The organism is Bacteroides caecigallinarum, from assembly GCF_021531075.1.
In the GTDB taxonomy this organism is placed as follows: Bacteria; Bacteroidota; Bacteroidia; order Bacteroidales; family Bacteroidaceae; genus Phocaeicola; species Phocaeicola caecigallinarum_B.
In genome coordinates this window covers 1-50,446 of the sequence record NZ_JADYTJ010000020.1, presented here as the reverse complement: position 1 = coordinate 50,446, position 50,446 = coordinate 1, and the positions used below count along the sequence as shown (strand labels likewise).

Sequence of the window (50,446 nt, the reverse complement as noted above, 5' to 3'; positions counted from 1 at the left end):
ACAGAGGTAAGTATATTCATACACAATATTTTTACAAAGGTTTTTTTGTTGGCTCTACAGATTATGATCATTCAACAGGAAACTGGGGAAAAATTACGATAGAAGATATCAAGGAAGCTGCTAAAATTACCGATTTACTTATAAAAAATGACTATCAGTGTGATGGTCAATATTTTACTTTTGAGTCTCAAAAAGAGAATAAGTTTTTAAAAAAAATATCTCATAATGGTGATTTTTTTTCTGTTGAACCACATTGGTATAATGAAATTGCATATTTTTTCATTTACGATTTCCATACAGCTTGTTTTGGACCATCATTATGGAGAGGTGAAGTATTTGAATCAGATTATACACTCTGTTGTGTAATGAAAGATGATGAAGAAAAGAAAGCAGAAAAAGAAAGAAAAGAAAAAGAATACTCTGATCTTATTGCAAAAAAAACAGCTGAATTTGAACAAACAGAATATGGGAAGTTTGTAAATTATCTCAAACCATATGTGGAAAAATCAGATAGTTTGTTTAATCAAGCAAAACTGAATTATATAGATAATATATTGAGTAAGTACTGTTTAGCTACAGCTCCAGTCCAAGTTTCTGGTAACAATGCTTTGTCACTAAATTTTAAGTACTCAGAAGGAGATAAAGATGCTTTTCAATGTAAATACGTTTTTCAAGAATACCAAATAAATGTACCTGATGGATTAAATAATTTTTCTGTACTCGTTTTTCCTACGTCTTTGGTATTGGACAAAGGAGAATGGTGTGTTTCTGATGCTATTATAGTTTATTATAATGGAACGAACAGAGGAACTTCGGCTTTATTAAGTTTTAATTCGCATAGTGGAGTTGATTTACACCAAACAGACTTATATCTGCAGTATTATTATAATGAATTTAGATTAGGACAGAAGGGTTATATAGCTAAAGGTTCAAAAGTGTCAATTACTGGTGATTATGTCTTTAATGCATATTCACAAAATTGTATAATGCAACCTGTTACGCCAGAAACAAAATATAAAAAGACGCAAATCTATTATGATAGATGGCATAATTCCAAATTATCAACGGATGATTTTATCCAATCTATAACAAAAGAAGAAGTTTTAAAATCTATAACAGAACGTTTTAATATAACAAAAGAATAATGATTATGGCTATTGTTGAACGTAACAGAACTTTGAGACCAACTACAAGATTAGCTTCCTCTATATCGTATAAAATCGATACTGAAAAAGTTTCGGAACAAGATAAACTAATAGTGTGTATATATTCCGAGCAACAAAAATTAGTAGGGGAATTCCATTTTGACGGTCACGATATAGTGGGTAAGAAATCAATTCATTTTCAATATATAGATGAGCAGATTTCGTGGGGAAAATATGAAAAACTTATATTAAATATTTGATAGAGTATTAAATTTTTGTTCCCAAACGTTGTATTTAAACTGATTAATAATAAAGATTTTATTAATTTAAAAATATAAAGATATGACCATAAAGCAATTATCAGTATTCCTGGAAAATAAGACAGGAAGAATAAACGATGTAGTCCGTACGTTGGGACAGAACGGGATAAACATGCATGCCTTCAGTATGGCAGAGACAACAGATTTCGGAATCCTCCGTCTTATCGTATCTGATATGGATAAGGCTGTGGAAGTTTTGCGTGCGCAGAACTTTGCCGTAATGTCTACAGAAGTTATCTGCTTGAGTTGTGACAATACTCCCGGCTCTCTTGCCGTGATCCTGGAGTATCTGGCAGAAGAAAAAATCTTTATAGAATATATGTATGCTTTTGCTCAGAATGACAAGGCTCATGTGGTGATAAAACCTAACGACCTTAAGGCATGTCTGGCTGTACTTGATGCTAAAGGCTGTACTGTATTGAAGAAAGGGGATTTGTAATCTGTATTTATAATTCTGTTCAAATAAAAATGTCAGGTGAAGTGAAAAAGTACCTGACATTTTATTTGAACTGCAATTTGAAAACCGTATTTTTTTCATTACTGCACACCAGTGATATACTTCCGTTATGTAGTCGCATTATCTGGCGGGAAAGACTTAGTCCCACTCCTGTTCCTTCCTGTTTCGTGGTATAGAACGGGACGAAGATGTCTTCATAATTCTCTTTGTTTATAGGGCGACCGTTGTTTGATATGTTCACTACTACGGATTCGGTAAGATCTATTTCTGCAGTAATTTCTATTATTGTGGCTTTAGCTTGAACAGCATTTCTTATCAGATTGACCAGTACCTGCGAAATCTGGTCTTCGTCTGCATAAAGAAGAATATCATCAGATTTCTCTATGTAGCTTAATGTGGTCCCTGACGCATTGATCTGTTCTCGTGTCAGCTGTGTAACTCTATCAATTAACTCTTTCAGATAGAATGCCTTTTTTATTGGTGCTGACACACGTGTCAGCGAGCGGTAGGTGTCAACAAATTTTATCAGTCCTCGTGCCGATTCGGATATTGTGTCCAGCCCCAACTTTAGTTCTTCTCTGTTTACGGGCTTGCTTTCGGATGAAGCTATATCCATCGACAGAGTGTGACTAAGCGAGGCAATGGGAGTAACAGTGTTCATTATTTCATGCGTAAGCACACGTATAAGTTTGTTCCACGACATTTCTTCGTTGCGCGACATTTCGTTGCTTATGTCGTTTATTACTATAATTTTTACATTCTTTCCCTGTAGCGATGTTTCGGATGATGATACAGAAAGAGTCGTCTGTCCCTTTTCGTTATAGAAAGATACGCGAGCCTCGTTGTTTGTCTCTGATATATTTTCGAAACATGATTGCAACTCCTGGCTGATATTCCCTAGCTGTCTTATATTGCTCAGTGTTGCCACTCCTAGTATATTCAGTGCTGCCGAATTGCAGTAAGAAATTTTCCCGCTGAATTTCTCGTTCAGTTCAACCACTACAATTCCTGTCTTTACCCTGTCAAGCATCTGTCCGTAATAACGTTCCTGTTCGTTTATTTCCTGCTTTTCCTTTTCGAATATCAGACGTATTCTGTTCAGTGTTTTATGGAATTTGCGATACAGGAATTTCTTCTCGTCAAAACGGAAGTTTGTTTCCTTGTCTTCAAGTGCGTCAAGGATGTACGAAACCTTGCGGTGTGTCCTTCGTGCATAATACATGCCGGAAATTATTGCGGAGACTAATGCAGTGGCAATAATGATTAATATGACATTTTCATACGAAATCATATATTATATTTTTTCAGTTTCGTATATAGGGTAGGGCGGCTTATGTTTAACGATTTTGCTACATGAGTAAGATTGCCGTTATATCTTTCCATAGCGGCACGTATGGTCCTTTCCTCTACTTCTTCCAGTGTCTCTTCTCCTGAGGTGGCAGGTTGTGACGGTACATCATAAGTACATTCCCTGTTAGGCAGACAGAAGTCAGAAAGCTGAAGCTCCGTACTGTCTGTCAGGATTACAGCCTTTTCTATCGTGTTTTGCAGTTCGCGGATATTTCCGTTCCACCTGCATGAAACCAATGCCTTTTCAGCCTCACATGAAATACCGGATACCTCACGATGATATTTCTCGGCATATCTCTTTATGAATATCTCTGCCAGAGGGATAATTTCGTCAGTCCTTTCCCTCAGCGGAGGAAGTTGCAGATGCATGGTGTTTATACGATAGTAGAGGTCTTCGCGGAACTCACCGTTACGTATCATTTCTTCTAGATTGCGGTTGGTGGCACAGATGAGACGGATATCCACTGGAGTAGATTGCGAACTCCCTACTTTGCTTACCGTTCTGTTTTGGAGAACTCTTAGTAACTTGGCCTGCAGATTCAGAGGAATATTTCCTATTTCGTCAAGAAACAGAGTGCTGCCGTTTGCCTGTTCTATTTTTCCCACACGGTCTGTATGAGCGTCTGTAAATGCTCCTTTTACGTGTCCGAACAGTTCGCTTTCAAAAAGTGTTTCTGTTATAGCTCCTGCATCCACACAAACCATAGGCTTCATTCCTCTGTCCGACAGACGGTGGATTTCTGCTGCAAGCACATCTTTTCCCGTACCGTTTTCTCCCGTAATAAGGATGCTTGCATCTGTTGAGGCTATTTTGTTTACGGTGCGGAATATATTTTTCATTGCAGGACTGCTACCCCAGTGCATTGTTGCAGTCTGGTTTACTGTAGACTTTATACTTTTCTTTTTTGTTCCTGCATCCTTGTGCTTGTATGCAGCATCAAGCACAGAAATCAGTTTTTCGTTTTCCCAAGGTTTTACAATGAAGTCGAATGCTCCGCGCTTCATTCCCTCTACCGCCAGTGATATGTCGGCATACGCGGTGAAGAGTACAACTTCAGTCGTAGGGCTTGTCTTTTTGATTTCCGAAAGCCAGTACAGTCCCTCATTTCCGGTATTGGCAGACGACTGGAAGTTCATATCCAGCAAAATCACGTCAGGCATAAATTCTCTTAACTGTGAATTTATGACGTTGGGTGATGCTACAGCCTTTACTTCCTTGAAGTATTTAGGCAATAGCAGTTGGAGTGCTGCCCTTATTCCGCTATTATCATCTACTACTAATATTTTGGCTTTGTTCATATTCTCTTTTATACTTTATTGCAAAAATATATGTTTTGGAATTTATTTTGGTCAGTTGACTGAAAAATTATCCGCAGACAAATCCATTCATCACGAACAGTTGTAGCCTGCGGATTGATTAGAGAGAGATTTTTTTATTTATTCGGTCTCCAATGATATGTTTGGAGATTCAAGTGCCAGCGAATTATATCTCACGACTACAAGTACTGCCGTAAGCGCCTGTATGAACAGGAACACCAGCAGGAATATCCACCATGATACATTTACTTTCATTACAAATCCCTGGAGATATTCGTTTATTGCTATCACCGCTACGGGTATCGAGATGATGAAACCTGCCAGAACAATAAAGAAATACGGCTTGTTTCCCAGCCAGAGTACATCAGTGTATTCTGCCCCGAACACTTTGCGCAAGGCTATTTCCTTTCTCTTATGCTGAATGTCGAATATCACCATAGAGAAAACTCCGACAAGCGACAATACTACGGCTATTATTGAAAAACACAGCATCGTGTTGGCGAAAGAATTCTCACGCTGATATTGTGCGGCAGCCACATTGTCGTAGAACAATACTTCGGTAGGATATTCGGGTTCCACTTTGCTGATTATCTCCTTTATGTGGGATACCGCCTCAGTTCTGTCGTATCCGGAAGCGAGTCTCACAAACATATCCGATAGATACCCGCTTTCAGCCGGTAGGGAAATGAAGCATACAGCGCTCTGGCTTTTGCGCATGGATGTGAAGTTTACATTGTCGCATATACCTATTGCCTCCGCTTCCATGGAAGGTATATTCCCGAGTTCCACACCGTAATTGTCCTTCATATACCGGTTTACTATAATTTCTCCTTTGCTCGTTTTCGGGAATGTTTTCCCTTCTGTCATCTTTATTCCCATCACATCAGGAAAATCAGGAGTGACATATATCAGGAAGCTTGGAATGTCTGTTCCGTTATATTCTATTCCCTCAGTGCAATAAGTGTCCTGTGCCCCGAATCTTTCGGATGTGAATGCCACATTCTCTATTTCAGGATATTTCTGAAGTTCCTCTTTTATCCACGAGCCTTTGCTCTTCACTATATCACTTGTCAGCCCTACAATGGCTATGCGGTCCTTGTCGAACTTCGGGTCGAATCGGAGCATCATCCTGTTCTGCAGATAGATTGCCGCTATGAACAGAATCAATGAGCACGAAATGGCATACTGCACGCATAGTAGAGTTTTCTTGATTTTCATTCCCGAAGAACTTAGGTTGAAGTTGCCTCTCATTGCAAGTTCTCCGGTATATGATGTGGCGAAGAATGCAGGATAAATTCCTGAAAGTATTCCTCCGGACAGAGCCAGAAGCAATGTTATGATCACGATGGAAGAATTCTTTCCGAAACTGAACACTGTGTTTACGATTCCCATTTCCGTGACGGCTGGAGAGAGAAGAATAACTACAATCAAAGCTCCGGCAAATGCTATGAGCGACAGCAGGACAGTTTCCTGAATTATCTCCATACGTATCGTACGGGTATCCTCGCCAAGTATAATCCTGGTGTTGATGGTTTTCAGCCTTGACGGAATGAGCGAGGTATAGAAATTTGTGAAGTTCAGCAGACCGACAATGATTATGAGGAATGAGATAATGGTCAGTACATTGTATTGCGTGATGCTTCCACTTCGGAACACACGTCCGTCCGACTTCTCTTCCTGAAAATACACGTCAACCAGCGGTGTGAGATAAATAGGGGTTAGGCCACGGTATTTCTTAAATTCAAACTTGCTGTTGAATTCATTCTCTACCAGAGAAACATTCTCGCTGTCGTCCAGACGGAGATAGCATACAAAGTTGCTTGCTCCGAAGTTCTGAAGGAAGAAGTCCGGAATCTTCATGTATATCTCGTTTCGTATCTGCGAGTTCGCTGGCAAGTCCTCGTAAACTGCACCTACAGTCCATTTGTCTGAACGCAGAAATCCAGTACCGGACTTAATCTTCACCTGTTTCCCTATAGGAGATTCGTTGCCGAAAATCTTGCGTGCCGTACTTTGCGGAATGGCAAGCTGTTCGTTCTTCGACAGTGTTGCGGGATCACCTTCTACAATCTTTATTCCAAATACCTTGAAAAAGTCTTCACTCACCACATTGGCGGTTTCTATGAATCCGCTGGATACTCCGTCTTTCATAGTGGTGATATATACCTCGCCTAAGAACGGACATACCACAGTTCCAGCCACGATATGACTTGAAGAACGTATCACCTCGTCCGAAAATCCCGGAGGAAGTATAGAACGGAAAATGGTATTGTTGTCCGAAAGATCCACCCTGTAGATGTTATCGGCGTCAGGATGGAATCTGTCGAACCCCTTTTCAAAGTCCAGCTGCACGGATATGAGCATAAAGGCACTGAATGCCAAAATCAGACCGATAATGCTCATAAGCATTGGTACGAAGTATTTTCTTAAAGTATATTTAATGTTTCTAAGTGCTTGCATATCGTTTTTTTGAGTTTTTAAGTTTTTGAGTTCTTGAGTTTTTGAGTTGGATGATGATAACAAACTTAAAAACTGACAAACTCAGAAACTAAGATTATTGTTTATTCGTTTTTCAGTGTCTCAGCCGGATTTTCCGATGCAGCCTTGTAACTGCACAGAGTGACTACTCCTACCGTTACTATTGCTACCATGACGAATGCCAACAGGAATACCCACCAGTGCAACGGAGAACGGTATGCGAATGTGCTATAGTAATAATCCATTACAATATATCCTACAGGTGCGGCTATCAGGAAGCTTATAAGCAGTATGTAGAAGAACTTGCGGTTGAACATCTCCAGTATCTCTCGTATGCTTGCCCCGTGAACTCTTCGCAGACCGATTTCCTTTCTGCGGAACTTGGTTTCGAACATAAGCAGACCGATTATTCCCATCAGTGATATGACTACTGCAAGTATGGTGAACAGCGTTATAAGGCTGATGAGTTTTTCTTCCTTTTCATACTGTCTTCCCAACTCTTCATCGAAAAACTTAAGGTCTATTTCATCTGTATTGAAGTCCGGAACAATTTTTGCGGTTACTTTTCTTACTGCTTCCTGCACTTCATTGTATGTAGCTCCATGGTTGCTTCTTATATAAAGATGGGCTGGTACTCTCCATGGATTCTTTCCAAAAACGTAAAAAGCAAAAGGTTCTACCTTATAATGTAAAGGCATAAACTTGAAATTTTCGCAAAAGCCTGCAATGTCTGTTTCTCCTGCATGCCCTTGAATTTTACTTTCGAGGGTTAGTCCGAAATCTTCTTTTGCTTTTTTGTTGAATATGAAAATACCTTTATCGCTTCTTTCGTCGGATTCAGTAAAGTCACGTCCTTCAGAAATGCTTATACCCATAAATCTCAGGAAGTTATAAGATACAGGATAGCAGGTGAAATAAATTTCTTTACCGTTAAAGTCGCGTCCCCATCCCATTCTGAAAGCGCTGACTAAAGGAGAATCTCCCCATGCCACTTCTTTTATGGCTATGTTATTCTGAAGTTCAGACGTGAATAAATCATGATTACTCCAGTTTGCCGGTACCTTTACCGTATAAAGATATTCCTTATCGAACCCCATATCATAATTCATCATATAGTCGTACTGTATCTTTATGAAAGCAGCACACATTATGAAGATAATGGATATAGTAAACTGGAAACCTACAAGAATGTATCTGAAAGATTTTCCCTTGCGTGCAGTCCCCATTGTACTTTTTATAGCCAATGCCGGAGAAAATGAGGTTATATACATTGCCGGATACAGACTTGCCGAAATTGTCATTATCAAGGCCACGCATAATGTTAAAACAGCAATGTTTACATTCTCCTCTATATTCAACGGGCAACTTATAAGTTCTGCATATGTAGAATTTCCTATGACCTTTATAATAATATATGCCAGAAGCAATGATACTATTACCAGTATTGCCGATTCAATTATAAATCCTGCGACTAAAGATAATCTGGTACTTCCTAAGATTTTCTTGGTATTTACAGACCTCAATTTTACCGGTATCTGTGCCATGAAAAAATTAAGATAGTTGATTAGGGTTATAACCAGAATAAGGATTGAAACAACGAATAGAGTTACAGTTGTTGTTTTATTACATTGATATGATGTAAGATTGTCTGATACTATATTGTTGAACTGTAATCCGTCAAGCGGGAACAGTCTTACTGCATATTTGTCTGTATATTCTTCTTCAGTTGGTTGTTCTGCAGTATTTTCATCTATTATTTTTTGAAATACGCTTTTAGCAATTTTGTTTATATTGTCATTAGAGTCTTCTATGCTTTCGGAACTATTGAGTTTTACATAATACTTATATGACCATTCACTGTAATTTTCAATGTTTTCAGTTTCCAGCATGTCACAATAAATCAAATCTATATTGCCGAACAATGAATTGATTTGCATCCCTTTATATATGGCAGTAACAGTCCTTTGCTCGTTCAGTTTAGTATAAGTATCAATCCAGATAATATCACCAGGTTTTAAATTGAATTTTTTAGCGGTCTTCTCGCTTATGGCCACAGTCTTTTCTTTGTTCATACCATCGAATGTACCGGCTATAGCTTCAAAACCAAAAAGATTGAAAGCTTTGCTTGTCACTTCTGTGATGTTCATTTCTACTTCTCTCTTTTCATCTCCTTTCTTTATTTTCACAGAAGAATTTCCGTGTGGTTGAATTACTGTATAGGACTCTACTATTGGAGACTGTTTTAATATGGATTCTGCAATCGGACGACTGAGATTTACGCTATATTTGCCTTCTTCGTACCAGTCTGTATTTGCCATGATGAATATACGGTCCAAGTCCTTGATTTTACTGTTGTAGTTCCAGTCGTAATTCACCTGAACCATTATAATGTATATTGCCGCAAAGGCAACCGTCATACCTAATAGGTTAAGTATTCCTGCACCTTTGAATAGTCTGATAATGCTTCTCATTTTGAGTTTTTAAGTTTTTAAGTTACGAGTTGACAAGTTGACGAGTTGACAAGGTTGCCATCCGGATGGAACCAAAGGTCGGTGAAACCAAACCCTGTCAACTTGTGACTGAAACCTCGTCACCTGAAATTACAATTCATTTCTTACATCACCCACAATACGTCCGTCGAACAGGTTGATGATTCTTTGTGCTACTGAAGCGTCTTTCTGTGAGTGAGTCACCATTACTATAGTTGTGCCTTCAGAGTTCAGTTCTGTAAGCAGGTCCATAACCTCCTTACCGTTTTTAGAGTCAAGGTTACCGGTAGGCTCATCGGCAAGTACCAGCTTTGGGTTTGACACTACGGCACGGGCTATTGCCACACGCTGCTGCTGACCGCCGGACAACTGCTGCGGGAAGTGGTGTGAACGGTGGCTGATGTTCATTCTTTTCAGAATCTCCGTCACACGCTGTTTGCGTTCTGCCGCACCGATGTTGAGGTATTTCAGAGGCAGTTCCACGTTTTCAAACACATTCAGCTCGTCTATAAGGTTGAAGCTCTGGAACACAAAACCAAGGTTACCCTTGCGGAATTTGGTACGTTCGCGTTCTTTCAGGTTTGCCACTTCTTGTCCCAACAGTTCGTAGCTGCCTCCTGTGGGATTGTCCAGCAGACCGAGGATGTTCAACAGTGTTGACTTGCCACATCCTGACGGACCCATGATGGCTACAAATTCACCTTCGTTTATTTCGAAAGACACTTCGTTCAATGCTGTAGTTTCAATTTCTTCTGTACGGAAAACTTTGCTGAGGTTAGTTACTTTAATCATGATCTTTAGAGTTTTTAGTTGTTATTATTTCTATGTTTTTTACTTATAAAATAGGGGTTGATACGTTTTATTAAAACTTGCCCACATTTAGATTAAAACTTGCCCACGTTTTAGTTCAAATTTGCCCACGTTTTTTTTAAACGTTTTTTATTCGTTCTTCAATGATTTTACGGGGTTTGTATTCATCAGTTTTATCATCTGCCAGCTTATGGACAGCAGTGCTATGATAATCATTATCACTGCGTCTATAATGTAAACATATACCGGATTGTCTATCCTGTAACTGTATCCTTCAAGCCACTTGCTGACGGCTATCCATGTTACCGGCAATGCAATTATGATGGAGATTCCTACTGACTTTATGAACCCTGATGAAGTCTCGATAAAAAGCTGTAGTCTGCTGCTTCCCATAACTTTTTTCAGAGCGGCTTCTTTTGAGTGCTGGCGTGCATAATATGTACTCATGGCAAACATGGCCAGTATCGTCAGCAGAAGGGTAAGCATGGTGAATACTGCTATGAGTTTCAGGTCTTGTTTTTCTGAAGAATACAGATCGGAAATCATTTTATTATAAGTTTTTACTACTATTTCATCTTCCGAAAAACCTTTACTTTTGTAGAAAGCCTTTATATCGTTCTCGGCCTTGTTCTCGTCGCCGGAAACTTTCACTACAAGTGTCCGCAGGATTCTGAAATCTTCTTCTTTCTCCATTTCCTTAATCCAAGCTATGTCCAGAAATCCTCCTCTTGTTTGTGTATTTGCAGTACCTTTATGATAGTCCTCTAAAATACCGCAAACAGGAAACATTCCACCAGAATCCAGATTGACTTGCGTACAGTCATAATCAAGTCCTAAGGCTCTCATTGTCGATTCAGGAAGCCAGGCACACTGATTGAGTGGTTCTCCATTTTTGCGTAACACCTTGAAACCGAGAATCTCGAAAGCGGACTGGTCGCCATAATACATATCAAATTTCTGGTCTATGCCGTTAATCTTGAACGAAGTTCCTGATGTTCCTAAAGTCATAGGCTCAAACTGCAGCCAACCGACCTTTTCTACACATGCCAGTGATTTCAGTTCTTCAATGTGATAATCCGAAGGTTTGCTTGCGTTCTGTATGCTTATTCTGTTTTCTTTTTCATATCCCATTGGCTTTTCAGTCATGTGTTTCAGTTGTATGAACATGACTGCCGCAAGACCTAACGTAATGAATGCCACTCCGCTCTGGAAACCTATCAGGATTTTACCTAAAGTCATTTTGCTGGTTCGTGCAAAATTGCCGCGTACCACGTCGATTGGCTTGTACTTTGAAACAAGAAGCGCAGGTATAATGCCTGACAATACCGATAGAACTACGAGCAGCAGTATAATAAACAGTATTTCCATCCATCCCATATCTTTGAGAGGAGAAATTTCTTTTCCAATAAGTTCACTCAGATGAGGGGATATCAGTTTTACAAAGATTAGCGCAAAGGCAAAAGATATAACTGTAAGAATGAACGATTCAGATATATATCTGGCGATTATTCCTGATTGTTGTGTACCGAGAAGCCTTCTTGAAGCCATTTCCTTTGCTCTGAATCCTGTTTGTGCAACAGTGAGCGAAATATAATTCAGTACGGCGAACAGTAGGAGAAATATTCCGGCTGCTGTAAACAGTTTTATGAAGCTTGCATCTATAAGACCTTCGAACGGAGCTGTAGCTTCTACTGCACTGTAGCTTATTCTGTCGAAAGGAGTAAGAAGGAAGTCTTTATACAGCCCGTATACATACAGAAAGTCTTCTTTACGGACAATTTCTTCCATCTTGTCTTCAAGAGACTGAATGTCTGTTCCTCCTGCCGTCATTATAAACAGGACAGTCGAACCGTTGCCGTTTCCTGTAAGCGAACTGTCAAGATCCCTGACCAGATCTATACGGTAAATTATTTCAGGCGAATAGAATATCGTATTTTTGAAATCGCTGAAAATTCCGGTGATGTTCAGATTGGCCGTATTTCCGTTGACATTGATTTTGATGGATTTGCCTATCGGGTCTTCTTTCCCGAATACCTTATTGGCAAATGTACGTGAAATGACTACCGAGTTCTTTTCTTTCAGAACAGATTCCGGCGTTCCCGCTTCCAGTGGAAACGCAAAAAATCTGAAGAAATTCTCATCTACGATCGATGCCTTCTGGCGGTCGGTATAATCGCCAGCCTGAAAAGTCATTTTAAGTCCTCCGAAGATGTGCGTATTCATCATTCTGCACATATCCTCCACTTCAGGAAATTTTCCTTCAAGCTGCTCTTTTATTGTGGCACATCCGAAAAACAGTCTTTCGGAATGTCCGATATATATATTCCCCTGTTTTTTAATTTCCGAATCGGTATTATATTCCCGTATTACAAACGAGCCTATGAACACCACAAACGCAATGGCTATTGCCATACCGGAAACTTCGATTGTGGTATATAGCTTGTTTCTTGACAAAAATCTGAAATAACTCTTCATACAATACTTTTTATTAATTCAACACCAGACAGTCGTTGTCGCCGAAATTGTCATATCCAGATGTGATGACCTTTTCGCCCGGCTGCAGACCTTCAAGCACTTCGTAATACTGCGGGTTCTGGCGGCCTATGCGTATTTCTCTTTTATAAGCTTTCGAACCGTCTTCGGTAATCACGTAAATCCATCGTCCGCCTGTCTTCTGATAGAATGTTCCGCGAGGAATCATAATGGCTTCTTCCGGTTGTCCCAATTGCAGGTTCAGATAGTATGTCTGACCTGTACGGATATTCTCAGGCTGTGCTCCGCTGAATTTGAAGTCGGCCTTGAACTTTCCGTCGCGTACTTCAGGATAGACCTTGCGTATGACGGCATGGAACGATTCGTCCTGTCTTTCAAATTCCGCCTCCAGACCGGAACTTACACGGTCGATATAGTGTTCGTCTATCTGTGCCTCAATCTTGTAGCTGTCAAGAGTGTTTATCTGTCCTATCTTGCTGCCCGACGGCACAGACTGACCGAGAACCACATCAAGCAATCCCAGTTCGCCGTCGATAGGGGCGGTAATCACAAGGTTATCTTTCCTTTTGCGTATCATCTGCATGTTGATTCGCATGTTGCCCAGACTTTCCTGCATCTGTTCCACCTGAACGCTGCGGTAAAGGCTGTCCTGCACGGAACGTTCCCTCACGAGCTCCAGCTTGTCCTTTGCCAACTGATAGTCTTCTTCGGCTTTCAGGTAGTCCTCTTTGGCGATGAGGTCTTCGGCATAGAGCGATTTTTGCGATTCGTATGTCCTGCGATAGCGTCTTACTTCCATTTCCAGTTGCAGCATTTCCTGGTTTACGCTCAGACGTTGCTGTTCCATGGAGATCATAGTATTGCGGAGGATATTTTCCTTTTCCGCAAGGTCGGCCTCGGAGTTCAATATCTGCATGTCCAGGTTTTCGTTCGTGAGGCGCAGGATTTTGTCGCCGGCTTTCACGTGCGAACCCTCTTCCATGAATATCTCTTTCACCACTCCCGTTTCCAGGGGACTAAGCTGTATGGTTGTCATCGGCTGTACCTGACCTGAGATGCGGATGTAGTCATTGAATTCGCCTTCCATTACCTTATTTATTGATAGGGTTTCCGCATTCACTCTCAGTGTGCTTACATTGTCTCTTATCAGGATATATCCTATAAGACACAACAGCAGTCCGCCACCCCAGTATGGCAATGCTTTTTTGCTGAACACCAGCGCCATTCCTTTTTTCTTTTCTATTGTTCGGTCCATTATGTGTAGTTTTTAGTTTTTAGTTTTTAGTTTTTAGTTTTTAGTTTGTTTATGCTGTATCTAATAACTAAAAACTAACAACTGATTACTTATAAACTTATTGATTAATATAACTTATTCCTTTATAATATTTCACCACGCTGCGTTTCAGATAATATTGCAGCAATGCGTTCAGCTCTTCTGCCTGTGAGTTCAGGAAAGAATTTGTGATAGTCTGATAGTCGATAGGGGATACCATACCCTGACGCATCTTCTTATCGTGCAGCAGATAGGTGGCTTCCTGAGCTTTGGAGCGTTTCATGGCAAGTACAAGCGACTTGCGGGCACTTGTCTTGTCCTGTATGGCGCGCCGCACTTCCGATTTTATGTCGTGAACCGTCTGGCGGTATTGTGCCTCGGCGCGTCGGTACTCGTTTTTCTTTTTCGAAAGGTTCGAGAATCTGGAAAGTCTGTCATAGATAGGAAAGGACAGACTCAGCTGAATGTATTCGCCGGAGTTGTTTTTCCACTGCGAATTGAATGACGGTACAGCGTAAGAGTCGTTTCCCGGATAGCTGTAGTAACTGGTTGACCATCCACCACTAAGCGACAGGCTTGGCAGGAACTGCCATCGGGCCGTGTTCAGTGCGAATTTGGCTTTGTCCATCGTGCCTTTGGCTATGAGTGCTGATGGCTGTGAGCTGACCGCGTAATCCATTATTTCGTCCGCCCGGTCTTCTTCCACCAGTGCCGAATATTTTTCGTCTATCATCGTACGGTCTATCTCGAGCTCTTCCTCCACGGGCCACATCATTACGGATTTCAGTGTGAGCAGTGCATCCTGGCTGCTGTTGAATGACGTCTCCAGCTGATATTCCCTGTCGGCAAGGTCGGCTTCCATCTGTGCCACGTCAGGCCGGCTTTTCTGCCCTGCCTCATACTGCTTTTGCATCAATAGGAGACTTGCTTTCGAGTTTTCCACCTGTCGGCGCAGGACTTCGGTCATTTCCGTATGGTACAGTACATTGAAGTAGGCTTCCATAACAGCCAGACACAGCTCGTCGCGCAGCCTTTCTTCCTGCGAGATTCCCATCTTTACGGCTGTCTGCGAAATTCTGATATTGTTGATGGCGGAAAATCCGTTGAACAGCGTGATGCTTGCGCTCAGCGAGTAACCGTTATTGAACGATGTGGTATTGATATAGGTGTTTGTTTCAGGGTCCACGGCACGTCCGAAATTACTGTAGGCGTATGTTCCAGCCGAAACGGATGGGGTGAATGTTTTTAGAATCGCGTCACGTCTCTCTGTACGCGCATCGGCATTGTCGAGTCTTTGTATTTCATTTTTGGTGGAATATTCTATTGCATATTCCATACAGTCGTGCAATGTCATTGTTCGGGAAGTATCTGCAGCTGATATGCTGTCGCTCCCGGAAGCCATACATTGAGTCGCGGCCAGGATCAGGATTATTGGTGTAAATATCTTTTTCATTTTTCTGTTGTTTTTACACTAACTATAATGCCATAACCGTGCCAAAAATGTAATTGGCTGATATTCTGAATATTGTAAAAAATAGTCCTTCCGCTGACTGTAAGGTTTCTTTACAGTAGTGTAAAGATGGATTACACTGAGGTGTAAAATATAATGTATGAATGACAATATTTGGATTTTATTTTGATTAAATATGTAAAATGTATTTCAAAGTTATGAATGTTGATAATTTTAAAGTTTTTTGTATCAATGCAATATATTTAATTGGTATATTTGGGCGCCTTTTAAGCGGCATGGTTTTAAATGGTGTCGATAATACATTAAAATAAGATATATATGGAAAATATTGGAACAGGTCTGATGCTGATGCTCGTAGGAATGTGCACAGTATTCGTTATCCTTCTCATTATTATCTGGCTTAGTACCCTTCTGATAAAGGCGGTAAACAAGTTTGCTCCACCTGAAGAGGAGGTAAAACGCAAGCCTGCAGTGGCTACTGTATCATTGGAAGAGGATTCCGTGAAGGCTATTAACATTGCAGTGGAAAAACTTACAGGAGGTAAGGGCAAGGTAATGAAAATTGAGAAGTTGAACTGATTAAAGAAATGAAAACACATTAAGAAAAATGGAAAAAGAAGTGAAATTCAGTCTGGTGTTCCGCGATATGTGGCAGAGTGCCGGAAAATATGTACCACGTGTTGACCAATTGGTAAAGATAGCTCCTGTGATAGTGGAAATGGGATGCTTTGACAGAGTTGAGACTAACGGAGGTGGTTTCGAACAGGTAAATCTGCTGTTTGGTGAAAATCCTAATAAGGCTGTAAGGGAATGGACTAAGCCTTTTCACGAAGCAGGTATACAGACACATATGCTGGACCGCGCATTGAACGGACTGAGAATGAGTCCTGTTCCGGCAGACGTAAGAAAACTGTTCTATAAGGTAAAGAAGGCTCAGGGAACTGATATTACACGTACTTTCTGCGGACTGAACGATGTACGTAATATAATCCCGTCAATAGAATATGCACACGATGCGGGAATGATTTCACAGTGCTGCCTGTGTATTACTTATTCTCCTATACATACTGTTGAGTATTATCTTGATATGGCGAAGAAACTTATCGACGCAGGATGCGACGAAATATGTATCAAGGATATGGCAGGTATCGGACGTCCGGTGTTCCTTGGAAAACTTGTTGCCGGAATAAAGAAGATAAAGGATATAACCATACAGTATCACTCTCATGCAGGTCCGGGTTTCAATATGGCTTCTATTCTTGAGGTTTGCAAGGCCGGATGCGACTATGTGGACTGTGGTATGGATCCTTTGTCATGGGGAACAGGTCATGCCGACATTATCAGTGTGCAGGCGATGCTGAAGGATGCCGGTTTCAAGGTTAAGGAAATCAATATGAATGCCTATATGAAGGCAAGAACAATGATACAGGAATTCATGGACGACTTCCTTGGATTGTATATTAGTTCTAAGAACCGTATGATGAACTCATTGCTGGTAGGTCCGGGACTTCCCGGAGGTATGATGGGTAGTTTGATGGCTGACCTTGAAACTAATCTTGAATCTATAAATAAGTATAAGGCAAAGAATAATTTGCCGCTTATGACTCAAGATGAATTGCTCATTAAGCTGTTCGATGAGGTGTCATACGTATGGCCGCGTGTAGGATATCCTTGTCTGGTAACTCCTTTTAGCCAATATGTCAAGAATCTGGCAATGATGAATGTCATTCAGATGGAAAAAGGCAAGGAACGCTGGGCTATGATAGCGGATGATGTTTGGGATATGATACTCGGCAAGGCCGGAGCACTGGCTGGTCCGTTGGCAGACGAGATAGTAGAGAAAGCAAAGAGTGAGGGTAGGGAATTCTTTACAGGCAATCCTCAGGACAACTATCCTGACCAGCTTGACAAATACCGTCAGATGATGGCTGAGAAAGGATGGGAAACAGGTCAGGACGATGAGGAACTGTTCGAGTATGCTATGCATCCGGCTCAGTATGAGGCATACAAGAGCGGAAAGGCTAAGGCGGACTTCCTGGCAGACGTAGAAAAACGCCGTGCTGAGGCTGAAGGCGGTTCTATGCCTAAGGAAGGAACTCAGGTGCTTACTGTAGATGTGAACGGAAAGCCATATCGTGTGACTGTAGCTTTCGGTGATACTGCATTGCCGTCACAGTCTGCATCTTCTGATGGCAGTCAGCCGGTTGCTGCATCTGGTGAGGGCAAGGATGTGCTTTCTCCGCTTGAAGGAAAATTCTATCTTACAAAATCGGCTCAGGAAACACCTGTTAAAGTAGGCGATAATGTCAAAAAGGGAGATACGCTTTGCTATATAGAGGCTATGAAAACTTATATAGCAGTAAATGCGGATTTTGACGGCACCGTTACCGCCATCTGCATGAACTCTGGTGATTCAGTTTCTGAAGATGATGTATTAATGAAGATTAAATGATAGCAGTATGGAAGAGATTTTTGAACGACTATACGATATGACTGCGTTCAGCAATATAATTGCCGATCCGCGGTTTCTTATAATGTATGCCATAGCTTTCGTATTGCTTTACTTGGGTATAAAGAAACAGTATGAACCGTTGTTGCTTGTGCCAATAGCTTTCGGTGTATTGCTTGCCAATTTCCCAGGAGGAGAAATGGGAGTGATACAGGCTGACGAGAATGGTATGGTAATGGTGAATGGAGTGATGAAGAATATATGGGAAATGCCTCTGCATGAGATTGCCCATGACCTGGGTTTGATGAACTTCATATATTATATGCTCATAAAGACAGGATTTCTTCCACCGGTAATTTTTATGGGTGTCGGTGCGCTGACCGATTTCGGACCTATGCTGCGCAATCTCCGTCTTTCAATTTTCGGTGCTGCTGCACAGCTTGGTATTTTTGCTGTATTGCTTGTTGCCATAATGGTAGGCTTTACTCCTCAGGAAGCTGCTTCATTGGGTATAATAGGTGGTGCTGACGGTCCTACAGCGATATTTACTACAATCAAGTTGGCTCCTCATTTGCTTGGTCCTATAGCTATTGCTGCATATTCGTATATGGCTCTTGTTCCGGTAATAATTCCTTTGGTTGTCAGATTATGGTGCAGCAAGAAGGAATTAAGTATTAATATGAAGGAACAGGAAAAGAAATATCCGCCAACAATAGAAATAAAGAACATGCGTGTACTGAAAATAGTTTTCCCGATAGCGGTTACTACTATTGTGGCATTGTTTGTACCAAGTGCAGTTCCATTGGTTGGTATGCTGATGTTCGGTAATCTGGTGAAGGAAATAGGTTCTAATACGTCACGTCTGTTTGATGCCGCATCAAACAGCATAATGAATGCCGCAACTATTTTTCTGGGTATTTCAGTTGGTGCGACAATGACTACTGATGCTTTCCTTAACTGGACTACAATTGGTATCGTGATTGGCGGTTTCCTTGCTTTCGGTCTTTCAATATCAGGCGGTATTTTCTTTGTCAAGATATACAATCTTTTCACGAAAAAGAAAATCAATCCTCTTATCGGTGCAACAGGATTGAGCGCCGTGCCTATGGCAAGCCGTGTTGCAAACGAGATAGCCTTGAAGTATGACCCTAAGAATCATGTTCTGCAGTATTGTATGGCCAGCAACATTTCAGGTGTGATAGGTTCTGCGGTAGCTGCCGGAGTACTTATTTCTTTCCTCGGATAAATAAGTATATTTACACAGAAACAAAGTCATTAATTCCCATTTAAACAGTATTTAAACATTATTTAAAACGGAGATTTTATAAAATAGATTGATTATTATTGGGAAATTGATTGTTTTTTTGTAACTTTAAAATTATTTGAATGTATAGTGCTAACAGTTATAATATTTTTATAGATAGTGTAATGATAAGTTTATATGTTTAATTGTAAAAGTAGATTGTGATATGAAAAGTTTTTATTTCTCATTTTTGCTTTTATTGTCGGTAATTGTTTTATCGTCATGTAGTGATAAACAGGTTAATGATAGAAGTTCCTCTTTGGATATAAGTGTGGATGAAGTAGGACAATATCATAATGTTGCTCTTGATTATGCTTTAGAGGCCATAGATGGTAGTCCATTGATGAATTCGTTTACTCGTGGAAGTGTAAGTATAAATGATTATGCCCAGTGTTTAGCCCAAGCACAATCTGCAATTTTAAAGAATTCACAAGATTTTCATAAACTGTCTGTTTCTCAAGTTCCTTCCTATGTTCATGATGCTTTAAATGTGACATTGTCAGAACGTAGTATAACATCTATTAGGCTTTTATTGACAGATCCAAGTTATTCTCTTACACAAGATTTAAAACAAGAGTTTCCTAATGAAGTTTCTTCTGTTGTTGAAGCATATTTAAATGAGATGATAGATCTTTTTAAGACAAGTAATGATTATACATACATAGAAAATTATATAGATAGGATACATTTAAAGTGGTACCGTGAGGCAAATCAAGATGATCGAGAAATTATTTCGTCAACAACAAATGTCGCTATTAGTTCTTTAGATTATTGGAGAAATCATGCTTCACAGTGGGATGCAACTTTAAAAGGTAATGCTTTAAGAGGGTTTATCATTGGAGTCACTGTAGCAGACTTTTCATGTATAACAAGAATAGTATTAATAGGAAGACAATATTCTGTTATATTTTGGAAAGAGATTGCAGCTGCAGCGGCTGCTTATAGTGCAGGATCTGCTATTGAAGGACTTGTAGGGTCTTTAGTTGATTGGGTGTTAGGAAATCATGGATATCAGGTCGTTTATGGAACTGAACGAATGGATTTTAAGGATTTCTCTAACTTAGTTGAGCAGTATTGTATTCAGGAATTAACTAATAGTATTAAATAAACGAATTAATGCCTATATCATCGCGCTATTCTACATTAGTTTTGGTAGGCCTTTTTCCTTTGTTACCAGTTTCAGCCTGTTTGCTGTTGGGTTACGGAGGTTATCTTCAGGCGGTGTTATTAACTCAGCCTATCGTCTATTTGTGGTGGGGAGAACGTTTGGCAAGACAAGTGGAAAAATCTTATATGCGGACTTATATCCGTTTATCCTTGTTGCTTCAGGCAGTTGTACCTCCTTTCATTGCTTGGCTGATTATGCCTGTCGTGGTGAAACGACATGAAGTGTGGATTCCATTTTACTACTCTGTCCAGCAGATTTTTTATAATTGGCTGACAGTTAGGTTTGAAAGCAGAGGAAGAAATAAAGATGGAGAAACAAATTGAGAACGCGCTTCGGTGTGCCAAGTTGCACGCCGAAGCGTGTTTCCGTTTATTCAGCGTTCAAGGTATATTAAAGAAAAGTGAGCAAATGTGGCGTATATTGTAAATAAAGCAGTATATTTGCAGACGTAATAACAAATTTAAATATATGAGTTATAATTTGCTTAAAGGAAAGAGGGGTATTATTTTCGGTGCCCTGAACGAACAGTCAATTGCATGGAAAGTAGCTGAAAAAGCTGTTGAAGAAGGTGCGATAATCACATTGTCAAACACTCCTGTAGCAGTGCGTATGGGTGAGGTTTCTGCTTTGGCGGAAAAATTGAATTGTGAGGTTATACCTGCCGACGCAACAAGCGTTGAAGATTTGGAAAATGTCTTCAAGCGTTCTATGGAAGTATTGGGAGGAAAGGTAGACTTTGTTTTGCATTCTATTGGTATGTCTCCAAATGTTCGTAAGAAACGTACATACGATGACTTGGATTACGATATGTTGAACAAAACTCTTGATATCTCTGCAGTGTCTTTCCATAAGATGATTCAGGCTGCAAAGAAACTTGATGCGATAAACGAATACGGTTCAATCCTTGCATTGAGTTATGTTGCCGCACAGCGTACATTCTATGGATATAACGATATGGCTGATGCAAAAGCTCTGCTTGAATCTATAGCACGCAGCTTCGGTTATATTTACGGACGCGAACATCATGTGCGTATCAACACTATCTCTCAGTCGCCTACTATGACTACTGCCGGATCAGGTGTTAAGGGTATGGATAAGTTGTTCGACTTTGCAAACCGTATGTCACCTCTTGGCAACGCTTCTGCCGACGAGTGTGCTGACTATTGTATTGTAATGTTCTCTGACTTGACCAAGAAAGTCACAATGCAGAACCTTTTCCATGATGGTGGCTTCTCAAGTGTAGGTATGAGTCTTCGTGCAATGGCTACTTACGAAAAAGGACTGGATGAATACAAAGATGAAAATGGTAACATTATCTACGGATAATAAACATTGTTAATGCGAAACATTTTAATCATAATATTAAGTTTATTAGTGCTTTCTGCCTGTCGCGATGACAGGCAGGAAGACTTTTTTTTATCTGAAGGAAGAGTCAAGATACATAGATATGACAGACTGCAGTTTGAAGCTTCTGCACTGAACAGCTTTACTTCGCTGCAGAAAATGAATATGAATTTCCCTCATGCAACAAAACTTCTTATCGAGGATGTGCTGGCGCTTGGTTCGGTTGATGACGAGAAAATCAATGACCGTCTGTGTGCTTATTATTCCGATACTTCTCTTGTAAATCTTATGCTTGATGTAGAAGATAAGTATAAGGACCTCGGTAGTTTTGAAAAGGAATTGACAAAGGGATTTGTGTATCTGAAGAAAAGAATTCCTTCGCTGGTTATTCCTGCTGTTTATTCTCAAATATCGGCATTAAATCAGTCTGTAGTAGTTTCAGACAGTTTGATAGGTATAAGTCTTGACAAGTATATGGGTGAGGATTATCCTATGTACACGCGCTATTATTATAGTTATCAACGTGCTTCGATGAAGCCGGAAAGGATAGTGCCAGACTGTTTGTCGTTCTACTTGTTGAGTCTTTATCCTTTCCCGTGGGATAGAAACCACCGTACGCTGTTCGACCTTATGATGTATAGAGGAAAAATAGCCTGGATTACAGAAAAGGCTTTGGGTAGCGAGGATTTGGGAGCAAAAATTCTGGGATACGACGAACATCAGTTGGAATGGTGTAGAAAGAACAAAAAGCAATTTATAGAGTGGATTAATAAGGCTGGTCATTTGGAATGTACAGATCCGATGATAATTCGTGCCTACCTTCAGCCTATGCCTAATCCGGTTTTGAATGAGGATGTACCTCCAATGATTGGAATCTGGTTAGGTATGCAATATATTGATGAGTATATGAAAAAGAACTCTGGAGTTACATTGGAAGAGCTTCTTAAAAATACTGATTACGAGGGAATGTTGATGGATATTGACATTTAGTGTTTTGATGAATTATATGGAAACAGCATTATATCTATTGCCGGTAACACTGGGAGATACTCCGATAGAAAAGGTTCTTCCGGCATATAATAAGGAGATTATTACCAAAATAAAATATTTCATAGTAGAGGATGTGCGTTCTGCACGCAGATTTCTAAAGAAAGTGGATCGCTCTATAGTCATTGATGATTTGACATTTTTCACCCTTAACAAGCATACTTCGCCTGAGGAAATATCAGGTTTTCTAAAACCTTTGGCTGAAGGGAATTCTATGGGCGTTATTTCGGAGGCCGGTTGTCCTGCTGTGGCCGATCCGGGCGCTGATGTGGTGGCTATAGCGCAGCGAAAGAATTATAAGGTGGTTCCATTAGTTGGTCCGTCGTCAATAATACTTTCAGTTATGGCATCCGGTTTTAATGGTCAGAGTTTTGCATTTCACGGTTACCTTCCTATAGATGCGGGCGAAAGACTCAAGAGACTTAAGGAACTGGAGAACAGGGTTTACTCTGAGAACCAGACACAGCTGTTTATTGAGACTCCATATAGGAACAACAAGATGATGGAGGATATAATAAAGGCTTGCCGTCCGCAGACGAAATTGTGTATTGCAGCCAATATTACCTGCGAAGGAGAGTATATCAAGACTCGCACTTTGAAGGAATGGAACGGCAAACTACCAGATTTATCGAAAATTCCGTGTATTTTTCTAATCTATAAATAAAATTCTTTCCACAGGCTGGCAGCATCTTTAAGATGTTCCAGCTCTTTTTTTATGCATGGATTTAACAGATTCATGTTTTTTTCTATTTCTTCGAAACTGAAGAATTTGCCGTCTAGCTTTATATCACTTTCTGCTTTTAATGGTAATATGAAGAGGAGAACGTTATTGCATATACCGCATGAACACTCTTCGCTATATTGCATGATGAAGCGTGGTTGCATATTTGTTCCCATAGTTCTTTTGGCTGTTTTTATTGCGTATTTTTTACTGGCATCGAAGGTTCCTTCAAAATTTCTTTCTACAGGGATATCCCATTCATGATCTGAGCCGATATTCTTTTTTGAAAGCAGTAGTTTACCGTTACACAAAGGTGCTATGCGGATTATATTATGTCTGGATTCCTCTATTCGTGCTACTAGATGTATCCCCAATGTATTTATTGCAAGGCATATGATATATATGGATACAGGGACAATGTTTATCATGAAAAAGCGTCCTTCAGGACTCCAGTCATGATTCAGTGTCTTTATAATGTAAAGGAGTAGAAGATGAATGGACGAGAGTATTATGATTATTTTTGTTTCAAACTTGTATGAAAAGCATACTCTTACTCCAAGTTTGCTTACAATGTCCTTATACAACTCCGGAGCAGTATAGTATATAAATGCAAATGCCATGAGCGAAAACTCTACAGTGGGTGTTATGGTATTCAGAGGTACATATTTATATCCCCAAAACAGTCTGAGAAAAAAACATGTACCTATACCTAGTGTGCCAAGCAGCAGAAAGAAATTCAGGTCCTTCATTCTGAAAATGTTGTATGTAAGCATTATCAGGCTTAACAGTAGTCCCACGCCGAGCATTTCAGTGTTAGGAAAGAAATGTAGACCTATCAGTGTGATAATTATAGGTATAAGTCCTATGGATACAATTTTATTTTTCAGGTTCATGCTCATGTGTTTTGTTTGTCTTTTTTCATTATATATCAAATTCTCAACAAACAAAATACCATGATTGTTCACTTGTGGATTATATGTTTTTCTGCATGATATGACGAGCGTACCAAAGGTCCGCTTTCCACTGTTGCGAATCCTTTGCGTTCTCCTATGATTCTGTAATCCTCGAATTGCTCGGGTGTGACGTATTCTGCCACAGGATAGTGCTTGTGTGATGGCTGGAGGTATTGTCCGATTGTGAGAATCTTGCAACCGGCCTCAAGCAAATCATCCATTGTCTGCAGAACTTCTTCTTTACTCTCGCCAAGTCCTACCATAATTCCTGATTTGGCTGTTATTCCGCTTTCTGAAATCTGCTTTATAACGCTTAGGCTGATGTCATATTTTGCTACGTTCCTTACCATCGGACTTATTCTTCTTACAGTCTCCATATTGTGTGACAGTATATCCGGCTTTGTGGCTATTACCTGACTGATGAGTTCAGACCTGCCCTGAAAGTCTGGTATAAGTGCTTCAATGGTAGTATCCGGATTTGTCTCTTTTATTTTAAGCAAGGTTTTAGCCCAGTGTGAAGCTCCCAAATCTTCAAGATCATCTCTGTCTACTGATGTGATTACTGCATGGTTAAGCTTCATAAGCTTTATGGAATCTGCTACGTTTGCAGGTTCGTTTTCATCCAGTGGGAGAGGTTTTCCTGTGCAAGTATTGCAGAATTTGCATGAGCGCGTACATATGGCACCACAAATCATGAAAGTAGCTGTGCCTTTACCCCAGCATTCGCCCATATTAGGACAACGTCCGCTGCTGCAGATGGTGTGAAGCTTGTGTGTATCTACAATCTTTTTTGTTTCTGCATATCTGGCATTTGCTCCTATACTGATTTTAAGCCATTCCGGTTTTCTGATGTGTGTCATAGAATTATGTTTTTAGGTGACAGGTAAATAAGTTGACGAGTTGACAAGACTTGTTAATGGTCATGTCAACTCGTGAAGTACATTATAGATTTCTGATAAAAAATTCACTGACTCTTGTCATAAGGTGATGTCTTGTGTTACCTCCGAAAATACTGTGATTACGGTTTGTATAGATTTGCATGTCAAACTGTATACCGGCTTGCACAAGAGCTTCTGCATATTCAGCACAGTTCTGGTAGTGAACATTATCGTCGGCTGTACCATGAATGAGTAACAGGCTGCCTTTCAGGTTTGCTGCTCTGCTGATAGCTGAACCGGCTTCATATCCGTCACCGTTTTCTTTTGGTGTGCGCATAAATCTTTCTGTATAAACTGTGTCGTAATATTTCCAGCATGATGGTGCGGCTATCGCTACTCCGGCCTTGAAAGCTCCACTTCCGTCGCTCATTGACATCAGTGTGTTGTAACCTCCGAAACTCCATCCCCAGATACCGATTCGATTGCCGTCGATGTATGGCAGCGAACTAAGGTATTTTGCAGTTTCAACCTGGTCTTCCGATTCTTTTACGCCAAGATACAGATATGTACATTTTTCGAATTCAGCACCTCGTCCGCCCGTTCCGCGTCCGTCTACACATACCATGATATATCCTTTATCGCACATATAAGCTTCGAACATACCTCCGTCGCCGAAACTTCCGATACCCCATTTGTCGAGTACCTGCTGCGAACCGGGTCCGCTGTACTGATGCATGATTACCGGATATTTCTTGTCTGGATTGAAGTCTACAGGTTTCATTATCCAGCCGTTAAGTTCTGTTCCGTTACTTGTCTTGAAAGTGAAGAATTCTTTCTGAGGCAGGTTCAGTGATTTGGTCTGTTCCTTAAGTTCCTTATTGTCGAGCAATGTAACTATTTCTTTACCCTTATTGTTGTTAATGGTGATAAGGGTAGGAGTAGTCATATTGGAGAAGGTGTTGATGAAATACTCCATATTGCTGCTGAAGACAGCATTGTTTGTACCTTCTCTCTTTGAAAGTTTTGTTACTTCTCCTTTCTTATTAACTTTAAATATGGCAGTTCTCAGTGGGCTGTTGTCATATCCTCTGTAATAGAACTCATTTGTCTTTTCGTTCCATCCAAGGAAGTCTGTAACTTCGTATTTCCCTTTTGTGATTTGTCTTACAAGGTTACCGCCTATTGTGTAAAGATAAAGATGATTATATCCGTCTCTTTCACTCATCATAACTATATTGTCTGTGTAGAACTTGATATTGGCATATGCAGGTTCTTTGATATACTGTTCTGCCTCATCGCGTATAGCCAGTTTGCAGATACCGCTTCTAGGGTTTGCCATATACATGTCAAATCTGTTCTGATGACGGTTGAGTGTCATTATTGCCAGCTTTTCAGGATCAGAAGTGAACTTGATACGAGGTATATACCCGTCAGCATCAAGAGGCAGGTCCATCTTTCTTGTCACTTTACTTTTTATATCGAAGGTATGTACAGTGACTTTAGAGTTTACTTCTCCGGCTTTAGGATACTTATATTCATATGCTCCCGGATAGTATTCATATTCATTTTTTTCAGGTGCCATACCCTTATACCAAGGGAAAGAGAATTGTTTAACCTGACTCTCATCAAACTTAATATAAGCAATCATCTTGCTGTCTGCACTGAATTCAAATGCCCTGTTAAATCCGAATTCTTCTTCGTAAACCCAATCAGGAATACCATTCAGAATTTTATTGTATTCTCCATCTTCGGTGATTTGAGATTCACTGTTTCCGAACAGCAGTTTGACAAGGAATATATTATTGTTTCTGACAAAAGCTATCTGGAATCCATCAGGAGAGAACATCGGAACTTGCTGCGGACCATTATCTGACAGTGGTTCCATCTTGTTGTTTTTAACATTGTAGATGTAATATTCAGCAGTGAAAGAACGTCTGTATATTGGTTTTGTCTCTGTCTGAATAAGTATAAGCTTTTCGTCGGGCGACATTATATAGTCGTCGAACGATTTAAGATTGCATTCGCGTGCTGTTGTTACGTCGAAAATTGTGCCAACCTCTTTTCCTGTCTTGAACGAATATTTTACAATCCTTTTCCTGTCTGCACTGATTTGGGTATAATGTTCGCCGTCGAGCATAGGTCTTAATCCGTAAATGCTTTTTGCACGGTAAGTACCGTCGGCTACATCTTTCAGTGTAACTTTTTCTGCATGAATGCCGAATGTAAGTCCTGCAATCAATAGCAATAATGTGAATAATCTTTTCATGTGTAAATAAATTTAGTGTTAAATATTCTCTTCTTTATCCTTAATACCAAACAGCCATCTGAAGAATCTTACGAAAATATTTCTCTTTTTCACCTTTGTCTTATTTCCGTCTGATATTTGTTCTTTAATCAGTTGTTCTTTGATGAGAGTCGTATCCTGGGCTATGCTGTCGCCTTTTGATATGATACTGTCTGTCAGTATGCTGTCATTAATCAAAGAGTCGGACAACAACGTATCCGGCACTGCTATGATACTGTCATTAATCAATGTCGAATCGCCTTCTACTTTTACCGGTTTTAGAGGTATTGAATCAATTACTACCGGCTTAGGTACAGGAATCTTGAATGCTATGGGTACAGAGTATTTACATCTTACTTTCACACCATGATCAGATGCAGGTGTCCATCTTGGCATTCCTTTAATCAGGTTCATGGCTACGGAGTCGAGCGAAGACTCAAGTCGCCTTACTACCCTCGGACTGGTTATGTCGCCATTCTTCTCTACTACAAACTGCATGACCACTACACCTTCAATTTTATTTTTCTTCGCTTCTTCCGGGTATTTCAGGTTGCGGTCAATATATCTCTTGAAATATTTCATTCCGCCCGGATATTGAGGCATGGTTTCCACACTTGAGTATATCTTCTCACCACTTTTCTTTCGCATGACGACGTTGTATGCATCGTTCTGGTTCATCAGGAATGGAGTGACTGTCATTGACAGGTTTTCCATACCGTCAGCTCTTATTATTATATAGTGATTGAAGTCAGCTTCTATGGCAAACAGGCCAATTTCGTCCGTCATGGTATATTTGCCTGTTCCCTGAATGCTTACGGTAGCCCCTGTTATTGGTTCTCCATCTTCGGTAGTTACTATACCCTCTATATTGAAAATACTGTTTTCCTGTTTAAATCTCAATATATCCTCTTTAGAGTCTATGCAGAAATTCAGTTCGGTTTTCTCTTTGTCCAGTGTAAATGATTTCTCAGGATTTTTTGTATCCTCGTTTAAGTATATATTTGCTGTCCTTTTATAGTTTTTCGGGACTTCGTATTCAAAATTGATAATACCGCACGAGTCGGATTTGTAAACCTCGCTTCTTCCTGCTATTTTCAGGAACGCCTTCGTTTGCGGTTCACCTATTGAGTTTTTTATTTCTACTTTAAATTTTGTCTTTGCCTCATCATTAATGTTGTTTGCGATAGGGTATGAACTAACCTTGAATGCAGCAAACAGTAATATAGTTATGATGAGCAGGCCTATTCTTTTCGTTGATTTCATGTTAATAAAAAAGCTTTGCAAATGGTTTTAAAAACATTTGCAAAGCTAATAGTATTCTCTCTTATAAGTATAAGATGAATTGTTAATAATGATGAACTTACAGTTTGTTACTGTATAATATTTTCTTTTTTCGTCAGGCGGAAATATTTTCTAACCTTCTTGAGTTTTTCTTCCACATGTCTGTGGCTTATCTGTATTTGTCGGCGGTAGACTATGCAGGTGGTGATGAAGTATATACCTGTATGTATCCACAAAGCTCTGAATTCAGGAAGCACATCAGCCAGTGTAGCCCCCATACTGTTTATTCGTACAAATCCGTTTATGCCGAACGTAGACGGGAATATCCATGAAACTACTTTCCAGAAATCAGGTATTGCTGCTCCCGGCCATGATATTCCGGAGATGAACAGCAGAGGAACAGAAGTAAACACATAAATCATCATACACGACTCTCTGTGATGTATGAATATGGAGCAGGTCATGGCAAAGAAAATACAAGCCAGTATGTACGGAAGTGTAAACACCAGTAGAGTTACCGGATTCGCAATCTGTACCAGACTGAACATTTTGGGTATTGCACACAGAACATAGGCCGATATCATGGCATATATAAGGAAGTAAGCCAGTGATTTGCCTAGCACTATTCTTAAAGTACCATTATATTTTCTGCTTAAAGGAACCAGGTCCTGATATCTGTTTGTCTCTCTTGCAGTTCCGGCAGACAGTCCTATGCCGAGCAGTAGTGTCTGCTGGATTATCAGTATCAGCACAGCAGGTATAAGGAAACTTGCAAATCCGTCCTGCGGATTGAACAGCGACACTTCTTCATATTCAATTGGGGCAGTACCTATTTCATCCTGGCGTGCAGTGGTATTCCCCATTCGCCTGATTTTTATATCCTTGTTCATGTCCAGCGATACATTTGTTGTAGCCATTAGCAATGATTTGTAATACAGCAAACCACTCATGTCGCTGAAAATACTTACCGAAACCTGTTTCCCTTGCGAGATATTGCGAGCAAACTCCTCAGGAATATATATTATTCCGTACACTCTTCCTTCTTTGATCAGGTTCTGCGCTTCCTCCATGTCGGCGCAGTAGGACTGTATCCTGACGTCAGGAGTGGCATCTACCATACGTATAAACTCCCTGCTCATTGACGAACGGCTATTGTCTACCACAGCGGCAGGCACGTCTCTTACCACCTCTTCCGTGTATATAAAGGCATACACCAAAGGATACGCCAGAGGTACAAGAATGAAGAATATAAGTACCCCCTGATCCTTGAATACATTCTTCAGCTCTTTGGCGCATATATGGAACAGACTTGAAAATCCCTGACGGACAATATTTCTAAACGGTTGATGTTTCATAATTCAATATAGTATTAAGGGAGATATACATATGTCTCCATAATCTTCCTTAGTCTTTTCAGAACAAAGAAAGGCAATAGCAGGAACAGCATAAGCGCTACTACAGAATGCCATGCATAAATTATAGGATATCCGTTAAGTGCCTGATTTACGTATAGCAGGAAGTAATGCCTCAGCGGGAACAGGTTGCTCAGAGCCTGTAGGGTAGGGTGCATAGCCATTACCGGGAAGGTGAATCCTGATATTGAGAAGGATAAAACTCCCCATAGCGATGCAGCACTCAGGGCCAGACGCATGGAACCGAACAGTCCATAGAAGAAAATACCCACAGCCTGCGATGCCAATACCAGCAGCAATCCTGCCATTATCATAGAGAATATGCCTCCGTGACATGGGAAATGCAGAAATCCGTATAGATAGATATTATGGAACGTAGCCATGATGAAGAACACCAGTGTCTGAGGAAGAATCTTTCCTATCAGAGCCGTAACAATAGAATTGTCAGCAAGTGCCATCAGTTCTTTTCCTGTATTCTCCTTTATCTCCGTACCTAATGTATATGCTGTGGTCATGAATATCAGCAGCATAAGCACACCCGGGAAAAGAGTGTTATTCAGGTATACCGAGTAGTTAAGCCACGGATTGTTTATGGCATGCGATTCTATTACAATAGGCTGAAGAAATGCCATTGCCTGATCCTCGGTAGCTCCTTTGGCGTAGAGTGTGGCCCTTCCTACGGCTCCTCCTGCCAGTTCGGACATAGTTCTCATGTCTCTGTAAATCAGCGAGCCGGCAATAAGATACGAGTAGTTTGCATAGAATGAAACCTTGGGCTGCCTGCTTGCAAGTGTTTCCTCTGTAGTTCCCTCAGGAATGTAGTAAAAAGCATATATCTCGCCTTTCTGTACAGCTTTCCGTGCTTCGGCCACACTGTTGTATTGCGCCACAATCTTTGTCTGTTGGAATGCATCCAGATTTCTTATTATGTTTCTTGTGGTAGATGTATTGTCGAGGTCCACCACCCCGGCAGGCAAGTCTGTCGGCAGTCCGTTGCTCATCAGAGTGGCAAAGAACACGTAACAGAGCATAGGTGCTATGATCATACAAAACAGATACATCGGTTTTGTAGCTATACGAAGCATCTCGCGCCTCATTATTTTTATAAGTTTATAGGCGGTATTCGACATATTCCTTTGTTATTTTTCAATTATGGCAGACATTCCCGGACGCAGATTTTCTACAGTATCCACAGCTTTAGCTCTTACTTCAAAAGTCTTCAGGTCAAACTGTCCTGTAGTCTTTGTAGCTTTCCATGCAGCATAACTGCCCAGGTCTTTCATGTAGTAAACCTTCAGAACGGCATCCTTTTCAAGAGCAGGAATATACGCCTTTATTTCTCCACCTACAGTGAAGTCTTTAAGCAAGTCCTCTCTTACGTTGAATGTAACCCACATATCGTCCATTTGTGCCACATTCATTATCGGGGCTCCAGTGCCCACCAGTTCGCCCACTTTAGGGAAAATCTCTGTCACTTCGCCGTCGGCAGATGCTACCAGATACGTTTCGTTTATGTAGGACGAAACTTCAGCCACAGCCCCCTTTGCACGTTCCACCTGTGCAGCAGCCATCACCTTATCTTCAGCCTGAGCACCGTTTTTTGCCATTGTGTATTGTGCATTGGCTGCCTTTTCTGTAGCCTTCATTGCTTCGTACTGAGCTTTTGCTTCATCTCTTTTTTGTTCTGATATCACACCCTGTTCGTACAGGTTGTTTACTCTGGTATATGATTTTTCTGCTATTTCCAGTCCGGCCTTAGCCTTTTGCCACATTTCGAATGCTGCCTGAAGTTGCTCTGCACGAGTACCTTTGTTTGCTTTCTGGTTCATGGCAAGCGCAGCCTGTTCGGCAGCCTGAGCCTGCATCAGTTTTGCCATCACATCAGGTGCTTCGAGTATGGCAAGCGTATCTCCGGCCTTAACCTGATCGCCTTCGGTTACGAAATATTTCAGTATACGTCCCGGAACCTTGCTCGAAACCCTGTATTCAGTAGCCTCAGCCTGTCCCTGGATTATTTCAGGTCCTTTACCCAGAGTGAAGAATCCAATAATGCTAACGATGACAATAGCAGCCACCAATGTAAAAAAAGCCAGCAAAACGTTGCTGTGTTGTGATTTATCAGCCATATCTTTTTATTATTTTAATGTTCCCATTGATTTTTGTAAATACAGTTCGCTCATTTTCATGTCTATCTGAGCATCTATTTTGCCCGATTGTGCAGAAAGCCATGCAGTCTGTGCCTCGAGTACATTGCTTGTAGGTATCACGCCTTCCTTGAAACCAAGAGTGGCAAAACGGAGATTTTCTTCAGCCTTATCCATGTTCTGTTCTGCCATGTGAAGCTGTTTGGTTGCTTCGTTCACTTTGTATGAACTTTGTGTAACCTGAAGTTCCACTTTTTCCTTTACATCTTCCAGCTGGTATCTTGCTATGTTAGCCTCTGCTTTGGCGGCCCTTACCTTGTAGATACCTTCTCCCCAGTGGAATACCGGGATTTTAAGTACCACTCCGGCAGCCCAGAAACCTCTGAACTTGTTTTCAAATCCGTTCACAAGTGCCGGATTTGTTACCGCATAGTTTGCTGTAAGTGCCAGCGACGGAAGAAACTCCGAGCGTACCACATTTACTTTCTGTCTGTAAATTTGCGAAGCCAGTTCAAGACTCTTAAGTTCATGTCTGTTTTCCAGTGCAGTGTTAACATTACTTTCTGTGTATAAATTAGGTAATGCAAGGTTTTCCATATTCTCGTCTGCCAGCGATATATCAGTGTCTAGTGGCAGACCGCATATCTGGCACAGTACCATTTTCGACAGACTCAATCCGTTTTCCACCTTTAGCAATGTTACTTCAGCTTCGTTTTTTTTCACTTTCACGCTGAGGCCGTCTGCTTTTGTTGCCACACCTTCGGCCACCATCTTGTCTATGTCCGAGTCGAGAGTTTCCAGCAGTTTCAGATAACTTTCAGCCAGCTTTTTCTTGTTTACCAAAGAAACCACCTGCCAATAAGCCTTGTCCGTATTCAGGATAAGGTCTTCCATTCCTGTGGCATGCTGCATCTGTGCAAGCTGTTCGGCATATTTAGTTATCTTGTTGTAAGCGATTATTTTTCCACCCATGAATAATGGCTGGGTTAGGGTAGCGGCACCTGCAAACATGTTTCTCGTATCTGTACGGAAAGCATCTACAAGTCCTTGGCCCACTCCGTTAAGACCTTGTCCTATTCCTTGAATTATATCTGGGAATATACCTGCAATTTGTGCAAGTTTAGGATCATTCATAATGGCTTGTACTAATGCAGGATTGGATGCAGCAATTTGCTGAAATTGTTGTTGCAACTGTGCTCCTGTTGCTGTACCTATGTTACTGATTGAATTTTTCTGCTCGTCGCTGAGCAATGAAATTTCCTTTTGCGTACGCATGTAGGTTGCCATAATGTCGAATTTAGGCAAATAATTTGTAAATGCAGCTTTTCTGTTATAATGAGCAGCATTTATTTTCTCCTGTGCTATACGCAGTTCCTTGTTGTTTTGGATAGCAAGGTTTCTGCAACTGTCCAGTGACAGGATGCGTTGGCTGAAACCGTTGATCGTTATTCCGGCCAATAGGATTAAACTTAAAAGTCTTTTCATACCAAATGAAATGTTTTATTGTTTGGTTGTTTATGCAACATTGCAAATATATGTCTTAATAACAAAAAAACAAAGTATATTGTTGAAAAGATTTACAGTTTTTTATTCTATTATGGCCAATTTTGGTTTAAGGTTTATTGAATTATTAAGATGTTGTTTCCTGTCGATGCTTCTTGATTCAGGTTCAGTAGTTTCTGTAGTAGGGAAACTTCCTGTTTCTATGTGCTTTAGAATAGGAATCATAAGAGAATCCTGCTCTGTACCCAGTTCTCCCAGTTCTCCCTTAAAGTTTTCTGCAATTTCGAAATCAGGTTTCAGTCCGCCTGTATAATAGTCGCTGAAGTCTTCGGCGTTGCTTAGCAGACTGTTGGTCAGCCAGAATTCAAGCATAGGAGCCTGTACTTCATCGGTAAATAGTTGTTGTGCTACGTTTTTCCCAAACGTTGCAGTACCTACCTGTATCAGTCTTTCCGGCATATATGGTTTCAGGCAGTTTATCACGACTTCCGATGCCGAAGCAGTGTTGGCAGATGTTATTATGTAAAGGTTCTCATAGTTTATAGGTGTAACATTTGCCAGCATGGATTCCTCGAAGTTCAGAACGTCAGTCCTGTTGATGATATCATTATGTGTCATTTTCAGGAAAGTGTTTCCTATTGCTTCCTGTGGTGCAAGGTTTGTTGAAATCAGCTGTGCGGTAGTGACATATCCTCCCGGATTGTATCTCAAATCCAGAACTATATCGTTCACTCCCTCTTGCGAAAGTTGGTAGAACAGGTCGTTCAGTTTCTGTGTGTCATCGTTTCCGAATTCATTATACATCACGTATGCCACTTTCTTTCCGCCTACTTCCAAAATATCCTTTTTATACAGATTATTGTTTTCCACTATTCTTGGAGCAGGCATCTGCACCGTTTGCAGTGTGTCGAATCCCTTGTCGTTAAGTTTTCCCAATGTGAACAGGTAAGCCTCTTGTGGAGCCGTGATGTAGAACAGGTCTGAACTGTTTATTTTTTTATTGTTTGCTGCAATAATTATGGAGCCTCTTTCCAGTCCTGCTTCTTTGGCAGGCGAGTTTTCCTGCGTATACAATACCCTTATTCCATACGAACCGTTATTTGCTCTAACCATTGTTCCCTCGAAACCGAAGGTAGGAGTTTGCGATGTACTTCTGGTGTTTACATAAACAGAATCTATATGTGAAAAAGTGGAACCGGACTTTTTGTCTTTCGATGAAACCATTGACGATAGGAAATCACTTGGCTTTTTGAAAAAGTTCAATGATTTCTTGTCCGGTATGTCCTGATAGTACAGATATTCCTTCTGCATGGTTTCGTACATCCATGTCTGTGTGGTTATAAGCGCATAGTATTCTCCGGAGCGGTCTTCTCCACATGAAGAAACAAGGGCGGCTGTTGCTAGTCCGCCCATTATTCCATATAATAATTTTTTCATGTTGCTGTGCATGTGGTTATACTGTTTCTTTTATTTCAGTGTAAACGAATTTTGTCCTATCATATTGCCATCGGCAAAGACATAAACTCTATACGTTCCTGATGGCATGAATTCTTCCACATCCCAATATACAGTTACAGTCTGTTCTTCTCCCGTATATTCTATCATTTTCTTTATAGAATAAGAAATCTCCCTGTCTTCGTATGCAAATCTGTTTGATTCGCTTTTTGTAAGAACTTCATTATCCGGTTTTGCTATTCTTACGTACACGGTTTTGTTTCCAGTCTTGGCAGTTATGTTCTTTACTATTGTAAACGAAATAGCAAGTTTCTTCACGTCCTTTGCTCTTTTAGCTTCGCGGTTACGCTTGTTCAGCGGTTCTGTCACAATGTTTGTGGCGTCAAGTTGCGATGCCAGAGTGACTTGTTTGTTGAGTGATTCCTTTTCTTTCGAAAGATTTGAGATTTCTCTTGTTGCAGCAGTATACTTGCTTTTTACAGCTTTGTTTTCTTCCTGCAATGCTGCATTGATTTTATTCAGCGAGTCAATCTGTATCACATAACTTCTCAGCACTGCCCTTACGGTTTTCAGTTCCTTTTTCAGTCTCATGATTTCCGCTGCGTTGCTGGTCTTGACCTGACGCAGTTCTTCAAGCAGTCTTTGTGTCTTCAGCTTTTCGCTTTCAAGTTTTTCTCTTAGCGAGTCGTTGTTTATCTGAATCTGCAGTTCGTCATACTGTGTGGCAAATGTGCTGTACTCATTTTCCATTTCCATTTTTTCTATGGCAAACAGTTCGGACATTTCCTTGTTCTGCTGCATCTGATGGAAGGCAAAGAACGATACTCCTGCTATGATTATGGCCAGGACTACTATTATAATTATCAGAGATTTATTCTTATTCATTTTTGTACTTGTTTTTATTATGTCGCAAAAGTACAATAATTATGTCAAGATGTAAGATTTTTGTCTCTAAAAAAACATAATAAGTCTTTTATTCAAATATTACTTTTTGCGAATCGTCAGTTTTCCATCTTCTGAATGTGAATTGTGGATAATTATTCTTTCCTTCATTGTCTATCCAGTTATTCAGTTTGTCTGCTATGGTCTGATATTCTTCTGCTGTATATTCATAAAAATATATTCCCGTGGAAGGAGATGCGTTTGGATTGTTATTATCTTTAATATATTGTGATGAATAGTAGTTTGGGATAATGCAGTTGTAGAATTGACCTGTTCTTTTGTTTACATTACAAACTCCCCACAAAGATGATATATACTTCTCTACAAACACATTATATATATTGCCATTGTTTGTTATTGTAGTAACTGAACTGGTCGCTCCTTCGGGATGTCTATTTAAATCATTAGTAATTCTGCAGTTAATTATGTCTTTATCATTCTGATGTGTCAGGCACCCCAAAGTACCATAGGTATTTCCTATATTGAACCCTGATATGCTGCAGTTAACCAGATATCCGGCATTATAATATGTAAAACCTGCAAATCTAACATTTTTTGTGTTTGTTATACTTCCGCCTATTATATGGCAGTTTTCTATTATTCCTTTGTTTGAACCGGTCAAAAGTGCACAATATTCATAATTGTTGTCAATTATCCTGCAGTTTACTAAAGTAAGATTCTTTATGCAGGAATTTACAGTTGTTTTATCGAATAGTCCTATATATGTATCTCTGTTATTAAGCGGCAGCGTAAGATTATTGATCGAATGATTATTTCCATCAAAAACATCGTTAAATTCTTTTCCTCTATCTGCAATTCTCCTTATCAAAGCAGATTCTCCATCAGTGAAATTCAGATCCTTATAGAGGTTGAAAACCCTTACGCCATTTTCCAGGACATATAAATCCTCTAATTTTATTCCGTTGTATTCTGTTTCGCCGTTTATCAGGTGAGTAAATGCAATGAAATCCTCTTTCGTGTATATACCCTTACTGCTGCGTTTGCTTATGTTGCATACATATTCATATCCTGCATTGTATATTTTATTCCCGATTGTGCTTGTCTGGCTTATGTTAGGACATACTATTTCGAATGAGACAGTCATATTGTCCGATGCCGGAACAAAGAACTCGTATACACCTTTTTCATTTTTTTCAAAAGATATGTTTTCGTTTTGATTTTCGTAGAATGAATATTCGCCGGTGTACAGATCGAAATTCTCAATTTTCAGAGGGATATTTACATTTATTTTTTTTATGGTATCGTTCAATCCTTTTTCTATATTGAAAACTATTTTTGAGAAGATATGGCTGAATGTCAGGTTAATGCTTTTCCCGGGTTGAGCAGTAGTCTTGCAGTATACCAAGTCTTTCAACTCTCCGTTAGTGTCGTATAGATTGTCGTTGTTTATTACCGGGTAATAGGCCATTATATGTGCTTCACCTTCGTCCATATGCCACTTGTTATCTTTTAATCCTGTCCATACTCCTTCGTTGTATTTCAGTATATCTCCATCCGCCTTAATGCCTCCTGTGCTATAGAACAGTATTGATTCTTCTTCAGGAATATTGCTTATGGTGTAAGCTTTTGATTTATCATTATAAAAACCGTTCATGGAGTTGCCGGTTATAACTACATTTGTTGTATCCCCGGTTGTGTTTTCCGTTAAATTCTCTTTTGTACATGCAGCTACTGATAAAATGGTGCTGATGATAAGTAAAAATCTTGTTTTCATTCCAATATTATTTTATATTATATGTGTTTCCATTTGAAATGCGTTTACGTAGGTTTTATGACGTAAGATTTTTTTTATGTTCGTTTGCAAAAATAATTATTTTTTGTTTTTTATATAACATATTCTGAAAATTTCTTACCGGTTGCCTAAAATATTGATATAGATATAAAAAAACGCTGCCATACCTTCACAGGCGGGCAGCGCAAGCTACAATACAAAATACAAATACAACTAAACGAGATATCTTAAATCAAACGATTTAATTTTAAACTATTCCTTGTGCCATCATTGCATGAGCCACTTTCATGAACCCTGCAATATTTGCACCTTTCACATAATTTACGTATCCGTCCGCTTCAGTGCCGTACTTCACGCACTGTTCGTGAATGTTGTGCATTATCTGATGGAGTTTGTCGTCCACTTCTTCCGCACTCCAGCTCATATGCATTGCGTTCTGGCTCATCTCAAGACCTGATGTTGCTACACCGCCTGCATTAACAGCTTTTCCGGGTGCATACATTATCTTGTTTTCGATGAAAGCATCTATTGCTTCAGGAGTACATCCCATGTTCGAAATTTCTCCGACGCAAAGTACGGAATTTTTTATCAAATTTCCAGCATCTTCGCCATTTAATTCATTCTGTGTTGCACAAGGAAGTGCAATATCCACCTTAACTTCCCACGGACGACGTCCTGGAACGAATCTAGAGCCAGGGAATTTTTCGGCATATGGTTCCACTATATCGTTGCCCGAAGCACGCAGTTCAAGCATATAGTCAATCTTTTCGCCGCTTATTCCGTCCGGATCGTATATATAACCGTCAGGTCCTGATATTGTCACAACTTTGGCTCCCAGTTGGGTAGCTTTAGTTGCTGCTCCCCAGGCTACGTTTCCGAAACCGGAGATGGCAACTGTCTTTCCCTTTATGTCAATGCCTTTCTTGTCGAGCATATGTTTCACGAAGTACAGTCCTCCGAATCCGGTTGCTTCAGGACGGATTAGCGAACCTCCGAACTCCAGTCCCTTGCCTGTGAATGTACCTGTAAATTCGTGAGTCAGTTTCTTGTACATACCGAACATATAGCCCACTTCTCTTCCGCCTACACCTATGTCGCCTGCCGGTACATCCATGTCAGGGCCTACATGACGCCATAATTCAAGCATGAAAGCCTGGCAGAAACGCATTATTTCGGCGTCGCTCTTGCCACGTGGAGAAAAGTCGGAACCACCTTTGCCGCCACCCATTGGCAGTGTGGTAAGAGCATTCTTGAATGTCTGTTCAAATCCCAGGAACTTAAGGATTGAAAGGTTTACTGATGCGTGGAAACGTATACCGCCTTTGTAAGGGCCTATCGCATTGTTAAACTGTACTCTGTAACCTATATTTACCTGCACCTTACCCTTGTCGTCAACCCAAGGTACTCGGAATGTTATTATTCTGTCCGGTTCCACCAGACGTTCTATCAATGAAACTTTTTCGAATTCAGGATGCTGATTATATATATCTTCAATAGATAGCAATACTTCTTTTACAGCTTGCAGGTACTCCAATTCACCGGGATGCTTAGCTTCCAGTGAAGCCATGATTTGATTGATATTCATAATTCAAAATATTAAGGTCTGACAAAATGAAATGTTTTCTTATCTGCAAAGATATGAAATTCTATGTATATGCAAAATTTTTAGATGATATTTTGTGTATAAAAGTGATAAAAAGTAAGAAGGCGAATTTCGTGAGATAGTTGGTGAATTTTTTCTGCTTGAATGGTTTTGTGGATTTTTAAGACAAATTATCCGGCTTGTAAAATTGTAATATTGAAAAAATGAAGTATTTTTACCGTTACACGTTTGTGTCACTATCGTTACACCCGGGTGTTACTATAGTCACACGTTCGTGTAACTGTCGTCACACGAACGTGTAACGCTAATTTATATCAGTTATTTATGCCAGTTTTTATGTATAAACTTTAAAAATATTATTATGGCTATAAAATTTGATTTATATGAGAATCCTGAGAAAGAAGGAGCATCGGTTCCAAAACTTCATGCCAAGGTCATTACAAAAGATGTGATAACAACAAAGAATCTTCGTGAGTCAATTAACAAGAAATGTACAGTTGCACCTGCCGATGTAGCAGCTGTTCTTACCGCTTTAAGCCAGGAAATGTGTGAGGCTTTAAGCAATGGCTATTCGGTACACCTTGATGGACTGGGGCATTTCAGTCTCGGTTTGAAATGTTCTTCCGATGTAAATCCGAAACATGTTTCAGCGTCAGATATAAAGGTGAAGAATATTCGTTTCACTCCGGAAAAAGAATTTTCGGAGAAATTGAAGGTTGTAACTTTCGAACGTTTGGTGGAAAGTTCCAGACATTCTGACAAGTTGAGTTATGATGATGTTCTTGAAAGGGTGGAAGAGTATTTCCAGAAAAAAGATTTTATGCGTAGACCGGATTTTGAGAAGGTTACAGGATTTACAAAGTCCAAATCTTTGAGAACACTTAGACAACTGCAGGAAATGAAAGTGATATCGAACGTAGGTACTCCTAGACAGCCTATTTATGTGAAATATAGCTGATTGCATATTCTAAGAGAAAGAAAATTTCACATCGTGACTGATAATGTGGATGTGCAAAGATGTGGTATATATATCTTTTAAGCAAAAAAATGAAAAAATATAGTTCAACATATTGCTTAATTAAAAATAAACATCTATCTTTGCACCGCATTTGAGAAAAACGCCTTCGGGGTGTAGCGCAGTCCGGTTAGCGCACCTGCTTTGGGAGCAGGGGGTCCCAGGTTCGAATCCTGGTACCCCGACAAGGTAAAAGAAATTTTCAATGCAAGAACAAAACATCTTCGGGGTGTAGCGCAGTCCGGTTAGCGCACCTGCTTTGGGAGCAGGGGGTCCCAGGTTCGAATCCTGGTACCCCGACAAGATGAAAAAGATGTATCTTCACGATTTATAAAATTTCGGGGTGTAGCGCAGTCCGGTTAGCGCACCTGCTTTGGGAGCAGGGGGTCCCAGGTTCGAATCCTGGTACCCCGACAGAACTGAGAAGATATAATCTTATATTGATATATAAATTTCGGGGTGTAGCGCAGTCCGGTTAGCGCACCTGCTTTGGGAGCAGGGGGTCCCAGGTTCGAATCCTGGTACCCCGACGGAAGAGAGAGGCTTGAATGGCCTCTTTTTTAATTTATAACGTATGGAAGACTTCATCAGTTCGCAAATGCATGTTGAGACCGGTCGCGGTCATAGCCTGTTGAATCGTAAAATGATTTTCAGGATTCTTGGCATACTGCTCTATCTTGAGGGTATGATGTTTTTGGTGTGCACATTGGTTTCCCTTTTATATAATGAAAGCGACTATATATATTTTGTATATTCGTTGTTGATAAATTTCTGTGTAGGTAGTTTATTGATTTTTCTGGGAAAGAATGCCGATAAAAGTCTCTCGCGAAGAGACGGATATTGCATCGTTGCATTTACGTGGCTTTTCTTTACATTGTTCGGTATGCTGCCTTTTTATATAAGCGGTAGTATTCCCTCTGTTACGGATGCGTTCTTCGAAACCATGTCAGGATTTACCACAACAGGTGCATCTATACTGGACAATATAGAATCTCTCTCTAAAGGTATGTTATTCTGGAGAAGTTTCACACAATGGATTGGTGGATTGGGTATAGTGTTTTTTACAATAGCAATATTGCCTATTTTCGGTGTGGGAAATCAGGTTCTTTTCTCGGCAGAAGCAACTGGTGTGAACCATGACAAGATACATCCTAAAATAAGTAAGATGGCAAAAGGATTGTGGATGGTATATCTTGTTCTTACCATAGCCGAAGCTGTTTTGCTGTGGGTAGGGGGCATGAGTATTTTTGATGCAGTATGTCATTCATTTACATCTACGGCAACCGGTGGCTTTTCTACCAAGCAGAATAGTGTAGCTTATTGGGATTCGGCATTCATAGAATATGTAATAACTATTTTTACAATGCTTTCTGCTATAAACTATTCTCTATATTTCCTTATTTTCAAAGGTAAGCCAATGTTGTGGTTGAAAGATGTCGAAACAAGATGTTTCCTCCTTTCTGTGGGGATAGTTACAGGAATAATAACACTGGCATTATATTTCATCAAGGGATATGGACTTGAACTGGCTTTCCGTCGAGCATTTTTCCAGGTTGTAACGATACATACATCTTGCGGATATGCAACAGATGATTATTCTACATGGCCTCATTTTACTATTATCCTTATTGTATATATAATGTTTGCAGGAGGATGTACTGGTTCTACGGCCGGTGGAGTGAAATCTATGCGACTTCTGATAATCCTGCAGAATGTAAAGAATGAGTTTGACAGGCTTATGCATCCGCGTGCAGTATTGCCAGTGAAGGTAAACGGGCATTCGGTGTCTTCGTCTACTATATCTACTGTAACTACGTTTGCCATGCTTTATATAATATGTACTTTTGTAGGCTGGTTTGTATTTATGGTTTTAGGGCTTGATATGCCAGAAGCTATGGGAATAGCAATATCAAGTATCGGTAACGTAGGTCCTGGTTTCGGCAGTTTCGGACCGGCATACTCATGGAGTGCTCTTCCTGATGCTGCAAAGTGGGTGTCGTCATTCCTGATGCTTATAGGGCGTTTGGAATTGTTCGGTATATTGCTGATGTTTGCTCCAAGTTTTTGGGATAAGAGATGATATTAGTTTAAAAGAAAAGAAATAATTTTCATAATTACATTTCCGAATATAAAATTCTTGAATAATCAAGAGCTTGTATTCGGATTTTTTTAGTATATTTACATCGTACCAAATGTTTAAGCTTAAGAAATAATGAAAAAAATTACCGTAAAGAAAATTGCACGTACTGTATCTTCGGCTGAGTATGTGAGTAGGCTGATGGATGATGCTTCAGTGGAGTATAATAAAATAGATATAGTAAACTGGCCGGATTATCCGTATTGTCCTGATGTTAAGTTCAGAGTTGCACATACAGGTGATTTCATATTGGTTAACTATAGAGTAACAGAGGCCAGTGTAAGGGCTGTTGCTCCTGCAGATCAGGGTAGGGTATGGGAAGATTCATGTTGTGAGTTTTTTGTATGTGCTGAAGATGAAAACGATTATTATAATTTTGAATGTAACTGTGCCGGAACATTGCTTGTGAACTTCGGCATAAAGGGTGACAGACACCATGCTCCGGAAAGTGTGCTTACCAATGTCAAGCGATGGTCTTCATTGGGTAGAGAACCTTTTGATGAACGCATCGGTGAGTGTTCATGGGAACTTTCGCTGATTATTCCTGTCACTTCATTATTCAATCATGATATAAAAGACCTGTCCGGAATGACGTTGAGAGGTAATTTCTATAAGTGTGGCGATTTGCTGACAACTCCGCATTTTCTTTCCTGGAGTCCGATAGATTTGCCTCAACCCTGTTTCCACTGTCCGGAGTTTTTCGGTAAACTTGTTTTCGAGAAGTGACAGGCATTGACATTTAATGATAATTTGCAGCAAACAATAAAATAGAAAATAAAAGAGCCGTATCAAGTCCTCTTTTTAGATAAAGAGGTAGGTACGGCTTTTTTTAATAATTATGATATTATTGTAGCAACAATCTTTCTTGCTCCTCCCGAATATCTGAATTCGCAAAGGTATATTCCCTGCCAGGTTCCAAGGTTGAGGTGTCCGTTACTGATAGGTATAGTGAGCGAAACACCTGTAAGGCTTGATTTGGCATGGCTGGGCATGTCGTCTTCGCCTTCGTCTATGTGGCTGTAATATGGCTCGTTTGTCCTTACAAGGCGATTGTAAATCTGTTCCATATCGGCACGTACACTAGGGTCATAATTCTCGTTTATGCTAAGTGCGCAGCTGGTGTGCTTGACGAAAAGGTTTAGAATTCCCTGCTCCGGCAGAGTAGGTAGATTCTTCATAATTTCTTGCGTCACAAGATGGAACCCTTTTCTTTTTGGGGTTAATGAAAACTCAACTTGTTGTATCATAATGTTATTTCTTTAACCATTTGTCCAACCATGCAAAGAATGTTCTCTGCCACAAAACTCCGTTCTGTGGTTTCAGTACCCAGTGGTTTTCGTCAGGGAAAACAAGAAGCTGTGCAGGAACTCCTCTCAGCTTGGCTGCATTAAAGGCTGCCATTCCCTGTGATGCGAGGATGCGATAGTCTTTTTCGCCATGTATGCATAGGATAGGAGTATCCCATTTTTCGACAAACAGGTGGGGTGAGTTGGCATAGCTGCGTTTTACCGCAGGATTTTCAGTTTCCCAGTATGCGCCTCCGAGATCCCAGTTTGTGAACCAAAGTTCTTCTGTTTCGAGATACTGCTGTTCCATGTTGAAAAAACCGTCGTGAGCTATGAATGCCTTGAAACGTTTGTTATGGTGTCCTGCAAGCCAGTATACAGAATATCCGCCAAAACTTGCACCGACGCAACCCAGACGGTCTTTGTCTACGTATGGCTCTTTTGCTATATCGTCTATTGCACTCAGATAGTCATCCATACAGTGTCCTCCATAGTTCGTGCTTATATCTTCAAGCCATTCCATGCCGAAGCCCGGAAGACCACGGCGGTTAGGAGCTATGATAATATAGTCGTTTGCTGCCATAATCTGGAAGTTCCATCTGTAGCTCCAGAATTGGCTTACAGGACTTTGAGGACCTCCCTGGCAGAAAAGGAGTGTAGGGTATTTTTTATTTGGGTCGAAATCAGCAGGATATATAACCCATGAGAGCATCTGTTTGCCATCGACAGTCTTTGTCCACCTTGGCTCTACCTTGCCGGTTCTAAGCTGACTGAATATGTGGTCGTTTTCTTTAGTGATACGGCTTACTTTATTGTTATCATTAAGTGCTACAGTGTAAAGCTCGTCAGCCTCGCTTATAGAGTGACGTTTGGTCAATAGCTGCCCGTCATTGAGTAATGCTACTGAGACATAGTCGTACATGCCGTCGGTCAGCTTGTTCACTTCACCATTGAGGTTGGTGCTGTAAATCATGCTAGTACCGTGCCATACACCAGTGAAGTAGAGCGTCTTGCTGTCATTAGCCCAACAGTATGTATCAACACCCGATTCGAATGATTCTGTTACGTATGATTTTTTTCCGTTTGCAAGATTCATTACGCAAAGACGGTTGCGGTCACTTTCATATCCGTCGCGTTCCATGCTCTGCCATGCTATCATAGTTCCGTCAGGCGAGAACTGAGGATTTGTGTCATATCCCATGTTCTTGTCTGTTGCATCTTCTTTGCAGAGGTTTCTTGTTTCTTTGCTTTCTATATTGTAAAGATAGATGTCAGAATCAGTAGAAATTGAGTATTCAAGTCCGGTCTTCTTGCGGCATGTATATGCAATCTGTTTTGAATCGTTGCTCCATGCCAGCTGTTCTATTCCGCCAAAAGGTTTCATAGGGGATTCGAAAGGTTCGCTTACCATTATATCAGTGGCCGCACCTACTTTATTACCGTCAAAATCGGCAACGAAGGGATGCGGAATTGTCTGTACCCATTCGTCCCAGTGTTTGTACATCAAGTCGTCTATCACCATACCTGTAGCTTTGTCCAGGTCAGGATATTTGTCCACTGTACGTTCTCCATATTTCACCTGCGAAATGAATAGAACTTTGCTTCCGTCCGGAGAGAAACTGAATCCGTCTATTCCTCCTTCATAATCAGACAGTTGTTTGCGTCCTGTTCCGTCAGGATTCATCTCCCAGATCTGACCGTTTGACAGAAAAGCCAGTTTCTCACCATTCTTAATCCACGCCGGTTCGTATTCGCTTGCAGATGTTGTCGTCAGGAGTTTGTTTTCGCTGCCGTCAGCATTCATTATATAGATAACCGTGTGGCTTTTATTCTCTTTCACACTGTAATATGAAACTGTGTATGCTATTTTTTTACCATCTGGTGATACTGTAGAACTACCGATTCGTCCCATTGCCCAAAGAGCCTCGGGAGTAAGTCGTCCATTCTCAATGCTTATTTCCTGTTTGCCGATAATTGAGGCTTCATTTTCGGCTGACTTTTCAGTGCTTACGCATGCTGAAGTAGCTAACAATAATGTAGCGGCAGTCATTGTGATGAGGTTTTTATTCATGATTATATTTATATTATGATATTCTATAAAAAAATATTGCCATCCAGAGATTAAAAAAAGTTACCCCTGAATGACAATATTATATTGTTGAATAATGATTATTTCTTATTCATTCTTTCCTGACGCTCTTTTTGAAGGCGTTCCTGTTCTTTCTGAAGAGCTTCAAGTCTTGACAACAAGCTGCTCTGCTTCATTTGCGAAGGACTCTTCTTGTTTGCTTCAAGCTGTGCAAGGAGTTTCTTCTCGTCTGTAACCTTGTACATGATCCATGTAGTGAGGATACCTATCAAACTTGAGATGAAGTAATAGTAGCTCAATCCTGATGCATATTCGTTGAAAATGAAGAAGAACATCACAGGCATGATGTACATCATCCATTTCATTGCTGCCATCTGTGGGTTGTCGCCCATGTTCTGCTGTTTCATCATAATCAGCTGGTTGATGATAGTTGTAACACTGAACAGCAAACAGAACAGACTCAGGTGATTGCCGAGAAGAGGAATAGAAGTACTCCAGCTAATCAGGTCATCGTATGCAGAAAGGTCATCAGCCCAAAGGAAGCTTTGCTGACGCAATTCTATCGCATTTGGAACGAAGAAGAATAATGCCATGAAAACCGGTGTCTGAAGCAGCATAGGCAGACATCCTCCCATCGGGCTTACTCCATACTGGCTGTAAAGTGCCATTGTCTCCTGTTGCTTTTTCAGTGCATCTTCCTGCTTTGGATATTTCTGGTTGATTTTCTCAACGTATGGTTTCAGTGCCCTCATCTTGGCTGATGAAATGAATGATTTCCAAGTTGTAGGGAGAACCAGAATTTTAACAATGATAGTCATAAGCAGGATAACCATACCCATGCTCAATCCCCAACTTGACAGCCAGTCGAACAGGTTGATTGTGAACCAGCGGTTTATCCAACGGATAATAGGCCATCCCAGATAAACCAAATCTTCAAGTTCCTGATCTTTGTCAGCAAAACTCAAATCGTTGCTTGCAAGGAGTGTCTTGAAATGGTTAGGACCGAAATAGAACTGGAAATTGCTTGGCTGAGCACCGGTCGGGTCGAAAGCTGTCTGCATATCTGCATGATAGTTCTTCATGTAGCCGCTGCCTTTCTGTTCCATTTTCGATTCCAATGTAGCATTCTCAAAATTTTTCTCAGCCATGAACACGCATGAGAAGTATTGGTTTTTGAAAGCTACCCAGTCAAGAACTTCTTTGATGGATTCTTTTTCATCCTTAGCCTTGTCAAGATTGTCAAAGCTGTCATCTACAGGCTTGTATGTCAAAGAAGTGTACTGCTGTTCGAAAGTATAACCCTTCTCCATTTGGCGTGCTCTCTGCTTCCAGTCAATAGTCATGGTCTTGACAGAAGGCGAGAAGAAATTCTGCATTCCTGTAGCCTGTACCGTAAAGTTCACCATGTATGAGTTTGGAATAAGCTTGTAGCAGAAATCCAGATGACCACCGTTTGCGGCGTTCAGTCTCATTGTGACTGTGCTGTCTGTAACGTTTGTAGCTTCGAAATACATCTGGCTACTCATGATATTTTCATTTTTACCTTCAAATCCGATATTTAACGAAGCATCAGTATCGTCGAACAGTACAAGCGGTTCTTTCTTCTGGTCTTTATATTCCTTTAATACAGCTTTACTGACACGTCCTCCCTTATTTGATATTGTCAAATCAATAAGATCATTACTCAAAGTAATGAATTGTTCAGTTCCTTTTGTAGCATTAAAGAAGATAGAAGTGGAATCAACCATCATAGCCTTTTGCTCAGCGGCTGCTTCCTGCTTCTTCATCAATTCTTCTTTCTCTTCGATAACTTGCTGTATAGAATCCTGATAATGTTGTGCACGAGCTCTTTCTTCCTGATTAGGGGTGTTGTATATTCCGAAACCAATAATAACAGCTCCTATCAGGACGAAGCCTACTAACGTGTTTTTGTCCATTTTTTCTTAGTAGTTTATTAATTACTTTTCAATAGCTGCTTTAATGAATGACAAGAACAATGGATGTGGTTTCAGAACCGTACTGCTGTATTCTGGGTGGAACTGAACACCTACAAACCATTTCAAAGCAGGTATTTCAACGATTTCAACCAAATCAGATTCAGGGTTGATACCTGTACACTTCATTCCTGCCTTAATATATTCTTCCTTGTAGTCATTGTTGAACTCATAGCGGTGACGGTGACGTTCCTGAATGTGTTCGCTCTGGTAAGCTTCATATGCTTTTGAATCTTTGTCGAGTACACATTCATAAGCTCCAAGACGCATTGTTCCACCCATGTTAGTAACAGATTTCTGTTCTTCCATGATGTCAATAACATTGTGAGGAGTCTTTTCGTCCATTTCACGGCTGTTTGCATCTTCGTAGCCAAGTACGTTTCTTGCAAATTCGATAGCCATACACTGCATACCAAGGCAAATACCGAATGTAGGAACATTGTGTGTACGGCAATATTTGATAGCAACGAACTTACCTTCGATACCGCGCTGTCCGAATCCCGGGCAGATGATAACACCGTCCATGTCTTTCAAAGCTTCGGCAATATTGTCATCAGTAAGCTTTTCACTGTTCACGAAATGAATGTCTGCCTTGCGGTCGTTGTAAGTAGCAGCCTGTGACAATGCTTCAAGAATAGATTTGTAAGCATCCTGCAAATCGTATTTGCCGACCAATGCAATTCTTACCTTTTCTGTAGCGTTGTATCTGCGGTTCAGGAAGTCTTTCCAAGGACCAAGGTTAGGTGTTTCGCCTACAGGCAATCCCATCTTTTCAAGAATTGTAACATCAAGTTTCTGTTCCTGCATGCGGAGAGGAACTTCGTAGATTGTAGGCATATCCTTTGACTGGATTACAGCATTCTCGTCAACATTGCAGAACAATGCTACTTTCTTTCTCAATCCAAGGCTCAGTTCATGTTCTGTACGTAATACGAGAATATCAGGCTGGATACCTACAGACTGAAGCTCTTTTACAGAGTGCTGTGTCGGTTTGGTTTTCAATTCGCCGGCAGCAGCAAGATAAGGGACATAAGTTAGGTGAACACATAAAGCATTTCTGCCTAGTTCCCATTTCAGCTGGCGGATACTTTCAAGATATGGCAATGATTCGATATCGCCCACTGTACCACCTATTTCTGTAATTACGAAGTCAAACTGGTTTTTGTTTCCAAGTAATTTAACGTTACGCTTGATTTCGTCAGTGATATGAGGGATAATCTGTATAGTCTTACCCAAATAGTCACCGCGACGTTCTTTGTCGATTACACTTTTGTAAATACGTCCTGTAGTAATGTTGTTAGCCTTTGTTGTCTGGATGCCAAGGAAACGTTCGTAGTGTCCAAGGTCAAGGTCGGCTTCATGTCCGTCAACTGTCACGTAGCATTCTCCGTGCTCGTACGGATTCAGAGTACCCGGGTCAATGTTTATGTACGGGTCGAACTTTTGGATAGTTACGCTGTAGCCTCTTGCTTGCAGCAATTTACCTATTGAAGATGAAATGATACCTTTACCTAAAGAGGAGGCAACACCACCTGTTACGAAAATGTACTTTGTTTCTGCCACAATAATGTATGTTTAAAAAATTGATTCAATAAGAACTATTTCTACAAGTGTGCAAAATTATAAAAAAAAGCCGAAAGTCAAGATATAAAAAGTCAAAACATTGTAAATAGTGCAATAAGTTTGCTTTACTATTACATAATTCTATAGTATTTAATATTCTATAAATGAAATATATTGTATTTTTGCATATCGTTTGTAACACAAAAATATTAAAATGAAAACATTGACGGCTCTATTTTTATTGGCATCTTTATTTATTCATAATCTGTTTGCTGTTTTCCCGGCAAACAGGATGTCTGTGACGGATTTCTTGGTTCAGAAATCATACATGGAAAATCCTATTGATTCTATTATAGATATTGATTCATTATTGAATGACACAGCTATTTTTAAACTGGTTAACGATACGATTATAAAAGATTCTGTTTGTATTGATTCAGTGAAATCTGATTCAATATTTACAGATTCAATAAAATCCGATTCAATTCTTATAAAAAAGACTGATACGATATCCAAACC

The 50,446-nt window shown here is 40.2% G+C and carries 39 protein-coding genes and 4 tRNA genes; 19 read left to right on the top strand and 24 right to left on the bottom strand.

Features of this window, described 5'->3' with window-relative positions:
• The 3 genes from I6E11_RS07265 to I6E11_RS07255 all read left to right on the top strand — a co-directional run.
• A partial coding sequence (locus tag I6E11_RS07265; RefSeq protein ID WP_235337366.1) for a hypothetical protein occupies positions 1-1,145 on the top strand: 1,145 nt, incomplete at its 5' end.
• Positions 1,146-1,150: 5 nt separating this feature from the next.
• A complete protein-coding gene (locus tag I6E11_RS07260) occupies positions 1,151-1,405 on the top strand; it encodes a hypothetical protein (protein ID WP_235337365.1) in 255 nt (84 codons plus the stop codon).
• A gap of 82 nt (positions 1,406-1,487) precedes the next feature.
• Positions 1,488-1,904 carry an ACT domain-containing protein gene (locus I6E11_RS07255; protein ID WP_235337364.1) on the top strand — a complete coding sequence of 139 codons (417 nt, stop codon included), beginning with the start codon at positions 1,488-1,490 and terminating at the stop codon, positions 1,902-1,904.
• Positions 1,905-1,965: 61 nt separating this feature from the next.
• Here I6E11_RS07255 and I6E11_RS07250 read toward each other — a convergent pair whose 3' ends face one another.
• The 8 genes from I6E11_RS07250 to I6E11_RS07215 all read right to left on the bottom strand — a co-directional run bounded on the left by I6E11_RS07250 (position 1,966) and on the right by I6E11_RS07215 (position 15,585).
• A complete protein-coding gene (locus I6E11_RS07250; RefSeq protein WP_235337363.1) occupies positions 1,966-3,213 on the bottom strand; it encodes a sensor histidine kinase in 1,248 nt (415 codons plus the stop codon).
• A complete protein-coding gene (locus tag I6E11_RS07245; RefSeq protein ID WP_235337362.1) occupies positions 3,210-4,571 on the bottom strand; it encodes a sigma-54-dependent transcriptional regulator in 1,362 nt (453 codons plus the stop codon). The genes I6E11_RS07250 and I6E11_RS07245 overlap by 4 nt, the downstream gene beginning before the upstream one ends.
• A gap of 138 nt (positions 4,572-4,709) precedes the next feature.
• On the bottom strand, positions 4,710-7,049 hold the full coding sequence (locus I6E11_RS07240; RefSeq protein ID WP_235337361.1) for an ABC transporter permease: 2,340 nt from the start codon (positions 7,047-7,049) through the stop codon (positions 4,710-4,712).
• Positions 7,050-7,150: 101 nt separating this feature from the next.
• Entirely contained in the window at positions 7,151-9,538 is a 2,388-nt protein-coding gene (locus tag I6E11_RS07235; protein WP_235337360.1) for an FtsX-like permease family protein, read from the bottom strand.
• A gap of 129 nt (positions 9,539-9,667) precedes the next feature.
• Positions 9,668-10,348, bottom strand: coding sequence for an ABC transporter ATP-binding protein (locus I6E11_RS07230; RefSeq protein ID WP_154043934.1), 681 nt, complete (start codon positions 10,346-10,348; stop codon positions 9,668-9,670).
• A 147-nt stretch (positions 10,349-10,495) separates the two neighbouring features.
• Positions 10,496-12,841, bottom strand: a complete 2,346-nt coding sequence (locus tag I6E11_RS07225) for an ABC transporter permease (RefSeq protein WP_235337358.1) — start codon at positions 12,839-12,841, stop codon at positions 10,496-10,498.
• A 13-nt stretch (positions 12,842-12,854) separates the two neighbouring features.
• A complete protein-coding gene (locus I6E11_RS07220; RefSeq protein ID WP_235337356.1) occupies positions 12,855-14,114 on the bottom strand; it encodes an efflux RND transporter periplasmic adaptor subunit in 1,260 nt (419 codons plus the stop codon).
• A gap of 97 nt (positions 14,115-14,211) precedes the next feature.
• Positions 14,212-15,585, bottom strand: coding sequence for a TolC family protein (locus I6E11_RS07215; RefSeq protein ID WP_235337354.1), 1,374 nt, complete (start codon positions 15,583-15,585; stop codon positions 14,212-14,214).
• A gap of 336 nt (positions 15,586-15,921) precedes the next feature.
• On the opposite strand from I6E11_RS07215, the gene I6E11_RS07210 reads away from it, so the two are divergent.
• The 8 genes from I6E11_RS07210 (at position 15,922) to I6E11_RS07175 (ending at position 23,578) form a co-directional block, all read left to right on the top strand.
• On the top strand, positions 15,922-16,182 hold the full coding sequence (locus tag I6E11_RS07210; protein WP_154043931.1) for an OadG family protein: 261 nt from the start codon (positions 15,922-15,924) through the stop codon (positions 16,180-16,182).
• 28 nt (positions 16,183-16,210) lie between these two features.
• Positions 16,211-18,055, top strand: a complete 1,845-nt coding sequence (locus I6E11_RS07205) for a biotin/lipoyl-containing protein (RefSeq protein WP_235337353.1) — start codon at positions 16,211-16,213, stop codon at positions 18,053-18,055.
• 7 nt (positions 18,056-18,062) lie between these two features.
• A complete protein-coding gene (locus tag I6E11_RS07200) occupies positions 18,063-19,298 on the top strand; it encodes a sodium ion-translocating decarboxylase subunit beta (RefSeq protein ID WP_235337351.1) in 1,236 nt (411 codons plus the stop codon).
• Between the two features lie 223 nt (positions 19,299-19,521).
• Positions 19,522-20,463: a hypothetical protein gene (locus tag I6E11_RS07195; protein WP_235337349.1), complete on the top strand. Its 942-nt coding sequence runs from the start codon at positions 19,522-19,524 to the stop codon at positions 20,461-20,463.
• An 8-nt stretch (positions 20,464-20,471) separates the two neighbouring features.
• Complete coding sequence (locus I6E11_RS07190; protein WP_235337347.1) at positions 20,472-20,846, top strand: hypothetical protein; 375 nt, start codon at positions 20,472-20,474, stop codon at positions 20,844-20,846.
• 145 nt (positions 20,847-20,991) lie between these two features.
• Positions 20,992-21,849, top strand: coding sequence for an enoyl-ACP reductase FabI (locus I6E11_RS07185; RefSeq protein ID WP_235337345.1), 858 nt, complete (start codon positions 20,992-20,994; stop codon positions 21,847-21,849).
• Between the two features lie 12 nt (positions 21,850-21,861).
• Positions 21,862-22,857, top strand: coding sequence for a gliding motility protein GldB-related protein (locus I6E11_RS07180; RefSeq protein WP_235337344.1), 996 nt, complete (start codon positions 21,862-21,864; stop codon positions 22,855-22,857).
• Between the two features lie 16 nt (positions 22,858-22,873).
• On the top strand, positions 22,874-23,578 hold the full coding sequence (locus I6E11_RS07175; RefSeq protein ID WP_235337343.1) for an SAM-dependent methyltransferase: 705 nt from the start codon (positions 22,874-22,876) through the stop codon (positions 23,576-23,578).
• On the opposite strand, the gene I6E11_RS07170 is transcribed toward I6E11_RS07175, so the two are convergent.
• The 12 genes from I6E11_RS07170 to gdhA form a co-directional block, all read right to left on the bottom strand.
• Complete coding sequence (locus I6E11_RS07170) at positions 23,569-24,528, bottom strand: hypothetical protein (protein ID WP_235337342.1); 960 nt, start codon at positions 24,526-24,528, stop codon at positions 23,569-23,571. The two genes, I6E11_RS07175 and I6E11_RS07170, sit on opposite strands and share 10 nt — an antisense overlap.
• Positions 24,529-24,596: 68 nt before the next feature.
• The gene (lipA, locus tag I6E11_RS07165; protein WP_235337341.1) at positions 24,597-25,448 is read right to left on the bottom strand and encodes a lipoyl synthase; all 852 of its coding nucleotides are present in this window, start codon (positions 25,446-25,448) and stop codon (positions 24,597-24,599) included.
• Between the two features lie 82 nt (positions 25,449-25,530).
• Entirely contained in the window at positions 25,531-27,732 is a 2,202-nt protein-coding gene (locus tag I6E11_RS07160; RefSeq protein ID WP_235337340.1) for a S9 family peptidase, read from the bottom strand.
• Positions 27,733-27,750: 18 nt separating this feature from the next.
• Positions 27,751-29,013, bottom strand: coding sequence for a TonB family protein (locus I6E11_RS07155; protein WP_235337339.1), 1,263 nt, complete (start codon positions 29,011-29,013; stop codon positions 27,751-27,753).
• A 107-nt stretch (positions 29,014-29,120) separates the two neighbouring features.
• The gene (locus I6E11_RS07150) at positions 29,121-30,386 is read right to left on the bottom strand and encodes an ABC transporter permease (protein ID WP_235337338.1); all 1,266 of its coding nucleotides are present in this window, start codon (positions 30,384-30,386) and stop codon (positions 29,121-29,123) included.
• 14 nt (positions 30,387-30,400) lie between these two features.
• Positions 30,401-31,573: an ABC transporter permease gene (locus tag I6E11_RS07145; RefSeq protein WP_235337337.1), complete on the bottom strand. Its 1,173-nt coding sequence runs from the start codon at positions 31,571-31,573 to the stop codon at positions 30,401-30,403.
• Between the two features lie 9 nt (positions 31,574-31,582).
• Positions 31,583-32,569 (bottom strand): HlyD family secretion protein, encoded by a 987-nt coding sequence (locus I6E11_RS07140; RefSeq protein ID WP_235337336.1) that lies wholly within the window; start codon positions 32,567-32,569, stop codon positions 31,583-31,585.
• 9 nt (positions 32,570-32,578) lie between these two features.
• Positions 32,579-34,072, bottom strand: a complete 1,494-nt coding sequence (locus tag I6E11_RS07135) for a TolC family protein (protein ID WP_235337334.1) — start codon at positions 34,070-34,072, stop codon at positions 32,579-32,581.
• A 102-nt stretch (positions 34,073-34,174) separates the two neighbouring features.
• Positions 34,175-35,527 carry a S41 family peptidase gene (locus I6E11_RS07130; RefSeq protein ID WP_235337333.1) on the bottom strand — a complete coding sequence of 451 codons (1,353 nt, stop codon included), beginning with the start codon at positions 35,525-35,527 and terminating at the stop codon, positions 34,175-34,177.
• 30 nt (positions 35,528-35,557) lie between these two features.
• Positions 35,558-36,430: a DUF8429 coiled-coil domain-containing protein gene (locus tag I6E11_RS07125; protein WP_235337332.1), complete on the bottom strand. Its 873-nt coding sequence runs from the start codon at positions 36,428-36,430 to the stop codon at positions 35,558-35,560.
• Between the two features lie 88 nt (positions 36,431-36,518).
• A complete protein-coding gene (locus I6E11_RS07120; RefSeq protein WP_235337331.1) occupies positions 36,519-38,222 on the bottom strand; it encodes a fimbrillin family protein in 1,704 nt (567 codons plus the stop codon).
• 265 nt (positions 38,223-38,487) lie between these two features.
• A complete protein-coding gene (gene gdhA, locus I6E11_RS07115; protein ID WP_235337330.1) occupies positions 38,488-39,825 on the bottom strand; it encodes an NADP-specific glutamate dehydrogenase in 1,338 nt (445 codons plus the stop codon).
• 379 nt (positions 39,826-40,204) lie between these two features.
• On the opposite strand from gdhA, the gene I6E11_RS07110 reads away from it, so the two are divergent.
• The 7 genes from I6E11_RS07110 to I6E11_RS07080 all read left to right on the top strand — a co-directional run bounded on the left by I6E11_RS07110 (position 40,205) and on the right by I6E11_RS07080 (position 43,721).
• Positions 40,205-40,801 carry an HU family DNA-binding protein gene (locus I6E11_RS07110; protein ID WP_235337329.1) on the top strand — a complete coding sequence of 199 codons (597 nt, stop codon included), beginning with the start codon at positions 40,205-40,207 and terminating at the stop codon, positions 40,799-40,801.
• A 167-nt stretch (positions 40,802-40,968) separates the two neighbouring features.
• A tRNA-Pro gene (locus I6E11_RS07105) sits at positions 40,969-41,043 on the top strand.
• A gap of 40 nt (positions 41,044-41,083) precedes the next feature.
• A tRNA-Pro gene (locus tag I6E11_RS07100) sits at positions 41,084-41,158 on the top strand.
• A gap of 39 nt (positions 41,159-41,197) precedes the next feature.
• Positions 41,198-41,272, top strand: a tRNA-Pro gene (locus tag I6E11_RS07095).
• A 41-nt stretch (positions 41,273-41,313) separates the two neighbouring features.
• Positions 41,314-41,388 (top strand) — tRNA-Pro (locus I6E11_RS07090).
• A 44-nt stretch (positions 41,389-41,432) separates the two neighbouring features.
• Positions 41,433-42,938: a TrkH family potassium uptake protein gene (locus I6E11_RS07085; RefSeq protein WP_235337328.1), complete on the top strand. Its 1,506-nt coding sequence runs from the start codon at positions 41,433-41,435 to the stop codon at positions 42,936-42,938.
• 132 nt (positions 42,939-43,070) lie between these two features.
• Complete coding sequence (locus I6E11_RS07080; RefSeq protein WP_235337327.1) at positions 43,071-43,721, top strand: carbohydrate-binding family 9-like protein; 651 nt, start codon at positions 43,071-43,073, stop codon at positions 43,719-43,721.
• A gap of 110 nt (positions 43,722-43,831) precedes the next feature.
• Here I6E11_RS07080 and I6E11_RS07075 read toward each other — a convergent pair whose 3' ends face one another.
• The 4 genes from I6E11_RS07075 to I6E11_RS07060 all read right to left on the bottom strand — a co-directional run bounded on the left by I6E11_RS07075 (position 43,832) and on the right by I6E11_RS07060 (position 49,927).
• Positions 43,832-44,242 carry a secondary thiamine-phosphate synthase enzyme YjbQ gene (locus I6E11_RS07075; protein ID WP_235337326.1) on the bottom strand — a complete coding sequence of 137 codons (411 nt, stop codon included), beginning with the start codon at positions 44,240-44,242 and terminating at the stop codon, positions 43,832-43,834.
• Between the two features lie 4 nt (positions 44,243-44,246).
• Positions 44,247-46,352 carry a dipeptidyl-peptidase Dpp5 gene (locus I6E11_RS07070; protein WP_235337324.1) on the bottom strand — a complete coding sequence of 702 codons (2,106 nt, stop codon included), beginning with the start codon at positions 46,350-46,352 and terminating at the stop codon, positions 44,247-44,249.
• A 98-nt stretch (positions 46,353-46,450) separates the two neighbouring features.
• Positions 46,451-48,307: a membrane protein insertase YidC gene (gene yidC / locus I6E11_RS07065; RefSeq protein ID WP_235337322.1), complete on the bottom strand. Its 1,857-nt coding sequence runs from the start codon at positions 48,305-48,307 to the stop codon at positions 46,451-46,453.
• 21 nt (positions 48,308-48,328) lie between these two features.
• A complete protein-coding gene (locus I6E11_RS07060) occupies positions 48,329-49,927 on the bottom strand; it encodes a CTP synthase (protein ID WP_204394431.1) in 1,599 nt (532 codons plus the stop codon).
• Between the two features lie 214 nt (positions 49,928-50,141).
• Between I6E11_RS07060 and I6E11_RS07055 the strand changes: the two genes are divergently transcribed.
• Positions 50,142-50,446, top strand: a 305-nt coding sequence (locus tag I6E11_RS07055) for a hypothetical protein (protein WP_235337320.1), incomplete at its 3' end; no start/stop codon positions are given.

What these genes read in the sequence shown, in the direction of transcription:
- I6E11_RS07085 (WP_235337328.1), top strand. Translation starts at nt 41,433, where the DNA reads ATGGAAGACTTCATCAGTTCGCAAATGCATGTTGAGACCGGTCGCGGT.
- I6E11_RS07225 (WP_235337358.1), bottom strand. Translation starts at nt 12,841, where the DNA reads ATGAAGAGTTATTTCAGATTTTTGTCAAGAAACAAGCTATATACCACA.
- I6E11_RS07255 (WP_235337364.1), top strand. Translation starts at nt 1,488, where the DNA reads ATGACCATAAAGCAATTATCAGTATTCCTGGAAAATAAGACAGGAAGA.
- I6E11_RS07130 (WP_235337333.1), bottom strand. Translation starts at nt 35,527, where the DNA reads ATGAAAAAATTATTATATGGAATAATGGGCGGACTAGCAACAGCCGCC.
- I6E11_RS07230 (WP_154043934.1), bottom strand. Translation starts at nt 10,348, where the DNA reads ATGATTAAAGTAACTAACCTCAGCAAAGTTTTCCGTACAGAAGAAATT.
- yidC (WP_235337322.1), bottom strand. Translation starts at nt 48,307, where the DNA reads ATGGACAAAAACACGTTAGTAGGCTTCGTCCTGATAGGAGCTGTTATT.
- gdhA (WP_235337330.1), bottom strand. Translation starts at nt 39,825, where the DNA reads ATGAATATCAATCAAATCATGGCTTCACTGGAAGCTAAGCATCCCGGT.
- I6E11_RS07205 (WP_235337353.1), top strand. Translation starts at nt 16,211, where the DNA reads ATGGAAAAAGAAGTGAAATTCAGTCTGGTGTTCCGCGATATGTGGCAG.
- I6E11_RS07200 (WP_235337351.1), top strand. Translation starts at nt 18,063, where the DNA reads ATGGAAGAGATTTTTGAACGACTATACGATATGACTGCGTTCAGCAAT.
- I6E11_RS07140 (WP_235337336.1), bottom strand. Translation starts at nt 32,569, where the DNA reads ATGGCTGATAAATCACAACACAGCAACGTTTTGCTGGCTTTTTTTACA.
- I6E11_RS07185 (WP_235337345.1), top strand. Translation starts at nt 20,992, where the DNA reads ATGAGTTATAATTTGCTTAAAGGAAAGAGGGGTATTATTTTCGGTGCC.
- I6E11_RS07220 (WP_235337356.1), bottom strand. Translation starts at nt 14,114, where the DNA reads ATGGACCGAACAATAGAAAAGAAAAAAGGAATGGCGCTGGTGTTCAGC.
- I6E11_RS07235 (WP_235337360.1), bottom strand. Translation starts at nt 9,538, where the DNA reads ATGAGAAGCATTATCAGACTATTCAAAGGTGCAGGAATACTTAACCTA.
- I6E11_RS07190 (WP_235337347.1), top strand. Translation starts at nt 20,472, where the DNA reads ATGCCTATATCATCGCGCTATTCTACATTAGTTTTGGTAGGCCTTTTT.
- I6E11_RS07160 (WP_235337340.1), bottom strand. Translation starts at nt 27,732, where the DNA reads ATGAAAAGATTATTCACATTATTGCTATTGATTGCAGGACTTACATTC.
- I6E11_RS07110 (WP_235337329.1), top strand. Translation starts at nt 40,205, where the DNA reads ATGGCTATAAAATTTGATTTATATGAGAATCCTGAGAAAGAAGGAGCA.
- I6E11_RS07210 (WP_154043931.1), top strand. Translation starts at nt 15,922, where the DNA reads ATGGAAAATATTGGAACAGGTCTGATGCTGATGCTCGTAGGAATGTGC.
- I6E11_RS07250 (WP_235337363.1), bottom strand. Translation starts at nt 3,213, where the DNA reads ATGATTTCGTATGAAAATGTCATATTAATCATTATTGCCACTGCATTA.
- I6E11_RS07245 (WP_235337362.1), bottom strand. Translation starts at nt 4,571, where the DNA reads ATGAACAAAGCCAAAATATTAGTAGTAGATGATAATAGCGGAATAAGG.
- I6E11_RS07120 (WP_235337331.1), bottom strand. Translation starts at nt 38,222, where the DNA reads ATGAAAACAAGATTTTTACTTATCATCAGCACCATTTTATCAGTAGCT.
- I6E11_RS07215 (WP_235337354.1), bottom strand. Translation starts at nt 15,585, where the DNA reads ATGAAAAAGATATTTACACCAATAATCCTGATCCTGGCCGCGACTCAA.
- I6E11_RS07240 (WP_235337361.1), bottom strand. Translation starts at nt 7,049, where the DNA reads ATGCAAGCACTTAGAAACATTAAATATACTTTAAGAAAATACTTCGTA.
- I6E11_RS07195 (WP_235337349.1), top strand. Translation starts at nt 19,522, where the DNA reads ATGAAAAGTTTTTATTTCTCATTTTTGCTTTTATTGTCGGTAATTGTT.
- I6E11_RS07070 (WP_235337324.1), bottom strand. Translation starts at nt 46,352, where the DNA reads ATGAATAAAAACCTCATCACAATGACTGCCGCTACATTATTGTTAGCT.
- I6E11_RS07175 (WP_235337343.1), top strand. Translation starts at nt 22,874, where the DNA reads ATGGAAACAGCATTATATCTATTGCCGGTAACACTGGGAGATACTCCG.
- I6E11_RS07080 (WP_235337327.1), top strand. Translation starts at nt 43,071, where the DNA reads ATGAAAAAAATTACCGTAAAGAAAATTGCACGTACTGTATCTTCGGCT.
- I6E11_RS07145 (WP_235337337.1), bottom strand. Translation starts at nt 31,573, where the DNA reads ATGTCGAATACCGCCTATAAACTTATAAAAATAATGAGGCGCGAGATG.
- I6E11_RS07125 (WP_235337332.1), bottom strand. Translation starts at nt 36,430, where the DNA reads ATGAATAAGAATAAATCTCTGATAATTATAATAGTAGTCCTGGCCATA.
- I6E11_RS07155 (WP_235337339.1), bottom strand. Translation starts at nt 29,013, where the DNA reads ATGAAATCAACGAAAAGAATAGGCCTGCTCATCATAACTATATTACTG.
- I6E11_RS07260 (WP_235337365.1), top strand. Translation starts at nt 1,151, where the DNA reads ATGGCTATTGTTGAACGTAACAGAACTTTGAGACCAACTACAAGATTA.
- I6E11_RS07135 (WP_235337334.1), bottom strand. Translation starts at nt 34,072, where the DNA reads ATGAAAAGACTTTTAAGTTTAATCCTATTGGCCGGAATAACGATCAAC.
- I6E11_RS07075 (WP_235337326.1), bottom strand. Translation starts at nt 44,242, where the DNA reads ATGATACAACAAGTTGAGTTTTCATTAACCCCAAAAAGAAAAGGGTTC.
- lipA (WP_235337341.1), bottom strand. Translation starts at nt 25,448, where the DNA reads ATGACACACATCAGAAAACCGGAATGGCTTAAAATCAGTATAGGAGCA.
- I6E11_RS07180 (WP_235337344.1), top strand. Translation starts at nt 21,862, where the DNA reads ATGCGAAACATTTTAATCATAATATTAAGTTTATTAGTGCTTTCTGCC.
- I6E11_RS07170 (WP_235337342.1), bottom strand. Translation starts at nt 24,528, where the DNA reads ATGAACCTGAAAAATAAAATTGTATCCATAGGACTTATACCTATAATT.
- I6E11_RS07150 (WP_235337338.1), bottom strand. Translation starts at nt 30,386, where the DNA reads ATGAAACATCAACCGTTTAGAAATATTGTCCGTCAGGGATTTTCAAGT.